The organism is Exiguobacterium sp. SH31 (genome assembly GCF_001816105.1).
GTDB lineage: Bacteria > Bacillota > Bacilli > Exiguobacteriales > Exiguobacteriaceae > Exiguobacterium > Exiguobacterium aurantiacum_A.
Map to the genome: position 1 here is coordinate 1 of NZ_LYTG01000029.1, position 56,387 is coordinate 56,387.

Below are 56,387 nucleotides of genomic sequence, written 5' to 3' on the forward strand. Positions count from 1 at the left end.
TCGATAACCGGTCACGAATGAAAAGCGTGTTTAATGCTTTGAATGCGTACGGTTTAAGTATCTCGTTCGATGACTTTGGAAAAGGCTACTCTTCTCTGGCCTACGTTCAAGATTACAACGTCCAGACGATTAAAATCGACCGCGTCTTCGCGCATGGAATTCATCAAAACGTCAAATCGCAAGCAATCGTTCGAAGCCTCATGTTCATCGCAAAAGAATTTGGCATGAAAGTGGTTGTCGAAGGGGTCGAACACTTCGATGACCTCGCCTGGTTACGCGACCATGGCGTCAGTATCATCCAAGGCTTTTTATTCAGCCGGCCCGTCTCAGACCAAGCATTTATCGCCTTGCTACAACAGAAGTATTTAGTGCCGACAGAAGTACTGCCGTTAAAAGAACGGGACGCGCTCATCCCAGCCCGAATGACATTTTCGAAAATAAAATCACTCGCTGTTAATCTTGGTGAAGCTCCGGTGCTCGTCTCTCAACGCTCGTCTGGACTGTTAGCACTTTACACGAAACTCTATTTACCACCTGATGATTTTTTACAATTTTCCATCCAGTTATCTAATCATGATGCGGCCGTATTGGTGACGATCACAAATCGGACCGAGCTATTAAATGGTCTATACTGTTATGACGTCGTCTATAAACATGATGACACGATTGAAACAGCATTACAGGAAGCGCTACGGCTTACTCCCAAACAGATTTGGGACACGGGCCGTATCCAACAATTTCTATAAATCTGAAGAAGACGCATTTTTTCGATGCGTCTTCTTTTACTGTTCCTCCACCTCGACGCCGAACACGTAACGGCTGTCGCCTTGTGCCCAGTCCCCGCCCATCTCGAACAAATAGACGCCCGGTTCATCGGGAACGGCTTGCTCGGACGGGACAAGTTCCCCGTCGACAATCTGATTGAATGAAAAGTTTGATGGTTCGGCGTGGAACGTCACGTCGATTTCAGCACCCGGTTTGACCGGGACGAGCTGCAGGTCGTCCGCTCCCGGTAACCCGTGGTCTTCACATACCCCTTGTCCCTGATCGGACCAACAAAACGTCGACTGTCTCACTTCGGCGGTAACGGAACCGACCCGGACCGTCGGCAGTGGCGGGCGCAGCGACGATTCTGCTTTCCAAAAGGACATCGCGAGCAATCCTCCCCCGACTACCAGTAACCCGATCACCAACACCCATCGCCCTTTTCGCTTCAACTCACTCATCTCCTTTTCCTGTCTATTCCCCACTCCACAAAAAAAGACCCACTTTCGTGAGCCTTCCGTTCATTTCGGGCGTCGCAGCCCTTTCAACATATATCCACCTTTGAAATCGACCGGGTCGAACGCGACGAGGAACGCCTTCGGTTCATACTCCTCGACCAGTTGGCGCAATTCTTTCATCCGCGTCCGCGCCGCCAAGACATCAAGACGATAACGCGTTCCATCACGGCCTTGGCCTTGATAGTGCGTCACACCGTAACCGCTATCGCGCATCTTTTGAATGAGCTCAGCCGGAAACTCTTGCGTGTGGACTTGGATCATGTTGTAGCCGATCGCAAGTTTCCGCTCGACGAAACCGCCGAGAAGAATACCGAGCCCGAACCCGACCGCATACACGATCATCCCGAGCGTCGTCAAATCTTGAAAGACGATACCGAGCGCGAAGATATAGATGAGCGTCTCGAGCGTCCCAAACATGGCCGCAATCACCGTTTTCCCTTTGACGAGCATGATCGTCCGAAGCGTGAGCACCGGTACAAATAGTAATTGTAATAATAAAATGAGCAAGAGTTGGCTCGCTTGTCCCATAGGATCGACCTCCATTCCAATTCAGTAACTCCACTATTCCAAATTTCCGTGATGGATGACAACCAAAAAAGGCTGACCGCGGTCAGCCCTTTTCTCACTTGCTTAAATTATCAACGCTCGTGAGCAGTTCATAGTCTTTACGGATAACTTGGTAAATCGCGTTCGTATCGCCCGATAACATCTCTTCAGCACGCAACTGGTTGAGGAAGAGGCTTGTCGCGAATGTCACGAGCGCACTTTTCGGGATCCCGATTTCTTTGGCCCGGTCCGTGATGACCCGGTCTAGCTCAGCGTCAATCGTGAGCGAAAGTCTTTTCTTTGCATTCGACATAATGTTGAAGCTCCTTTAATTTACATTTCAAATTCCTATACACAATTGCTAATTATATAGGAAGAATGCTTTTGGCGCAACCGGTGTCAAGATGACCCGATTTCTTCGCCGCCGCGAACTTTCTCTGCAATCTGGTCGATTTTGCGAAGACGATGGTTGATGCCCGACTTCGAGATTGGTCCCGTCTCGAGCATCTCCCCGAGTTCTTGAAGCGACACGTCTTGATGGGTGACCCGAAGCTCGGCGATTTCACGGAGCTTGACCGGTAAAATCTCAAGCCCGACCGTCCGTTCGAGATACTTGATATTCTCGACTTGCCGGAGCGCCGCCCCGACCGTCTTGTTCAAGTTCGCCGTCTCACAGTTGACGAGCCGGTTGACCGAGTTGCGCATGTCTTTGATGATGCGGGCATCCTCAAAATCGAGCATGCCGCGCGTCGCCCCGATCAGTTTAAGGAAGTCAGAGATCTTCTCGCTCTCTTTGATGTAGAGGATATGCCCTTTTTTCCGCTCGAGCGTTTTTGCGTTCAAGCCGAAGCGGTTGGCGAGGTCACGGAGCGCCTGGTTATGGTTCTCATACAGACTGTACACTTCTAGATGGTAAGACGACGTCTTCGGATGGTTGATCGATCCTCCGGCGAGGAACGCACCACGCAAGTAAGCACGGGCCAGGTTCTGGTTGCGCGTCATATCCGAGTTGAGTGTCCGGATCATCTCATAGTTCTCCCCGAGGATCTCTAGGTCACGGAGCATCGTCTCGGCGCGTTGCGAGACACGGACGATGTAGACGTTGTTCTTCTTCAACCGCATTTTCTTGCGGACGAACAGATCCAAGTGATGGTCGTATAGACGTTTCATGAGGGAGTAGATGCGGCGCGCGATCGCGGCGTTCTCGGTCGAGACGTCAAGCGTCATCCCCCGTCCTAAAGCGAGCGAGATGACACCGTTCATGCGGACGAGCGCGGACAATTCCGCTTTCGCCTCGGCATCGGTGACGTCGAGTTGCGTCAGTTCTTTTTTCACCTCTGAGGCAAAGCTCATCTCGGTCCCCTCCTTTCCATTGCTGCTATTTCAGTTCAAGCTCCTGGTACGAGCGTGGTTTCTTGATCCGCAGCACGCGTTGCATGACGAGCCCGGCAATCGCGTCCGAATCGTGACGGATATAGTCCCGGTTATAGTCGACGATGTCCCCCGCGAGCACGTTCGTGCCATAGTTGCGGAGCTTCTTCCGATCGAACCGGACTTCTTCCGATCCGTCTTCGAGGTAGCGCTCTAAATAAATATCTTCAATCGGTTCGTTGTTGACGACGATCGTATCGACCGTCGACTTCCCGAGGTACGCCTCGACCGACTTCAAATGCCGCATCGCGTCGTAGCCTTGCGTCTCACCTGGTTGCGTCATGACGTTACAAATATAGACGATCGGGACGCCAGCACGGACGATGGCGTCGCGCACTTCCGGGATCAACAAGTTCGGAATGATGCTCGTATACAGGCTTCCCGGACCTAGGACAATCACATCTGCCTGTTCAATCGCTTCGACGACACCCGGTGCTGCTTTGATGCCTTCTTCAAGCAAGAACATGCGCTTGATCGCTTTTCCGACGAGCGGGATCTTTGATTCGCCTTTGACGATCGTCCCGTCCTCAAATTCAGCGGCGAGCGTCATGAGCGTCTCCGTGACCGGCAAGACCTTCCCTTGAGCGTTCAACAGTTGCGACAGTACGTCGATCGCCTTGACGAACGATCCTTCACAAATATGTGTCGCCGCCGTCAACATCAAGTTGCCGAGCGAATGCCCCTCGAGCCCGTAACCGCTGTCGAACCGATACTGTAAGATGCGGTCCATGAGCGGCTCGACTTCAGATAACGCCAAGATGACGTTACGGATATCCCCGGGCGGTAGCATGTGGAACTCGTCGCGGAGCCGTCCCGAGCTGCCGCCGTCATCACCGACCGTGACAATCGCCGTGATCGCGAGCGGATAATGCTTGAGACCACGGACGAGCGTCGATAGACCCGTCCCGCCACCGATGGCGACAACTTTTCTCTCGCGTCTCATCTTACTTCTCCTTCGTCGCGTGGACGAGGTCGCGATGGACGGTCTTGACGTTGTAGCGCTCGGCGAAATGGGCCGATACTTTTTCAGCGAACGTGATCGAACGGTGCTTCCCGCCCGTACAACCGAAAGCGACGACAACTTGCGTTTTCCCTTCCCGCTTATATTGCGGCAACAGGAACTCGAGCATATCGATCACTTTTTTATAAAACGCCCGCGCCTCAGGATGCGACATGACGTAATTTTGAACTTCTTCCGTTTGCCCAGTGAGCGGCCTGAGCTCCGGGATGTAGAACGGGTTCGTGATGAAGCGGACGTCGAACAACAAGTCGATGTCGAGCGGCACGCCGTGTTTAAAGCCGAACGACATGAAGTTGACGGTGAACGGGATCCGCTCCTCGTTGAACTGGAGCAAGATCCGGTCTTTGAGCATCTGTGGCTTCAAGTCGCTCGTATCATAGAGCGTGTGGGCCCGGTCACGGAACCCTTCGAGCAGCGAGCGCTCCATCTTGATGCCGACGAGCGGTGCATCTTCCGGGGCGAGCGGATGCGACCGGCGCGTCTCTTTATAACGACGGACTAGCACTTCGTCCCGTGTGTCGAGATAGAGCAGATGCGGGTGCACGTTCTTTTGTTCGAGATCATCGATGACGATGAACAAGCTATCGATGAAGTCCGGCGTGCGCGTGTCGATCGCAACTGCGATCTTCGGACGGACCGAACTGATGACGTCGATCAGCTGTGGAAGCAAAACCGGTGGCAAGTTATCGACGCAAAAATAGCCGAGGTCCTCAAAGCTATTCATTGCGACCGATTTACCAGCCCCACTCATCCCGCTGATGATGATCAATTCTTCTAATCCTTTAAAGTCTTCCATGTCGCTGACGCCCCCTTAAATTTGACAACCGAGCCGTGTGTTCAGCTCTCTTCTATCCTCAGTATAACGAACGCCCGAAAAAAAGAGAAGGGATTGCGGTTGCCCGCAATCCCTTCTGCCTTGGTCACGCGTTTTGTTCTTGTAATTTCTCGAGGAGACCCTCGATGAAATGTTGCGCGTTTTGAGCGGCGATCGACCCGTCGTTCGTCGCTGTGACGACTTGACGGAGCGTCTTGTCGCGAACGTCTCCGGCGGCGAAGATCCCAGGGATCGTCGTCTCCATTGCTTCGTTCGTGACGATGTAGCCTTGTTCGTTCAAAATGCCGAGATCTTTGACGAATCCAGTAATCGGGTTCATACCGATGTAGATGAATACGCCATCAATCTCATGCTCCGACTCCGTGCCGTCGATCGTGCTGACGAGACGGGCGCCGCCGACTTTACCGTCTGCTTCCACGATCTCTTTCAACGTATGGTTCCAGATGAAGTCGACTTTCGGGTTGTCGAACGCACGTTTTTGCAGGATCTTCTGCGCCCGTAGCTCATCGCGACGGTGGACGATCGTCACTTTGTCCGCGAATCGCGTCAAGAACACGCCTTCTTCGACAGCAGAGTCGCCGCCGCCGATGACGAACAAGTTTTTCCCTTTGAAGAACGCACCGTCACAGACCGCACAGTAGGATACACCGCGACCGCCGAGCTCTTCTTCGCCCGGTACGCCGATTTTTTTATACTGCGCCCCTGAAGCAAGGATGATGGCGCGTGCCTTGTAGTCACGGTTGTGGGCGTGGACGACTTTATATTCGGTTTCGTCCGAGATGCTTTGGACATCGCCATACGCGTACTCCGCACCGAACGCTTTCGAGTGGTCAAACATTTTTTGAGATAGGTCTGGACCGAGAATGCTGTCGTAACCTGGATAGTTTTCGATATCTTCCGTGTTCGCCATCTGTCCACCTGGGATGCCTCGTTCGATCATAAGTGTCGACAAATTGGCACGCGACGCGTAAAGTGCCGCCGTCATTCCGGCTGGGCCGGCCCCGATGATAATGACGTCATAGATTTTTTCTTCTGTCATAGTGATTCCACCTCTGCATGAAATTGATTGACTTCAGTATAAGAAACCTAGGGAGGTATCGTCTATCTTTATGCTTGCTCGAGTGTCTGCTTGAACGCTTTGATCGTCCCGGTAAGCGTGTCGACCGAGATGCCGAACGTATCGGCGCATTCCTCGAGCAGAAGTGATTCGCGTTTCGCGTAAAACATCCAGACGAGCGCCGCGGCCGATGCCGTGACGTCTTCGAACGTTTCTCCCGTTAGCAGCAGTCGCGAGAAGCGTTCATAGAAATCGCCGTCGAGGCTCATCTGTTCTGCTTCCGTCACTTCTGTTTCGGCGAGGACGAGCGCGGCGTATCCTCGTTCGATCCGGGCGTCGCCCGTGAACGGAGAACCGCAAATTTCAGCGCGACACTTTTCGGCGAACGAGATCACCGTCTCGTTGTCGGTCAATCCGTTCGTCAAGGCGAGCGCCTCGAACGCTTCGTCATCGGCGAGCTTTGAGATGATCCGAATGATTTCAATGCGGGCCGTGTCTTCCTCTTGGCGCAGACCTTGGACGAGCGCCGAGCGGAACTCGAGGTTGTCGCGGATGTCGAACGGATTTTTCTCTTCGAACTGTTTCAGCTCGTCACTGTTCAAATAGGTAGCCGCTTCTTCAGAACGTCCTGTCTTGTAGGCGGATACGCTGAGCCAATGCCCGAACAGTGAGTCGCCACGGAAGCCGCGTTCTTTCAATAGACGCAGTTCTTCGTAGGCATGGTCGTACTGGCCGACGAGAGCTAGCGTCGTAGCGAGCTTGTAGCGTAATTCAAATTGGATCGGACGGACGCGTGTGAGCGGGACCGACAGTTGCAGCGCCGCTTCCGATTGTCCGGCCTCATGTAATAGAAGAATCGTGTTCAAGATCGCATGCAAGTTGCCCGGATTTTGGTCGAGGACGTACTCGAGCGTCTCAAACGCCGATTCGTCGTTGCCGAGGTAAAAGTGGACGATGGCCAAATTGTTGAACGCTGGCCAAAACGTCGGATATTGATCGATCAAGCGCTCGAGCGTCGACTTCGCGGCGAAGAGCCGGCCTTTGTCGATGTGTTGCTGCGCCTCGGTGTGCCACGTGATCAACTCGTCCTCTTCTTCGTCTTCGAGCTCTTGTTCAAGCTCGATCAGTTCGAGAAGGGATTGGACCGATTCCGCGTAACGACCGTGCGCTTCCTGTTCAAGATAGCGGCTCGCATACGTGGCCGCTTCTTCGTACTGTGAGATATAGGCGCAGTTGCTCGCGAGGTGATAAAGTGCCTCTGTCGCCGTTTGGTCGAGTTCTAATACCCGTTTCCACACATCGTTGGCGTGGTAGACCTCCCCTACTTCGAATAACAGTTCAGCGTACTGTTTGTGGTAATCGACGCGATGGACTGCCGCAGCAGTTGCTTCAGCCATGAAAAAAGTCGCTTCATCTAGGCGACCTTCTCGTAACGCTCGACGACCTCTATAGTAGTGGAGCTCCGCAGCAAGCGGAGATTCTGGTTCGGGTAGCGTCATTAGTGCTTCATAGTTCGCTTCCATATTCTAAATCCTCCACATCGTCTCTAGTATCTTTTTTTAGTTGCAGGATTAAGAATACCGCACTCAATCCATGAGGGCAACCGAAAAAGTTTAAAAAAATCGGGACTATATTCCTTCTATAATGAATATATTTTACTAGGTCTGACAATTGTTTTTCGACAAAAATATACATGACGGCTCACCTCGCGACACGACACAAAAAAACGGCATCACCTTCAAATAAAGTGATACCGCTCAAGTATTTTTCACACGAATACCAATCGAACAGCTTGAAATGATTTCGCGCTAAATTGTGTCTATTTCGTGTCTACGGTTTGTAGTTTAGCGCCGACGACACGTTCACCGGGCAAGACGTCGCGATGTACGACGGCACCGGCTCCTATGACCGCCCTGTCCCCGATCGTGATGCCCGGCAAGATCGTCACGTTCGCCCCGATCAAGACGTCGTCACCGATCCGGACGTCACCGATCCGATACTCGTCGACGAGGTATTCGTGACAGAGGATCGTCGTGTTGAAGCCGATGACCGTGTTGCGTCCGATCGTGATCCGCTCCGGGAACATGACGTCAGGCGTCACCATGAGGGCGAGGGCGCTATACTCCCCGATCTTCATCCCGAGGAAGTTCCGGTACAGCCAACGCTTCGCCTTGACGGATGGGAAGTAACGACCGACGAGGACGACCGTCGTATTTTTGAAGACGCGCAAGAAGCGGATTGTCCGATACATCTGCCAGAGCGGGTTGGGCCCGTCCAGATGATACCGTTCCGTCTTACGCATGGACCGTGACCTCGTCGAGCCACGTCTCGAAGTGCTCCATCGACTCGATGATGACGTCAGGCTCGAGCGTCTCTAAGAACGCCCGGCCCTTCAAGGCCCAACCGACGGCGACCGTCTTCGTGCCGGCGTTTTTGCCGCTGAAAATGTCCGTGTCGTTGTCCCCGACCATGACAGCCCGCTCCGGCGTCGAACCGAGCGCGCGCAGCGCCTGTTCGACCGGCTCGGCGTGCGGTTTCTCGTTTTCGACGTCGTCAGCCGTGACGACGACGCCAAACAAGTGGTCGATGTTGAACAGGCGAAGTCCGTGTTCGACGACTGGCCGGCCTTTCGATGTGACGATGCCCATCTTATAGCCTTTGGTGTGCAGACGATGCAGTCCTTCGATCACGCCAGGATATTCGGCGACGAGCGCGTCGTGCATGGCGATGTTGAAGCTGCGATAGAACGCCTGCATCTCTTTCCATTCCGGTTCATTGAGCGCTTTGAACGACTTCTCGAGCGTCGGTCCGATGAACGGGAAGATATCTTCGTCCCGATACGTCTCGTTCGGGAAGTAATACCCGAGCGTATGCCGAAAACTCGCAAGGATGAGCGGGTTCGTATCGAGCAACGTACCATCTAAATCAAATAAAATCGTATCCATCAATCAAACAGTCCTTTCTCAGAAGGGTCATCGTACCGCTTCGCTTTCCGGCGCAACACCATCATCACGATCCCGAACACGATCATCGCGATCGAGACGAGCTGCGCCGTCCGCAGATCACCGGCCATCAGGCTGTCCGTTCGGAGTCCCTCGATGTAGAAGCGACCAATCGAGTACCAGACGAGGTACGACAAGAAGATATAGCCACGCGGCGGATTGCCGACCATGCGCCAAACGACGAGCAAGATGACGCCGAGGATGTTCCAGACACTCTCGAACAAGAACGTCGGCAAGTAGTACGCCCCGTCGATATACATCTGGTTGACGATCCAATCCGGTAACAATAACGTCTCTTTCAAAAACCGGCTCGTCGTCTCAGACCCGTGCGCCTCTTGGTTCATGAAGTTGCCCCACCGGCCGATTGCTTGACCGAGCAAGAGCGATGGCGCGAGGATGTCGGTCACTTTCCAGAACGACATCGATTTACGCATCGAGTAGATGATGACGACGAGCAAGGCGCCGAAGATGGCCCCGTGAATCGCGATCCCGCCTTGGCGGATATCGATGATCTGCCCGAGGTTTTGGCTGTAGTAATCCCACTGGAACACGACATAGTAAATCCGGGCGAAGACGATACTGATCGGGATCGCCCAGATGATGACGTCGACGACCCGCTCCGAATCATAATTGAGTCGCTTCGCCTCGAACAAGGCGAGGACGAGGCCGAGCATCGCTCCGAAGGCGATGATCATACCGTACCAATAAATCGGGAGCGACCCGATCTCAAACGCTACGCGGTCAAACGTCGGCTCCACCATCATTCCATGTCACCTTCGTTATCGTGGATCGCGTTAGCAAGTCGTTCGGCGAACTCTTCCGCCGTGTTGATACCCATGTTTTGTAAGCGATAGTTCATCGCCGCGACTTCGACGATGACGGCCAAGTTACGTCCCGGACGGACCGGGATCGTGAGTAGCGGTACTTCACTGTCGATGATTTTCATCGTGTTATGGTCGAGCCCGACGCGGTCATACACTTTGCCAGCATCCCAGTTCTCGAGGTTAATGATTAAGCTGATCTTTTTGTGCGAACGGACGGCGCCCGCTCCGAACAACGTCATCACATCGATGATGCCGATCCCGCGAATCTCGAGCAAGTGGCGGATCAGTTTTGGTGCCGACCCGACGAGCAGCTGGTCGCCCGTCTGCCGAATCTCGACCGAGTCGTCAGCGACGAGACGGTGGCCCCGCTTGACGAGCTCGAGCGCGGTTTCTGATTTACCGACGCCACTCTGTCCTTTGATGAGGACGCCGACGCCGTAAATATCGACGAGGACGCCGTGCATCGCCGTCATCGGTGCGAGTTCCATCTCGAGGAAGTTCGTGATCTGTGACTCGATCGAAGTCGTCACCGCGTTCGTGCGCATGAGCGGAACGTTCGCTGACTCGGCCTCTTCCTCGATTTCTTTCGGGATGTCGAATCCGCGCGTGATGAGAATGCCCGGTGTCGACTCCGTGCAAAGAATTTTGGCACGCTCGCGGCGGCTTTCTTCAGACAGGCTCGCGTAAAACGTGAGCTCCGTCTTGCCGAGCACTTGGAGACGGTTCTTCGCATAGTGTGTATAGTAGCCGGCGAGGACGAGTCCTGGTCGACTGAGGTCCGGTGTGGCGACAGGACGGTGAAGCCCTTCTTCCCCGGAAATGACTTGAAGCTTGAAGCGCTCAACGAGTTGAGCCGTGCGTACGATATTTTGCATAAGTATCTGCCCCTTTCACGCTCATTATTGTATCATAGCTCCTTAGCAGAAGCGTTAATGAAAAGTGAGGCAGAACTTGTCAATTCGAAAGTAATGAAACTAATTTGTGGCAATTGCGTAGAATGGGTATAGATGATTAAGGAGGTGAAACAAAATGAATGCACTCTTTTGGATTGCCATCGTCTTTATTTTCATCGTCGGGATCGCGGCGCTCGTCTATCTGATCAAATCGCTCATCGACATGTGGCGCGAATATGCGACGACGAAGAACGAGACGGTGCTCTTGTTGTTCATCCTGAACATCGTCGGTGTCTTCTTGTCTGGCTCGCTACTTTCAATGATCGTCGCCATCATCTTCTACTGGAACCGCTCGAAAAAAATGCGGAACCTCGGGATCTTCCTACTCATCGCTGGACCGATTCTGTTTATCCTCTTTATCATCGGCTCGTTCACATTGTATGACGGCCAGATGATGGATTGGCAGCAGATGGAGTATGAAATGAATCTATGACGAATGGGTCCGAAGGCAATCGCCTTCGGGCTTCTGATGATTCACGCTGTACAAAAACAACCCCGAAGGCGCTCGCCTTCGGAGTTGTTCGTTATTGCTGATGGAACGGGTTGTTCAAGTCGGCCGGATTGACCGGGTCGACCGGATCGATTGGTTCCGTCGGTTCGTGCTTATCTTCTTCGAGGAACGTCGACGGCGTGTGGAGTGAACCGTGCTCGAGGTCGATCGTACCAGTACGTGTACCGGCCTCGACTTCGATGCGCGGCGTCTGGCCACGGCCTGACAGGAATTCAAGACGACGCTGGGCGACGTCTTTACGGTCGCGGACGATCTCGAGGTCGTCCAAGTTACAGTGGAGCCCACCGAAGTTCGTCTCGAGCTCGCCTTCGATCTCAACGCCGTGTGGCAAGACGAGACGGACGTTCCCGGCGAGCGAAGCGAGTTCGAACTTGGCCGGACGTGCCGTCGCGAGTTCGGCACGGATGTTACCGTTCCCGGTCTTGAGCGAGGCCTTGTCATACTTCCCGTTCACGATGACAGAACCGTTACCGGTCCGGACATGGACGAGCTCAGACTCGGTCGCTTCGACCTCGACCGTACCGTTACCCGTGTTGACGAGGATTTCTGAAGCGTGCACCTCGTGAAGCACGACGCGGCCGTTCGCCGTCTGGACACGGAGACTCTCGACGTCGATCCCGTCGGCACGGACTTCTCCGTTCAACGTTTGGACATTCATGTGGTCGAAATGATGATGCGGGACGTATAGTTCGACGTGGGCCCGGACGAGCTTGTCACGAAGTGAGACGACGAGACGGTCACCGATGACCGAATGTTTGACCGCCGACTGGAGCTGTTCGAGCGCCTTATCCGCGTCTTGCTGTCGGAGCGGACGACCGGTGACGATCAGTTCACACTCGTCATGGTCCGACGAGACGATCGTCGCCGAGGCGTTGAACAAGTCGAGCAAGATGTCTTTCCCGGTGAACGGGAACGACTTCGAGTACGTCACTTCCGGACCGAAATTCGAACTGAACGAGAAGTCGCTGTCGCGAAGTTTCGTCACGAGTCCTTCGACCGCTGACGTCAGTTTCGTCGTGAGCGACTCGACCGAGTAGGCATCGACCTTCTCCGTCTGTTGATGCTCTTCAAGCGCTTGGACATGCTCCGGATCTAACTTTTCGAGCCGTTCGAGCTGAGTGATCGCCTCATCGACGGTCAGCTCTCCATCTTTCACTTGCTGGAGAATTAGTTCACGCATTTCTTGTTTCACGTTCGTTTCCCCCTTCAATTTGGTTACACGTCAATCATGTTCCCGTTTCTACACATTTCTATACTTATTTCTTTTTTCCTGCTTTCGGTTTGGCCCGGGCCGCATCGCGTTCGAGCACCGGTTTCAAATACTTGCCGGTATACGACGCTGTGACTTCGGCGACTTCTTCCGGCGTCCCGGTCGCGACGATCGCGCCGCCGCCGTCCCCGCCTTCAGGTCCGAGGTCGATCAAGTAGTCCGCCGATTTGATGACGTCTAAGTTATGCTCGATGACGAGCACCGTGTCCCCGTTCTCGACGAGGCGCTGCAATACGATTAACAACCGGGCGATATCGTCGACGTGAAGACCGGTCGTCGGCTCGTCCAAGATGTAGATCGTCTTGCCGGTCGAGCGTTTATGGAGCTCAGACGCGAGTTTGACGCGCTGCGCTTCCCCGCCCGACAGTTCGGTCGCCGGTTGTCCGAGCTTCATGTAGCCGAGACCGACGTCAGAGATCGTCTGGATCTTCCGCTTGATTTTCGGAATTTTGTCAAAGAAGTCGAGCCCTTCCTCGATCGTCATGTCGAGCACGTCGGCAATCGTCTTCCCTTTATACTTCACTTCGAGCGTCTCCCGGTTGTAGCGTTTGCCGTGACAGATCTCACACGGGACGTAAACGTCTGGAAGGAAATGCATCTCGATCTTGATGATCCCGTCCCCACGGCACGCCTCACAGCGTCCGCCTTTGACGTTGAAACTGAAGCGGCCTTTCTTGTAACCTCGCATCTTCGCCTCGTTCGTCGACGCGAACACGTCACGGATGTCATCGAACACACCTGTATACGTCGCCGGGTTCGATCGCGGCGTCCGTCCGATCGGCGACTGGTCGATATCGATGACTTTATCGATCTGGTCAAGCCCTTCGATTGTCTTATGCTTCCCTGGCTTCGCTTTGGCGCGGTTAATATGGTGCGCTAGCGACTTGTACAGGATCTCATTGATGAGCGTCGACTTCCCAGATCCGGAGACGCCGGTGACGGCGATGAACATACCGAGCGGGATCGATACGTCGACCTCTTTCAAGTTGTTCTCTGCTGCTTTGACGATTCTGATGAAACGATCGTCTGGCACTTTGCGCTCATCTGGCAACGGGATGAACCGTTTCCCGGACAAGTATTGCCCGGTGAGCGACTTTCTGTTCTTCATAATCTGTTTCGGTGTGCCTGCAGCGATGACTTCTCCGCCGTGCTCTCCGGCGCCCGGTCCGATGTCGATCAAGTAATCGGCTGCCATCATCGTGTCCTCGTCATGCTCGACGACAATGAGCGTATTGCCGATGTCTCGCATCTGTTTGAGCGTCGCGATCAAGCGGTCATTGTCACGCTGGTGCAACCCGATCGACGGCTCGTCCAAGACGTACAAGACGCCGGTCAGCCGCGACCCGATCTGCGTGGCTAGACGGATCCGCTGCGCTTCCCCGCCCGATAACGTCCCGGCCGCCCGCGACAACGTCAAGTAGTCGAGACCGACGTTGTTCAGGAAGCTGAGCCGTTCTTTGATTTCTTGCAAGATGAGCCGGGCGATGGCGATATCTTTTTCGCTCAGTTCGTCCATGAGCGAATCGAACAAAGCGAGCGCATGCTCGACCGAAAGTGTCGTCACTTCCCCGATGTGGCGGTCGGTGATCTTGACGGCGAGCGTCTCTTCTTTCAACCGATAGCCGTCACACGTCGGGCAGGCGTGCGTCGCCATATACGTCTCCATCTGTTCCCGGATGTAATCTGACGTCGTCTCTTTATAGCGGCGCTCGATGTTTCGGAGCACCCCTTCAAAAAAGATCGTGTTCGTCCGGACTTGGCCGAAATCGTTCTCGTAGCGGAACAAGAACGATTCTTCTTCCGTCCCGTGCAAGACGAGGTCTTGGTCACGTTTTGACAGCCGTTCGAACGGTACGTCCATATCAATGTCGAAATGCTGACACATCGAGGCAAGCAGTTGCGGATAATATTGCGAGCTCGTCGGCTGCCATGCGACGACCGCGCCTTCTTTCAACGTCTTCGCCGGGTCTGGGATGACGAGTTCCGGGTCGACGTCGAGTTTCGTACCGAGACCGTCACACGTCGGGCAGGCGCCGAACGGCGAGTTGAACGAGAACATGCGCGGCTCGAGCTCACCGATCGAGAAGCCACAGATCGGGCAGGCGTGGTGCTCGCTAAACAGCAGCTCGGTCCCGTCCATCTTGTCGATGATGGCGCGGCCGTCCGCAAGGCGGAGTGCCGTCTCGAGTGAATCGGCGAGGCGGCCTTCGACGTCAGTGCGGACGACGAGCCGGTCGACGACGACTTCGATCGAATGTTTCTTGTTCTTGTCGAGCTCGATATCATCGGTCAGTTCGATCGTCTCCCCGTTGACGCGGACACGAACGAATCCTTCTTTTTTGAGCGAGTCGAACACTTTGACGTGCGTGCCTTTCCGTCCCGACACGATTGGCGCCAAGATTTGCAGGCGCGTCTTCTCAGGGAGCTCCATCACTTGGTCGACCATCTGTGAGATCGTCTGGCTTGAGATCTCGATGCCGTGGCGTGGACAGACCGGTTTCCCGATGCGGGCGAACAAGAGACGTAAGTAGTCATAGATTTCCGTCACCGTCCCGACGGTCGAGCGCGGGTTCCGGCTCGTCGTCTTCTGGTCGATCGAGATGGCCGGGCTCAACCCTTCGATCGTATCGACGTCCGGCTTGTCCATCTGTCCGAGGAACTGACGGGCGTATGCCGACAGGCTCTCGACGTAACGGCGCTGCCCTTCGGCGTAGATCGTATCGAATGCAAGCGATGACTTCCCTGATCCCGACAGACCCGTCAAGACGACGAGCTGGTCACGGGGGATATCGATATCAATGTTTTTCAAGTTGTTGACGCGCGCCCCTTTGATGACGATCGCATTTTTCTTTTCAGCCATTTAATTCCCTACCTTCAACTCCAAGATTAAGTCACGCAATTCGGCCGCCCGCTCGAACTGAAGATCGCGGGCCGCTTGTTTCATTTCTTCTTCTAGTTTGACGATCGCTGCCTCGCGCTCGTCTTGATTCATCGAGCTGAGCGACTCGAGCACTTCTTCTTCGGCAGCGACGGTCGCGCGGATGACGCCGCGCACTTCTTTGCGGATCGTCTGCGGCGTGACGCCGTGTTTTTCATTGTATTCCTGTTGGATCGTGCGACGGCGGTCGGTCTCCCCGATCGCCCGCGTCATCGAATCGGTCATCTTATCGGCGAACAGGATGACGTGGCCGTTCGAGTTACGGGCCGCCCGACCGATCGTCTGGATGAGTGACCGGTCAGAACGAAGGAACCCTTCCTTGTCGGCGTCGAGGATCGTGACGAGACTCACTTCCGGGATATCGAGCCCTTCCCGCAGCAAGTTGATCCCGACGAGGACGTCGTATTTGCCGAGCCGCAGGTCACGGATAATCTCGATCCGTTCGAGCGTCTTGATCTCGGAGTGCATATAGTTGACCTTGATGCCCGCTTCACGGAGATAGTCCGACAAGTCTTCGGCCATCTTCTTCGTGAGCGTCGTCACGAGGACGCGTTCGTCCTGTTTGATGCGCTCGCGGATCTGGTCCATCAAGTAGTCGATCTGTCCTTTGATCGGGTGGATCTCGATCGTCGGGTCGAGTAGACCCGTCGGCCGGATGATCTGCTCGATCATGTTTGGCGTATGCTCGAGCTCATACGGGCCCGGTGTCGCCGAGATGAAAATCGCCTGACTCAACTTCTTCTCGAACTCCTCGAACTTGAGCGGACGGTTGTCCTTGGCCGATGGTAGACGGAAACCGTGGTCGACGAGCATTTGTTTGCGCGCCTGGTCGCCGTTGAACATCCCGCGGACTTGCGGCAATGTCACGTGTGACTCGTCGGCGATGAGCAAGAAGTCTTTCGGGAAGTAGTCGATGAGCGTGTACGGCGTCGCCCCCTCTTCCGTCAAGTTCAGATGGCGTGAATAGTTCTCGATGCCTGAACAGTAGCCCATCTCGCGCATCATCTCGAGGTCGTAGTTCGTCCGCTGCTCGAGACGCTGTGCTTCGAGCAGTTTGCCTTCTTCACGGAACTTCTCGAGCTGTTGCTCGAGCTCGGCCTCGATGTTGACAATCGCTTTCTGCAGCTTCTCGTCACGGGTGACGAAGTGGGATGCCGGGAAGATGGAGACGTGTTCACGGTCGGCGATGATCTCGCCGGTGAGCGGGTTCATCTCGCGGATGCGGTCGATCTCGTCACCGAAGAACTCGACGCGCAAGCACTGTTCGTCGCGTGACGCCGGGAAGATCTCGACGACGTCGCCGCGGACACGGAAGCGCCCGCGCTGGAAATCGATGTCGTTCCGTTCATATTGGATGTCGATCAGTTTGCGGAGCATCTGGTCGCGCCCCATCTCTTTCCCGACGCGGAGACTCAAGACGAGACTATTGTATTCTTCCGGGTTACCGAGACCGTATATACACGATACGGATGCGACGATGATGACGTCGTCCCGCTCGAACAAGGACGACGTCGCCGAGTGGCGGAGCTTGTCGATCTCGTCGTTGATCGAGGCGTCTTTCTCGATGAACGTGTCGGTCGACGGCACGTACGCCTCCGGTTGATAGTAGTCATAGTAGCTGACGAAATATTCGACGGCGTTGTTCGGGAAAAACTCTTTGAACTCGGAATAGAGCTGGCCGGCGAGCGTCTTGTTGTGGGCTAAGACGAGCGTCGGTTTCTTCACTTCCTGGATGACGTTCGATACGGTGAACGTCTTCCCGGTGCCGGTCGCACCGAGCAGCGTCTGATAACGGTCGCCGCGGTTGACGCCTTCGATGAGCTGGCGGATCGCCTCCGGCTGGTCGCCGGCCGGACTATATTCCGAATGTAATTCGAACGGAAGCTTGATCTTGTCCATATATATTCCTCGCTTTCTATCCCTTGCATATTGACTTGATTATAGCACATACACGAACAAATATTCGCTTCTGAGACGCTTCCCAAACCGCTCCCCGATTCGCTATAGTGAGGAGGAATCTAAACAGAAATGGGTGGGTCGTCATGTGGTCACTTCTCTTCATCCCGCTCGGCGCGGTCGTCGGCGCCTTGTCCGGTTTCTTCGGCATCGGGGGCGGTGTCATCATCGTCCCGGTGCTCTTGTTCAACGGATACTCGGCGGCAGAGGCGGTCGCGACGTCACTTTTGTTCGTCGTCGGCACGAGCCTGTCCGGAGCGAAGAAGCACTCGTCGCTCGGCAACGTGTCATGGTCGAACGGTCTCACGGTCGGTCTGGCCGGTGCCGTCACCGCGCAGCTGTCGAGCCGGGTCGTGCTGTCAATCTCCGGGATGTATGACTGGTTGCTGAATGTTTTCTATTTGCTTATCCTCTCTTATTTTGCCGTTACGCTTCTAAAGAAAACATCAAAGCCACCGAAACGCAAAAAATCTGGATTCGCCGCAAGTTTCTTCATCGGTGCGATCGCCGGACTCTTGTCGGCACTCCTCGGCATCGGCGGCGGTTTCATCATCGTCCCGTTGCTCGTGAGTTGGCTCGGTTTTTCGACGCACCGCGCCGTCGGGACGAGCCTTGCCGCCGTTCTGTTCATCTCGCTCGGCGGACTCATCGGTTACTTGCCTTCGTTGTCGCTCGATTATGTCGCGCCGCTCGCCTTGGTGACGGGCGCTTTTGTCGGTGCCCCGCTCGGTGCATCGCTCACGAATCGTTATCGGGACCATGAGATTTCAAGACGGCTCGCTTGGCTCTACTTGACTGTCATCGCCTCGATCGTACTCGACCTCTGGGCGGCATGGTGGACACCGTTGTCTTTCGTGAGCTTAGGGGTTCTCTTCATCTTTCTCGTCGGGATCACCCTTGATTTTTCCAAACATTTTACCAGTCCGAACCACTTTCCTCATTAAAAAGTGGTTTTTTTCAATATCTTGGTTTTAAAGCGCTTTCAAACGGGGGATATAGAAAAGTGGTAAGCCAAATCCAATATGGAAGGAAGGGAGTATCACATGTCAGCATTTGTCAGCGAAATTATCGGTACAATGCTACTCATCTTGCTCGGTAACGGTGTCGTCGCCGGCGTCGTCCTCCGCCACTCGAAAGCCGAGAACGGCGGCTGGATCGTCATCACGTTCGGTTGGGGTCTCGCCGTTATGGTCGGGGTGTACGCCGCAGGTATTTACGGAGGCGCGCACATCAACCCTGCCGTCACGATCGGACTCGCGACAGCAGGTTCATTCCCATGGGCCGATGTGCCACTGTACATCCTTGCCCAATTCATCGGGGCATTCATCGGGGCTTGTCTCGTCTATGTGCACTACAAACCGCACTATGACGCGACCGACGATCCGGGTGCAAAGCTCGCTACGTTCTCGACCGCTCCTGGTATTCGGAACACTCCGTTCAACTTGATTTCGGAGATCATCGGGACGTTCGTCCTCGTCTTCGCATTACTATCGTTCGGCGCCAACACGTTCGCCGACGGGTTGAATCCGCTCATCGTCGCATTCTTGATCGTCTCGATCGGTCTCTCGCTCGGTGGAACGACCGGTTATGCGATCAACCCGGCCCGTGACCTTGGACCGCGGATCGCGCATGCGATACTCCCAATCAAAGGCAAAGGGACGTCCGACTGGGGCTATTCATGGATTCCGGTCGCCGGACCGATCATCGGCGCTGTCATCGCCGCGTTGCTCTATGGTATCCTCGTCCCATAATCACCCTAACTTCTAAGGAGGCACATTCATATGGACAAAGAAAAACGGTATATTTTAGCAATCGACCAAGGTACGACCAGTTCACGGGTCATCATCTTCGACCACGACGGTAAGATCGTCACAACCGCTCAGCGCGAGTTCAAGCAGTACTTCCCGAAACCAGGCTGGGTCGAGCATAACGCCAACGAGATCTGGGGTTCCGTCCTCGCCGTCATGGCCGAGGCGTTCGGTTCGGCCGACATCGACCCGAAAGAGATCGCGGCCATCGGCATCACGAACCAACGGGAGACAGCGGTCGTCTGGGAGAAGTCGACCGGCAGACCTGTCTACAACGCCATCGTCTGGCAATCGCGTCAGACTGCCGGTATTTGTGACGAGTTGAATGCGGCCGGTCACGCTGAACTGTTCCGCGACAAGACCGGATTATTGATCGACGCTTACTTCTCGGGAACGAAAGTGAAATGGATCCTCGACAACGTCGAAGGCGCCCGTGAGAAAGCAGAAGCGGGAGACCTCTTGTTCGGAACAATCGACACGTGGCTCATCTGGAAACTCTCGGGCGGTCACGCACACGTCACCGACTACTCGAACGCGTCCCGGACGCTCATGTACAACATTTATGAGCAGAAGTGGGACGACGAGTTGCTCGACATCCTCACCGTACCGAAGTCGATGTTGCCTGAAGTCAAGGCGTCGAGTGAAGTATACGCCAACACGATCCCGTACCACTTCTTCGGGTTCGAAGTCCCGATCGCCGGCGCGGCAGGTGACCAACAGGCCGCCTTGTTCGGCCAAGCTTGCTTCGAGTCAGGTGAAGGGAAGAACACATACGGAACGGGTTGTTTCATGCTCATGAACACGGGAGAAGAAGCCGTCAAATCGGACCACGGATTGCTCACGACGATCGCCTGGGGCTACAACGGCAAAGTCGAGTACGCGCTCGAAGGATCGATCTTTGTCGCCGGATCAGCCATCCAGTGGCTCCGTGACGGACTGCGTATGCTCAAGTCGGCGAAAGATACGGAACAGTATGCGAACCGTGTCGACACGACCGACGGGGTCTACGTCGTCCCGGCCTTCGTCGGACTCGGTGCCCCGTATTGGGACTCGGACGTCCGCGGCGCCATCTTCGGGATCACCCGCGGTACGGAAAAAGAACACTTCGTCCGGGCGACGCTCGAGTCACTCGCCTATCAGACACGCGACGTCTTGACGGCGATGGAGCAAGATTCCGGCATCGCATTGAAGACGCTCCGCGTCGACGGTGGTGCGGTCAACAACGACTTCCTCATGCAGTTCCAAGCGGACATCTTGAACGTACCGGTCGAACGTCCGGAAGTGAGTGAAACGACGGCGCTCGGCGCCGCCTATCTCGCCGGACTCGCCGTCGGGTTCTGGAAAGACCAGAACGAGATCAAGCAGCAATGGAAACTCGACCGTCAGTTCGAACCGAACATGGACGAAACGCATCGTGAAGCGCTCTACAAAGGCTGGCAACACGCCGTCGAAGCGACGATGGGCTTCAAACCCTCAAAACTTGAAGTGTAAGCATACGAAAAGGAGCATCCGCGACGGATGCTCCTCAGGCTGTTGACGAACCAAATCGCCCATCGCGATTTGGTTCGTCTCTTTTTGTGTTCATCGAGCTCGAGGCGCTCTGCCCGGCATAAAATTGAAGAAATGCTATGTAGACGGTCTTTTTCGGCCAACAGGTTGGCCAATTTCTTCATGTTTTGTGCGGTGGCTGCCACCAGGTTGGCGCACTGGACCTTCTCGGTCCCCCGGTAGAACGTGAAGCGGAGCCCGTGAAGCTCTTTCGCGTCGGCGAACGAGCGCTCCACGGTCTGCGGCCGGAGACGATAGAGGTATCGTCCGGATTCGGACAGACGGTTCCGGTTCACCAATTCGCGATAGGTTTCATCAAGATGACGGGTGATGACGCGCCGGTGGGCACGATTGGACGTACACTTCTCGAGAAGCGGGCAGTTCTTACAGACGGCGGGGTCGGAGGCGTAGTGGTGATACCCGTGTCGGTCTGTCGTTCGATAGGTGAGACGCTGTTTCGCCGGGCAGACATAGACGTCTTCTTCTGATACATATTTTGAAGCTCGTCCTCCGAAACATCCCCTTCTTCCCGCCGTAAGCGGCGCCAGGCGATGACGCCGAAGACGCCGCGCTCGATGAGCGCCTTCGCAATCTCTGTCGTGAAGTACCCCGCATCGAGGGCGACTGCCTCTAGCGGATAGCCGAATCGGCCGAGGATATGCTCGAGACGGGCGAGGTAGACGGTGCTGTCTGACACTTCCCGGGCGTGACGTGCACATCGACGATGAAGTTGTGTTTGGCGTCGACCGTCCGGTGCGCCAGCCAGAAAAAGCCTTCCGGCTTCTGGTCACGATACATATAGCCCGCATCCGGGTCGGTCCGGCTCACCTTGATGAACCGGCTCTCCCTTTTCGGTGAGGCGGGCTTCAGCGCTTTTTTCCACGGTCCGACCGTTCTTCGTTCACCCGGTCTAGGAGCTCGCCCTCAATCGCGTTCACAACGCGCTCGACCTCGACCTTGTCGAACTTCTTCTTGTTCGCGTTGGCACGGATGTGGGTCGAGTCGGTGATCAGGATTCGCCCCGACACGAAGCCGTGGGCTTCGGCCTGACCCAAGATGTCCTCGAAGATCTGTTGGAAGACGTCCTTCCCTTTGAAGCGGCGCCGATAGGCCTGGCTGATCGTCGAATGGTCGGGTACCTTCTCATCAATCCCGAGCCCGAGGAACCAGCGGTAGGCGAGGTTCGTCTGGACCTCTTTAACCGTCTGGCGGACGGAACGGATGTTGAACAGCGGGCCGAGGAGGATGATCTTGATGATAATCTCGGGGTCGATGCCGGGCTGTCCGGTGTTCGAGTACAGCGGCGCGCAAAGGCGGTGCACGATCGAGAAATCGATGTGGCGGTCGATCTTTCGGACGAGGTGGTCTTGCGGGACCATTTGGTCCAGGGTGGTCTTCGTCTGAATCGGTTCATGTCTCTTCTCCGGGTGGGCACGGTACATATGGGGTTCCTCCCTAGTCAGCGGACGGGTTCGGCGTTTATCTGCCTTTTCCCGTTTTTACCGGTTCGAAGAACATGTCCGAGGCTTTTTCTTCGGCCATCGAGGCCTCAGAAAAAGACAAACGGCCGCCAGATGGCGACCGTTTGCGTTGCTCGTCCGACGGCGCCCCGACTCCTGCAGGAAAGCAATCCAACGGAGACCCAGCAGCGACATAAGTCGCGATGCGGCTCCGGGATTGCCTGCGGAAAGCGTGGGCGCCGGAAGGACGAGCGATTCTATTGATGTTAGTCAACAAGCTGAGGAGCATCCGCGACGGATGCTCCTTTTTATAATTTTCGTAAGCGCAAGCGCGGGCTCATCGGTTCCCCGACGAACAAGATGCCGAGCTCGTGCGGGTCGGCCTCATACATCGCCCGTTGCACGAAGCGGATATCCCCGTTCAAGTTGAGCACTTCGAGCTTGATGTACGGCTTATGGAGTTGCAGCGCCTCATAAAAGCTGCTCCCTCCGGTGATGACCGTACCGTTCACTTTGTAGATTGACTCACCTGGGACGAGTTGCATCGTCTCCCCCGGCGAACCCGGAAGCGTATCGATAATGACCGCCCCGCGGTTCCCGTTCAAGAAGACCGGTGTCGTGCCGCGGTTCTCCCGTTTGATGAGCTGCAAGGCGAGTTCATACAAGACGAACAGACCGATCAACACATAAGCGACGTACGGGACGTCGAACGCGTACGACCCGGCGAACAAGCCGAGCGCGACCACTGCGAGCAAACCGCGATACAGGCTCAACCGGCCGAGCAGCGTTCCCGGCAGTGCCCCGGTCGATAGCAGGCTGACCCCGATCGGGATCGGCAAAATGACCGGCACCGAGAAGTCGAGCCCGAACGACGGCGGTAAAAAGACGACGAGCGGAAAGAACCAAATCCGCTTGACGACGTGTCCGCCGATGAACTGGCCGCGCTTCGACAAGATGAGCGTCGGTGACGTCTCTTTGATCCCATTCCAACGAAGGAGGATCGCTTCGGCGAGCGTGACGATGCCGAACACGAGCGCATACACCGGCCACTCGACGCCAGCGAGCCGGTCGACCCAATTCGTGAGCCCGGCTAACGGGACAACGTCGCGCAGACCGATGACCACGAGCATGATCAGGAACGGAAACGCCGGACTCATGAAGCGCGGATGCATCGTCAAGACGATCAGGGCGTAGAGGACGGTGAACGTGACGACCCACTCGAAGTTGACCGTCGTCTCGAGCAAGACGGTCGCGACAGTTCCGAGGACCGCGAGCAACAGACTCGGCCACACAAAGTGGCGCCAATCTGACTTCGGCGAGCGCCGGCGCGACCGGAACATGCTTCGCTCCCGTTTAATGCGCGTCATGGATATGTAAGCGAGGGCGACGAACGTCGCCCAGAGCAGCGGACTACCTAACAAGGTCAACAAAGCGGTAAAACTCATTCGTAGAACGTCCACACTTGTCCAATCCTTTCCCTAATCCTTATTTTGCGGCTTCTTCAAGTGCCCGGTTCAACTGAGCATCGTTCGCCTCGTCTTGGATGACTTCAAGCAACCGTGACTCGAGCGCGGACGCCGTCGCTTCATTGACGACCCCGTCCTCCGTCAAGTTGTTGTCGGCTTGGAAGTCCGAGACCGCCTGTGCCATCGTGTCACCGAAGTAACCTGCCTGACCGCCCGGCTCATAACCGATCCCTGTCAACACCGTATGCAGGTTCGACACCGCCTCGCCGTAGTCCCCGACTTTGAGCGAATCCTCTTCCGCGAGGATACGGTTGACCCCAAAGTAATCCGGTTGATCGACCTCAACGTCAGGCTCGATACCCGTCTCGTTGATCCAATTGCCGTCCGGTGTGAGCCATTTGCTCGTCGTCAGCTTCAAGTTGCTGCCGTCTTCCAAGTCGAACGCCGTCTGGACGACGCCTTTCCCGAACGTCGTGTTGCCGACAATCGTCGCACCGGCGCCTTCCTTGAGCGCACCGGCTAAAATCTCGGAAGCCGAGGCCGAGCCTTCATTCGTCAAGACGAACAGCTTATACGGCTTCGCCTCACGGGCGCGTCCGTTTTGGGCCTCACGTTCCCCGTCGGCGTTTTCGATTTGAACGACCGGCTTATCCGTCGGTACGAACCCTTCGGTCATCGCGATAACGGCCGGCAAGAGACCACCCGGGTTGCCACGGACGTCGATGATCAAGCTATCGATATTTTGGCTCTCGAGCGTCTCGAGCTGCTCTAAAAACTCATCGGCCGTCGGCTCTGAGAACTGGGTCACTTCGAGATAGCCGATCTTTTTGCCATCCTGCTCTTTCACTTCCGAATAGACCGTCTCGATTGGGATCGTATCCCGCGTGATCTCATAGTCGGCCTCTTGCCCGCCGCGACGGATCGTCAGCGTGACAACGGTTCCTTTTTCACCACGGATGAGCTGGACCGCCTCTTCGACGGCCATCCCTTCAATCGATTCGCCGTCGACCGCGGTGATGATATCCCCTGGACGAAGGCCTGCCGCTTCAGCTGGTGCACCTTTGATCGGAGCGACGATCAAGATGTCTTCTCCTTTCTTCTCCAAAGTCGCGCCGATTCCTTCAAAGCTCGACTCGATCGAGTCGGTGAACTGTGACGTTTCTTCCGCGTCGAGGAAGTCAGAGTACGGATCATCGAGCGCTGCCGTCATGCCGTCAAGGGCACCGGTCAACAAATCTTCTTCCGAGATGTCCTTTAGCGAGTGCGTCTCGATCAAGCTGCGGACTTGTTCGACTTTGTCCCAACCCTCTGCTTTCGGTTGGATCGGTAACCTCGTATCGGTGAACGCCATCGTCGCCAGGCCTGCACCGGCCCCTGCCACGAACGTCGCGCCGGCGAGTAGTCCTGCGGTTGTATTTTTCACGGGTAAGTCCCTCATTTCTTTTTGTCGGTCTTTCATCCAGTATAGCAAAAACTTCAGAAAAACGGACGCGTTCCACATATTTGGGACGCGTCCGTCTGTCAGTAGCCGATATAAGGGCCCGGGTCGACCGCATTTGGTTGCCCGGGTGCCCATTCCCCACGGTGGAGCTCGAAGTGGAGATGAGGTCCCGTCGACCAGCCCGTGTTGCCGAGCGTACCGACCGTCTGGCCCGCCCCGATCGACTGCCCGGCCGTTACCGTGATCGAATCTAAATGACCGTAGACGGTCGTCCAGACTTGCTCGCTCACGACGTGCGAGACGAAGACGACGTTGCCGTAACCGGTCGCTTCAGCCGCCTTGATGACGATGCCTGGGGCGGCCGAGACAATCGGTGTGCCGGTCGCGTTGACGATATCGATGCCACGGTGCGATTCCGGCGCCCCGGTGAGCGGGTTTTCACGCGGTCCGAACCGGCTCGACACGTAACCCGACACCGGGCGCAAGAACATACTGACCGGAGCCGTGACGGCTTCCGGTTCCGCTGCTGGCGGTGCCTGTGGTGTAAGGGTTTCTTGATTCGCTTCGGCTCGTTCGGTGGCTTCAGCTCGTGCTGCTGCTTCGGCCCGTTCCCGTTCAGCCGTCGCGATCGCGTCGAGCTGACTGGCGATGATGCGACGCTGTTCGTTCATGAGCGCCTGTTCTTCGTCACGGGTCATCCGTTCGAGCTCGAGCAGTTCGACCTGCTCGTTCAGTTCTGAGAGGAGCGCATGCTTCTCTGTGGCCGCTTGGTCGAGCGCTTGTTTCGTGACGACGAGTTCGCGCTCTTTTTGTTTGACGAACGACAACTGTGTCCGTTGCGTCGTCTCGAGCGTCTCGAGGCGCTCGACTTCATGCATATAACTATGTATGAGGTCCCGGTCTTGCTCCGCGATCGTCTGTGCGGTCATGAGCCGCGTCACGAAGTCCCCGAACGAACGGGATTCGAATACGACTTGGAGATAAGACCGGTCCTCGTGTATTTGAAGCACACGAAGACGCTCACTAAGGAGCGCCTTCTGGCCTTCAAGATACTGCCCTTGGGCAGCGAGTTGTTGGCGGGTCGCCTCGAGCTCTGAGCGTGCCGCGTCCGCTTCGACTTGCTGGACGGCGATCTGTTCACTTAAGCCCTCGAGACGTTCATTGACGGCGCGAATCTCGGTTGAGACCGCGTCGCGCTGTGCCTCGGTGACTTCGAGCTCGGCGTCCGTCTCGACTTGCGCTTTCTTGGACTGCTCCAATTGATTGGATAGACGATCTTGTCGTTCTTTCAACGTCTCTTTCTCCGTCGCCATGACCGGCGCGGCGAGTAGCGTCAAACTTAATCCAAGCGCAAGCGAACGTTTCATCCGCCAATTCCCCCTCGTATTTAAATTATACTTTCAAGAATCGACCGAGCGATGTCGTCGATCCCCAGATCCCGATGAACGCACCGAGCGCAAGCAAGACGAGCGAGACTTGCGTCGTGAGTACCGATGGATCGATCAATTTAAATATATCACTATTCAGTTGATCTAGCGATGGTTGTAAAGCACCATATGCGACGTCATACCCGAAATAAATGACCGCGATCGGAATGAGCGCGCCGAGCACACCGAGCAGAAGCCCCTCGATGAAGAACGGCCAGCGGATAAAGCTGTTTTTCGCTCCGACGAGACGCATGATCTCGATTTCGCGACGGCGTGAGAAGATCGTCATCTTGATCGTGTTCGAGATGAGGAACATCGCCATGAGCGTTAGTCCGACGATCAACACGAGTCCACCGATGCGGATCCCGTTGAAGAAGGCGAACATCTTATCGATATAGTCCTGACCGTACGTGACCTTATCGACGTTTTCAAGTGACTGGACTGCATCCGCGACCGTCTGCGTGTTGAGCGGGTCTGCCGCTTTGACGATATAGCGGTCATGGAGCGGGTTGTCTTTCTCGACCGTTCCGTATGCGTTAGCGTCTTCCCCGAGCTGATTGCGGAAGCTTTCGAGTTCATCCTCTTTCGAGCTGAACGTCACCGAGGCGACGCCCGGGATCTGTTCTAAGTTCTCGCCTAGCTTCTCGACGTTCGCTTCCTCCGCCGTCCGTGTGACGAACACTTGGATCTCGACGTCGTTCTCGACGTTCTCTGAGATCTCGTTGACGTTGAACATGACGAGAGCGAAGATGCCGACGAGTAACAAGGTGATTGTGACGGCACTGATGGCCGCAAACGACATCCAACCGTTGCGAAGCGTCCCTTTGAACCCTTCGCGTAAATGGCGTAGCCCACTTTTAAATATCATAGCCATATGCTCCTTTCTCTTCATCGCGGACGACTTTGCCGTTCTCGATCGCGATGACGCGATGACGGATCTTATCGACGATGTCACGGTTATGTGTCGCCATGACGATCGTCGCCCCACGGCGATGGATCTCTTGGAATACTTCCATGATGCCCCATGCCGTATCCGGGTCTAGGTTACCGGTCGGCTCGTCGGCGATGATGAGCTTCGGCTTGTTGACGATAGCGCGGGCGATCGAGACACGTTGCTGTTCACCACCTGAGAGTTCGTCCGGATAGTTACGTGCCTTATGTTTAAGTCCGACGAGGTTCAAGACGTCCATGACTTGCTTACGCATCGTATTCGTGTCGGCCTGAACGACTTCAAGTGCGAACGCGACGTTCTCATACACTGTTAATGAAGGGAGCAGCTTATAATCTTGGAAGATGACGCCGAGCTGGCGGCGCAATTTCGGGACGTGACGGTTTTTTAATTTCCCGACGTCGATCCCGTCGATCAACAGTTGACCGTTCGACGGCTTCTCCTCCCGATAAATCATCTTCATAAACGTCGATTTACCGGCGCCGGATGGTCCGACGACGTATAAAAATTCGCCGTCTTCGATCTTCAAATCGAGGTCGTCAACTGCGACGACACCGTTTGGATATACTTTACTAACTTTTTGCATCGAGATCATAACGTATTCCCTACCCTTTTTATAAATTTTTCATGCATCTATGACGAGTGTGTGATTGTTTAGTAAGTGAATATTTTCGCCTAGCCTCAGTTCTACACGATAACTAGTGATTCTGTCAAGGCACCGTCCAAGTTTCGGAACGGGCCATGATTTATCCGGTTCAGTAGTAGGAGCGCCTACAATTATAACAACCAGAATTTTAAATAACCATTACAGGATTGTTTCAGTTCGATTGAGTTCGGTGTGAAATTGTTGAACTGAACGTCCGTTTCACATCGCAGTCACATTTGATGAAGCGCACATGCAAACAGGCACTCGCCGGGGCGAGTGCCTATATTCAATCGTTCCGTTTATCGGTTGGACGTTCTTTCAACGCGTCGAACGGCGAACGTTTCCGTTTCCGGTACTTGATGTGAATCGTCGGTGACTCATACTCTTCCGACGCCCGGATGTCTTTGCTCGAGACGCGCATGAACGACCAGGCGAGAAGAATCATGATGAAGATGAGTGGGAATCCGCCGACGATGCTCGCCGTCTGCAACGTGTCAAGTCCGCCGAGGAACATGAGCGTCAGCGGCATGATACAGAGAGCGAACGCCCAAAACAGACGGTTCCAGACGACTGGCTCTTCTTCGACATGCTTTTGCGTGACCGATGCCAAGATATAGGATGACGAGTCGAACGTCGTCGCGAGGAAGATGATCGCTAGGACGGTGAACACGGCGACGACGACTTTACCGAACGGCAACTGGCCGATGACGGCGATGATCGTCGCCGGCGGTCCGTACATGTCCATATACGAGATGACGTCGAACGCACCGGTCAAGTGGAGATACAGCCCATAATTGCCGAGTATCCCGAAGAACAGGATACAGCCGAACGTCCCGTACACCATCGTCCCGATGATCATCCCGCGGATCGTCCGTCCCCGCGAGATCCGGGCGACGAACAGGCCGACGAACGGTGCATAGACGAGCCACCACGCCCAGTAGAACACCGTCCACGATTCCGGGAAACCTGTCTCTTCAAAGCCGCCGAGGTTGCCGAACGGCTCCATCCACGTCGCCATCAAGAAGAAGTTGTCGAGCATCGTGCCGACCCCGTTGAACGTCGTCTCCAAGATGAACCGGGTCGGACCGAAGACGAAGACGAACGTCAAGACAATGATGGCGAGCCAAATGTTCAAGTCACTCAGCACTTTGATGCCCCGCTTCAAGCCGACGTACGAGCTGATGGCGAAGATGACGGTACAGATGAGCATGATGACCGCCTGCATGCCGAGCGTGACCGGGATGCCGGTGATCTCGTTCACCCCTTCGGCGATCATCGGTGTCCCGAGGGCGAGCGTCGTGCCGGCCCCGCCGAGGAGACCGAAGATGAACAAGATGTCGATGACTTTACCGACCGGTCCGTCCGCCCATTTTCCGATGACGGGCCGGACCGCTTCGCTCACTTTCAACACCGATTTGCGGCGCACATAATAGAAGTAAGCGATCGGCAACGCCGGCAGCGTATAGATCGCCCAAGCGATCGGCCCCCAGTGGAACATGCCGTAGGCGGTCGCCCATTGGATCGCCTCGGTCGACTCCGGTGTGATACCGAACGGCGGTCCTTGATAGTAGTACACCCATTCGATGACCGACCAATACAAAATACTCGAGCCGATCCCGGCGGCGAACAACATCGCCGCCCAAGAGAACGTGCTGAACTCGGGTTCCTCATCTTCAGCGCCTAACTTGACGTGCCCATTTTCACTGAAAGCGACGAAGATCAAAAATCCGAACGCGCCAAGCCCCATCGCTAAATACAACATGCCAAAGTTCGTCGTCATGAACGTGTTGGCGGCGCCGACCCATGCCTTCCCCGTCTCCGGGAAAAAGACGAGCGGCAACGTCACCGTCAGCAACAGGACGAACGCACCGATGAACGTCGGCCAATCAATCAGTTTTGTCTTCAAATCATATCCACTCCGTTTCAATGTCTTTATCGTTCCTTACCAAAATTCGATCAATCCAAAATGCGGAATGCAAAAAAACCACGGTTATCCCGTGGTCCTGATGATCACTTCTTCTCAGCGAGCCAAGCTGCGACCGCTGTGATCTCTTCGTCTTTCTCAATCACGTTCGCAGGCATCGCGCCTTGTCCGTTTCGAATAATGTTCTCGATGTCTTCAGCCGAGAGGCGTGCGCCGACGTCCGTCAATGCCGGACCGCTCATGCCTTCCAAGTTCGCACCGTGGCAGGCTGCACAGTTCTGTGCGTATACCGCTTCCGCGTCGACCGAAGCCGTCGTCGAGCCCGTATCCCCATTGCTTGTCGTTTCTTCTTCATCGCCGCCACACGCACCGAGCGTGAGCATGGCGCCGAGGCCGATGGCCATCATCCACTTCTTCATATAGGGTTCCCCTCCTAAGTTGTAGAAATTGCCTACATTATCCATTATAACCGTTTTGACAAGCCCTTTAACCTAATCTCACGAAAAGTACACAAAGATTCCACATCTCACGGGACGTTGCTATACCGTTTATCCGAGGTGAAACCTTGGCCCATCACCTCGTGCGCCTCGCTGAAGATGAGGAACGCGTCGGGGTCGATGCGGCGGATCAAGTCTCTCAACCGGCTCACCTCGTTCTGACGGACGACGACGAGCAACATCGGCCGGTCGAGACGCGAATAGGCGCCGATCGCCTGGATCTCGGTCGCGCCCCGGTCGAGCTCGTCGAAGACGGCGCGCGTGATGACGTCACGCTTGTCCGAGATGACATACGCCATCTTGTCCTGCGTGAAGCCGAGCTGGACGAAGTCGATCATCTTGATCGTGATGTACAAGGCGATCAGCGCGTACAGTCCCGTCGTGAACGAGAACGTGACGGCCGCGACGACCACGACGGTACCGTCGAGGATGGCGATACAGAGATAGAGCGGGATGTGGGTGAACTTATGTAGGATCTGGGCGAGTAAGTCCATCCCTCCGGTCGAGGCCCGGCCGCGGAAGATAAGCCCGAGGCCGATCCCGACACCGACGCCGCCGAACACGGCCGCGAGCAGCGTATCATCGACCGCCGCGCCCGCACCGATCGCTTCATAAAACAAGATCACACCCGGTAAGAAAATCGAGCCGACGAGCGATTTGACGCCGAAGCCGAGTCCGAGGATCATCCAGCCAACGAGGAGCAGCAACACGTTCGAGACGAGCTGGAACGCCCCCGGCGAGATGCCGAACAGTTCATACGTGATGATCGAGATCCCACTGACGCCACCCGAAGCGATGTTGTTCGGGAACAGGAACAGACTGAATGCCGAGGCGACGAACACGGAACCGGTCAATAAGTAAATATAGTCTTTGACGATTTGCTTCATTAAAGAAATTCTCCTCTACATACAACGTGGCTCAAAGACAGACGTCTTTGAGCCACATGCATCACATATTTGTCTTACGGAGGTAAGCGTCGATGAAGCCCATGATGTCTCCATCCATGACGCCGCTCGTGTTCCCGACTTCATAACTCGTGCGGTGGTCTTTGACCATCGCATACGGATGGAAGACGTATGAACGGATCTGGCTACCCCAGCCGATGTCTGTCTTCTCACCGCGGATCTCGTCGAGCTTACGTTGCTGCTCATCGAGTTCGCGCTGGTACAGTTTCGCCTTAAGCATCTTCATCGCCGCTTCACGGTTCTTGATCTGCGAACGCTCGGCCTGACATGAGACGACGACACCCGTCGGCACGTGCGTGATCCGGACGGCCGAGTCGGTCGTGTTGATGTGCTGACCGCCGGCGCCCGACGCGCGGTACGTGTCGATGCGGAGGTCTTCGGTTCTGACGTCGATCTCGATATCGTCATCGAATTCCGGCATGACGTCGCACGAGACGAACGACGTATGACGGCGACCTGATGAGTCGAACGGCGAGATCCGGACCAAGCGGTGGATCCCTTTCTCTGCTTTCAAGTAGCCGTAGGCGTTATGCCCGACGATGCGGAGCGTGACCGACTTGACGCCGGCCTCCTCGCCCGCGAGGTAGTCGACCGTCTCGACTTTCCAACCTTGCTTGTCCGCGAAGCGCTGATACATGCGGAGAAGCATCGAGGCCCAGTCTTGCGACTCGGTACCACCTGCACCCGGGTGCAGCTCGAGGATGGCGTTGTTCGCGTCATACGGTCCGTTCAAGAGGATCTCGAGTTCGAACGCGTCGAAGTCGGCCTTGAGCGCCATGACCATCTCTGAGAGATCACCTTGCATCTCGACGTCCGGTTCTTCCTTGATGAGTTCGAGCGTGACTTCGCCGTCCTCGTGACCATCCGCGAGCTCTTGATACTTGTCGACCATCGCTTTGAGCACGTTCGACTCGTCGATGACTTTTTGTGCCTTCTCTTGGCTGTCCCAGAAGTCCGGGTACGTCATCTCGTTCTCGAGCTCGGCGATGCGCGCCTGTTTCTCTGTTAAGTTGAGCGATTGTCTGTAATTTTCGAGGCGTTTTGCCATGCCCTCGAGTTCGTTCCGAATATCTGAAATTTCCATAGTGAGATTCACCTTTCCGTAGGAAAGAGGCGAGCAGGCTCGCCTCTTCAAAAATTAAGCTTGTTGTTTGCCGTGACAGTTTTTAAACTTCTTGCCTGAACCACACCAGCACGGGTCGTTGCGCCCGAGGCGTTGGTCTTCTGAACGGCGGACCGGTTTTTTCTTCACCGGTGCGTCGTCCTTGCCAGACACCGCCACTTCCTCCTCGACGACTTTCTCGCGTCGGAGGTTGTCGCCGACCTCGGCACGGAGCACGAAGCCGGTCACTTCTTCCGAGATGGCCGCGTTCATCGCGTCAAACATGCTGACGCCTTCCGCCTGATACTCACGGAGCGGGTCGTTCTGTCCGTAAGCACGCAAGTGGATACCTTGACGAAGCTGGTCCATATGGTCGATGTGCGCCATCCAGTGCGAATCGACGGCACGGAGCACGATGATCTTCTCGAACTCGTTGAACCGGTCCGGTGGTGCGAGTTGACGTTTCGCCTCATATTGGGCGTTCGTCCGCTCAAGCAACAGCTCAGTGATCTCCTCGCGTTCTTTGCCGTAGAAGTCTTTCCCGGCGACCGCATTCTCGAGGGCGAGCGTCTGGTTGGCCCAGTGCGCCAGCTCGTCGATGTTCCATTCTTCTGGCACGAGTTCGAGCGGCGTGTATTGCGCGACGCCCATCTCGACCGTCTCACGGATCATCGAGCGGACGATCTCGGTGACCGATTCGTTCTCGAGGATGCTGGCCCGGTCTTTATACATGACTTTACGTTGGTCGGCCATGACGTTGTCGTAACCGAGCAGCTGTTTACGGGCATCATAGTTGTTACCTTCGACACGTTTTTGGGCAGACTCGACCGCTTTCGAGACCATGCGGCTCTCAATCGGTTGCGTGTCGTCCATGCCGAGGCGCTCCATCATGCTCTGGAGGCTGTCGGTCCCGAAGCGGCGCATGAGCTCATCTTCGAGTGACAAGTAGAACTGCGATTTACCCGGGTCGCCTTGACGACCGGCCCGACCGCGGAGCTGGTTGTCGATCCGGCGCGACTCGTGGCGCTCGGTACCGACGATGTAAAGACCGCCGAGCCCGATGACGCCTTCGCCGAGCTTGATGTCGGTTCCGCGTCCAGCCATGTTCGTCGCGATCGTGACCGAACCTTTTTGTCCGGCGTTCTCGACGATTTCGGCTTCACGGGCGTGGTTTTTCGCGTTCAAGACTTCGTGCTTGATCTTCTTCTTCGTGAGCAGCTTGCTCAAATACTCAGACGTCTCGACGGCGACCGTACCGACGAGGACCGGTTGTCCGGTCGCGTGCGCCGAAGCGATCTCTTCGACGACGGCTTTGAACTTGCCTTCCATCGACTTGAAGATGAGGTCGGAACCGTCTTCACGGACGATCGGCTTGTTCGTCGGGATTGTGACGACTTGCATGTTGTAGATGTTACGGAACTCTTCTTCCTCCGTCTTCGCCGTACCGGTCATCCCGGCCAGCTTCTCATACATCCGGAAGTAGTTTTGGTACGTGATCGTCGCGAGCGTCATCGATTCCCGTTGAATCTCGACGCCTTCTTTCGCTTCGATCGCCTGGTGCAGACCTTCCGAGTAGCGGCGTCCGTCCATGACCCGACCTGTGAACTGGTCGATGATCATGACTTGGCCGTCGCGGATCATATAGTCGACGTCATGATGCATAACGGCGTTCGCACGCAACGCGAGCCCGACGTGGTGGTTGACCGAGACGTGCTCGATCGCGAACAAGTTGTCGATGCCGAAGAACTTCTCGGCGAGGTCGACCCCTCTGTCCGTGAGCAACACCGATTTTGTCTTCACGTCGACCGTGTAGTCGTCTTCGAGCTTGAGCGTCCGGACGAACGCGTCGGCACGCGTGTACAACTCGGTCGATTTTTGAGCCGATCCTGAGATGATGAGCGGGGTCCGCGCCTCATCGACGAGGATCGAGTCGACTTCATCGACGATCGTGTAGTAGAGCTCACGCTGAACACGGTCTTCCTTATAAAGGACCATGTTGTCACGCAAATAATCGAACCCGAGTTCATTGTTCGTCGAGTACGTGATGTCACAGTTGTACGCCGCCTGCTTCTCGACGCGGTCCATGTTCGAGACGTTCAGTCCGACCGAGAGGCCGAGCGCGAAGTAGAGCGGTTCCATGAGTTCTTTGTCACGTTTCGCCAAATATTCGTTGACCGTCACGACGTGTACGCCACGGCCAGTCAGGGCATTCAAGTAAACCGGGAGCGTCGCGACGAGCGTCTTCCCTTCACCGGTCTTCATCTCGGCGATGTCGCCGTTATGGAGCACATAGCCCCCGATGAGCTGGACGCGGTAGTGACGCATGCCGAGCACGCGTTCTGACGCCTCGCGACAGACCGCGAACGCTTCCGGAAGGATATCGTCAAGCGTTTCCCCTTTATCCAGACGCTCACGGAATTCGACAGACTTCGCCTGAAGTGCCTCGTCAGACAACGCCTTCGTCGGCTCAGCGAATGACTCGACTAAGTCGGCTGCTTTTTCTGCTTTTTTCAATACTCGTTTCTGTGGAGCAAATAAATCTTTCAAAAAGTTCGCCATACGTTTTATCTCCTCTGCACTCAGTCAAAAATGCATGTTTTTTCCCTAATTTACAGTTTAACCGAAGTGACCCACGCTTTCAAGGAAAGGCAAAACGAAACGGCCCTCCAAGTCGGAGGGCCGTGTGAATTCAAAGTTAGATTATTCAGGTTCGATCAAGCCGTATTTACCGTCTTTCCGACGATAGACGACGTTCGTGTTCCCGGTCTCCGCGTCTGAGAAGACGAAGAAACTGTGACCGAGCATGTCCATTTGAAGGATCGCTTCTTCCGTGTCCATCGGCTTGAGCGTGAATCGCTTCGTCCGCACGAGTTCGAGTTCTGCCTCGTCCTCGTCATACGCAGGAATGTCTTCAGAACCTTCGAGTGATTTGAAATACTCGCCGATCCCGCCTTCTTTGGCGCGTCCTTTACGGTTGAGCTTTGTTTTGTGTTTACGGATTTGACGTTCCAATTTGTCGACAACGAGGTCGATTGCCGCGTACATATCGAGGTTGGTTTCCTCAGCGCGAAGCAATAAGTTCGTCATCGGGATCGTCACTTCTACTTTTTGCTTTTCGTTGTACACTTTCAAGTTGACGTAAGCCGTCTGTGCATCCGTAGGAGTTGTGAAATACCGAGTCAACTTCTCCAGCTTTTTCTCGACATAGTCTTTGATGGCTGGTGTGACTTCAATGTTTTCGCCGCGAATGTTATAAATCATCTTAACTCCTCCTTAAAATAACCGCTTGAACCAATGATTCGTCAATTTGGACCGAATCTCCTGCCTCTCTATAAAAAGAAAGTGGAAACAGGTGGCTCATATATAGTATACCCCGAATTCAGTTTGTTTGAAAACGTTATCATCAGAAAATAATGACAAATTTGTTCCGATGCTCACGCCTGCAATCGAATCGGTTGTATAAAAAGATGTTACCCGTTATCGCCGTTTTTAAACTCGTTTTCTTAAGGGGGAAATATTATGTAGACAAAACAAAAAACCGACTTCACGAGGAAGCCGGTTCACGGTTTGAAATTATAATTTTACAACGTTAGCCGCTTGTGGGCCGCGTTCGCCATCTACGATTTCAAACTCAACTTCTTGACCTTCGTCAAGAGCTTTGTAGCCGTCAGTTTGGATTGCTGAGAAGTGTACGAAAACGTCTTTGCCGCCTTCTACCTCGATGAAACCAAAACCTTTTTCTGAGTTAAACCATTTTACTTTACCTACCATGTGCAAATCCATTCCTTTCACCATTGAAGAATACAGAGGCTTTCCCTCTAATAGCTATATTACCACCTTATCGTCCTCGACACAAACATTTTCTGCTTTTTTGTAAATGAATCGTCTTTTGGCTTACATTGGAATTATATTTCCCTACTTTTCATATTGGCTTATTGAATTTACATTTTTTGTGATATATCATTGAAGGGATGATTTAGGTTTGTGCTCTTTGAGTATCGGCCGATCCTGAAAATCTAATACGAGGAGGATGGTGCAGCGTATGCGCCCCTACTATTCCGAGGAAAAATATCGCATCACGAAGCGAACCGTGGCGATCCTGCCTTGCTTCGACATGATGAAGCAATCGCGGATCATTCTCGAGGACGGCAGCGAAATCTCGACCCCGCTCCGGCCGTACCAGTTGCTGCAGCTCTCTTGCCGCCAGTACAACAGCTCGATCGAAGAACGGATCTTCGTCGCCAAACGCGTCGCCGGGGTCAAAGGCAAAGTGCCGGTCGTCATCGAACCGACGACGGGACTCGTCTTCTTCCCGACGAAATCGCCGAAACGTGAAGATTGCGAATGGTACGCCTGGTCCCACATTCGGGACATCGCGACTGTCGAGGGTGCCCCGCACGGCGTGATCGTCACGAAAGACGGTCACCGCATCCAGACGAACGCGACCGCGTACGTCTTAAAAAACCAGATCAAAGCGACCGGCGAATTGGTCGCCCGGTTCCAACAACTGAACATGAGCCCTGCGCTCGAATCTTGACCGGCCTTCCGTCGTTTGACGGGAGGTTTTTTTATGGCCTTTTTGCTTCACTTTTTGAAAAAGAGGTCGATATATTGGTCGAGGTGACAACAATGCAAATCCAAGTGCAACTCGCTACAACCGTAGCCGCGAACGCGGGTGTTCAGATGAACCGCGTCTATAAAGCTGAAATCGTCAAACAGACCGGTCCTGACACGGCCATCGTCAAGGTCGGCGGCGAACAAGTCGAGGTCACGTTCAAAGACGGGCTGCCGAAGACGAACCCGTTCCAACTAACGCTCGTCGAAGAGGACGGGGTGTTGCTCGGGACCGTCGTCGTCAAACCGGAAACGGAGACGACGAACGCACCGGCGCAAGGGACAAAACCTGAGACGAAAGTCGATACGAAAATCCAAGCGTTGCTCGCATCGCTCCCGCCCGAAGTGCGGAGCGCCGTCAGCCGCTTGATCCAATCGGGACGCCTGCCTATGAACGAGGACACGGTCCGCTTGCTCGAGACCGTCTTCAAAGGCGACATGCGCGACGCCGTCCTGTTCTTGCGCACGATGGACGCGCCCGTCATCAAACCGGACGTTTCCCGTGACATCGCGGTCGCTTCATTAGATGAAGCGAAACGTCAACTGAAGATGCCTGCACCGGACGCGCCGTACCCGCAAAAAGAGCGTTACGTCGAACTCGTGAACTTGTCGCGACCGGCCGCAGAACGCGTCACACCGACACCGGAGACGGTCGACCGGCTGATCAAAGAACTCCCGGCCGCACCACCCGTCCGTCCCGAACCGAGGGAAGCCTTGCCGCCCGTAGGCGGACGCCAAGTCGTGGTCAAGGAAGTGACGACGCATCTCGCTGCCGTGACGAACACGTTCCGCGCAGAACAGGCGACCTTGACAAAACAGCTCGGACAAGTCGCGGCCCTCGTCGAATCGAAGCCGCATTTGGCCCGCCCTGCCTTAGAGACGGTCGGGACGCGTCTGACGCAACTCATCCAAAAGACGGACGCACTGTTACATACCGACGCTCGGCAAGAGAAAGCACTCGTCGCGATGACGGCGAAGCTCGACGTCGCCTTGTCACTGTTATCGACGAAGCCTGCCGAGAGTGCCGCCCTCATTAAAGACGTGCGCACCGCGTTGAACGAGTTCCGCTACGTGCCGAACCAGGTCCGCGTCGAATACATCCCGCATGGCGCCACTCGTGCCGGTGAGGTCCACGTGACACCGCTCCGCCTTGACGCCAACCTGTCAGGCCGCCACGTCCAAGAGACGGCGCAGCGCGTCCAGACGGCCGCGCAACAAGCGCAAACTCAAACGTCACAAGCCGTTCAGGCATCGGCCTTGTCGGTCCGCTCGGAAGCGGCGTCCCCGGAAGCGGCGCGCCTCGCCTCGTTCTTCCAAGTCCAACAGACGATCAACCGGCTCGACGGCGGGCAGCTCCATCAGCTCCTGCTCGCCCTGCCGGCGAAGGTCCAGGAGATCGATACCGGCATCCACGTCCACATCCAAAACCGGGAAGCCGGCGACGTCGTCGATTGGGAGAACAGTGTCCTCTACATCCGGCTCGAGACACCTCGCTTAGGCGAGATCGGCGTGAAAGTCGAAGCGCTCGACCGCAACCTCCGGCTCACACTCGAACATGATGACCCGACGGTCGAACGGATCGCACGCCCGCTGCTCGGCAAGATCGAGACGACGCTCGAAGCGATCGGCTACCGGAGCGTGACGACCCAGTTCCGCCCGCTGACGAAAGCCGAGAAAGTCGAAGTCGAGCCAGAGCGCACGCAGACGACCGGCTATGACTTTAGAATCTAGGAGGCCCTTATGTATCAACGCATGGATTTGACGAAACGCAAGACGGCCGCCGTCGTCCGTTATGACGAGACGACCGACCGGGCCCCGATCATCGTCGCCCGCGGCACAGGTGCCGTCGCCGACAAGATTTTGGAAGAGGCACGCTCGCGCGGCGTGGCCATCGAGCACGACCATTCGCTCCTCGGCCACCTGCTCGACCTTGACCTCGGGGATGCCATCCCGCCAGAACTTTATGACGTCATGGCCGAAGTGTTGCTTTTAATAGAAGAACTTGACTCGATCAAAGGAGAACAATCATGAATTCGAACCGATTATATGAAATGAGCCCAGAGGAGCTGACGCAAGCGATGCTCCACGCGCTCACCTATCACTACGAGACCGCCCTGACGGCGACGATCGCCGAGCGCAACCGTCATCTTCGCCAAGCGCGCGAATTGCTCGCCAAACTATACCAAGGACTACATGACGGCGGCGGCATCATCTCGGCCCAGCTCGAGGAATTGTATTTGTACATGGCGAAAGGCAGCCTCGAGGCGCTGATCGAACAAGACTTGGACAAGATTGAAGAGCTTCACGCGCTCGCGACCGACTTAGAGATGACATGGGACCAGGCCATCGCGAACGCTCGTCTTCAACCCGCACACGTAGGAGGAAACCGTTATGAAAATTACCAATAACATTCAAGCCTTGAAAGCTTATACATCGCTGTCGCTCAACCAGACGACGATGAAGAAGACGATGGATCGCCTCTCGAGCGGTGTCCGCATCAACAAGGCGTCAGACGACGCGGCCGGCCTAGCCATCTCTGAGAAGATGCGGATGCGCCTCGACTCGTTGTCGATGGCCGAGCGCAACACGCTCGACGGTATCTCGCTCACCCAGACGCTCGAAGGCGGCATGAACGAGACACACTCGCTCCTGCAACGTATGCGCGAGCTGTCGGTCCAAGCGGCGAACGGGACGCTGAGCCCGGACGATACGAAAGCAATCCAAGAAGAGATCAGTGCCTTGACAGAAGAAGTGAGCCGGATTGCCGAGACGACCGAGTTCAACTCGAAGAAGATCATGAACGGCGACTATATCGCCGGGAACGAGACACTCTTCTTCCAACTCGGGGCCGGCAGCGGTGAAGGCGTCATCTTGAACGTCGCCGACATGCGCGCGGAAGCGCTCGGCATCGACGGGCTCGATGTCACGACACCAGGCGGCGCAAACGACGCCATCGCCAAGTTCGATAAAGCGATCAACGACGTCTCACTCGAACGCTCGAAGCTCGGTGCCATCCAAAACCGGTTAGAAGCGAACGTCGGTGTCGTCACGATCGGTTCAGAGAACTTGACCGCGTCCGAGTCACGTATCCGCGACGCCGATATGGCCCGTGAGATGATGGACTTCGCCCGCCTCAACATCTTGAACCAGTCCGGCATGGCGATGATCGCCCAGTCGAACGCGTTGCCGCAAGGCGTGTTACAATTGTTGAACTAACTTACAGAAAGGACGAGGCCTGATGGACATTCGTCGAATTATGGAGACCCAGTCGCTTCACGGCGCGGGCAAAGCCAAGCGGCCTGACGCGGAACCCGGCGTCTCGTTCCAAAACGTGATCGGACAAAAACGCGAGGACCGTGAATACGAGCGCTTCCAGCGCCAAATTGCGGCCATTCACGATCAAGGTGAACTTCTCGCCGAGAGCCAGACGGTCGAGTCGCTCACTGAATATAAACGATTGATCAAAGACTTTATGAAAGACGCCGTTGACGCGGCGCTCAGCCTCGAAGACAAGCGCGGGTTCAACCGCCGGGGCCGGGCCAAAATCTATAAGATCGTCGAGCAGGTCGACCAGAAACTGCTCGCACTGACGGACCAGGTCATCTCGGGGGAAGCGTCACGTCTGTCGCTCCTCGACCAAGTCGGTGAGATTCGCGGATTGCTCGTCAACGTCTACGTGTGAGGTGACGTATGGCTGAACATTTATTTTCGAAAAAAGTGAAATGCCCGTACTGTTTAAAGGAAAGTGTGACACCGCGTATCTTGTCGCGCCATATCCGGCCGCAAGAAGTCGCGAAGGACGGCTACACGACGTACGACGGTGACAACCCATACTTGTATGAGCCGGTCGTCTGTAGCCATTGCCACCTCGTCTTCCACGACTCGTTCGATAAAGTCCGCAAAAACAATCGTGAGGCGCTCGAGACGAACTATTTGTCACGGATCAACCCGGAGACGCTTGAAGGTGACCGCACGCCCGAGCACGTCATCCAACTGTACAAGTTCGCCGTCATGACGGCCCAGCTGAGCGGGCAAAAACCGTCCGTCGTCGCCATGCTCGGGATGCGGCTCGTCTGGATGAATCGCTTGATCGGGAACGGGGCAGCCGAGAAGGAATGGATGCAACGGACGCTCGACAAGTACAACGAGGTCCAGGAAGTGTATACCGACCAGATCCGGACCGGCCTACCGTACGATCAGCTCATGCTGCGGATCGCCGACTTGTCGGCCTCACTCGGGTTGTATGAGGACGCCCGGCGCTGGTACGGGATCTTGCTCGGCAGCAAGGAAGTCTCAGAACGGATCCGGACGCAGGCCCGTGATCATTGGGAAGAGTTTCGGACCGAGCACGCCTAGACGGACAGGACATCCTGTTCGTCTTTTCTTGATTTCGGGTATGGGAGAAAGACACTACATAAGGGGGAAATGACATGTTTGAACAACGATACGTGACAGAAGTACGCAGCATCTTCCAAGAACAGAAACAGCTCGCAGAAAGCGCGCTCAATCAAGTGAACGACGACGACTTGCACCGCGTGCTCGCACCGGACACGCTCTCGCTCGCCGTCATCGTGCAACATATCTCGAACAACATGTTATCACGTTGGACCGACTTTTTGACGACGGACGGCGAGAAACCGGACCGGAACCGCGACGCCGAGTTCGAGGACCAACAGTTGTCCCGCACCGAGCTGATGGCGACGTGGGACGAGCGCTGGCAACTGCTTGACGACGTCTTGGCGAGCCTGACACCCGACGACATCGGCAAGACCGTCTTCATTCGCGGCGAAGAGAAGAGCGTCATCTGGGCGATCGAGAAGCAAGTGTCACATTACAGCTATCATGTCGGCCAGATCGTCTACTTGGCGAAGATATTCGCCGGAGAGAGTTGGAACGTGTTGACGATCCCGTTGCCGCATCAACGCAAATAAGAGAAAGCGCATCGCGATGATGCGCTTTCTCTTATTTGGTGACATCAATCTTGTATTCGTACGATTCCTCGGCCAATTTCTCATAATCCGTGTTCGTCGGTCCTCCGACAATCAATCTTAGTTCCGCCAACTCTTCTGGCATCGATTCGGCAAAGAAGAAGACGTTGCCTTCCTTTTTCACTTCCCCAAGGAAGTCGCCTCCGACGTCGTCTGAGAACCAGAGATTTGCATCAATCTGTTCCCCCGTATTAGTGACGAGCGTGCTCTGATTCGGATGAAAGCTGATTGTATCCTCGACGGTGTTTTCAGCGATTACATTGAAGACGACGACCGTCACTTCGTCTTTCCCATCAAACGAATCTCGATACGCCTCCGCGACTTTCAGACGCGACGTCTGGACTTTGTCGACTTGGAATTGGACAGAACCCATCGCTTCCATGATGTCGAGCGCTTTGTTTTTTAAGTGAATTTGATTGGTACCGAGCTCTGTTTCTTGGACTTCCGCCTCTTCTGTTTGTGTTTCCGCTTCTGGCGCTTCTTCAGGTTCTTCCGCTACCACGACTTCTTCTGTCTCGGTTGTGGTCGTTTTCAGTTCGTCCGCCTCCCCGCAGCCGACGAGCAGTGCAAGTGGTAAGGCAAATAAGAATCCGTATCGTTTCATGTTCATTGGTAGTATCTCCTTTTCGTGTGACGAGTGGTGGTTGATACAACGAGCATAACGGATTCATCCGCCTGACCTTGGCAATAAAAAGTAATAGGTCTATACCCCATCACAATAAAAAACAAGGCTCGCAATTGAGCCTTGTTTGGTCTTGACATCTATCCTCGAGCTTTTAAGTCTTCCTCTTCATATGGGTCGGGATTCTCCTCGATTGGTGCGTCGTCCTCGACGTACGCCTCGAGTTTCGGGTCCCGCTCCACGTATTCATCGTACGCCCCTTCTGGACCGTAGACGAAGTAACGACGATCTTTTGCGTTCGGTTTTACCTTTTTCTCACTCATCTCGTTTCCCTCCTCTTTCCAGAACAGAAGCAACGGGTATAGTGGTATTTACCCGATATTACAACAAAGCAGACGTGTTTGCATCAATCCTAAAATCGATGAAACTTCCGAGCGATAAATCCCGTAGAATAAATCAATACATAAGCGAAAGGATGGGTTCGATGGGTTTATTCAAAAAAGGGATGAGGCGCGGGATGCTTCTGGTAACAGGATCATGTGTACTTACCCTATATAGCGTGCTGATCGGTGACGCAGATAGCGTCCGTCTCATCTTGACGTACGGCGGCATCGGCTTCTTCCTCGGCGTAACGAGTGTCATCTACGAAGTAAGGGCGTGGTCGTTCTCGAAACAGATATTGATCCACTGGACCGTCATGCATGTGACGATTTTGCCACTTATTTTTCTATCGGGGTTTATCCCTGTCAACTCCATTCAAGACATGGGTCGAGCTTACTTGAACTTCACCGTCAGCGGGCTAATTTTATTTACCGTGACTTACCTGGTCTCCAAAGTACGACGCCAACTAAAGACTCCTTAAACGACAAACAGCTCGAAGGCGCGCCTTCGAGCTGTTTCATGTCTGTTGGTCAAATAAGCCTGAGAAGTTCGAGTCGACGTCCTCGTACGGGTCGACGTACGACTTGACCGTCTTCCGCTCTTGACGCGTCGTCCCGAGTGTCATCCCGAGCCGTTGATGCTCGGCCTCGATCAAGCGGGCGATTTTCTGACTATCGTCGACGAGCTGACGGATGACCGTCTGATCGGCCGCTTTTAAGTCGGGCCCGTGTGCCGACAGCAGTTGTTCACGGTCGTCGAGCAGTTCATGGATCTGGTCCATCCACGTGTCGTATGTCGGCTCTTCTGGCACTTGCGCCAGCAAGTCTTTCAGCCGTTGTGTTTTGAGAATGATCTCATCGATCGGCTTCATCCTTGTTTCGCGAGTTTCATCGCTTCTTTCCACGTATTACGGAGTTCGGTCGTGAAGTCGAGCACTTCATCGAGGATCGTCGTGTCGTTTTTGACGTTCGCATCGACGAGACGGCGCCACAAGTACTCATAAAGCGAGTCCAAGTTCGCCGAGATGGCGATGTCTTTATTGAGCGTCAGACGCAACTCTTGGAAGATGGCTTGCGTCTTTTGGATGTTCGTATTCTTCAAGTCCGGATTTCCTTGCTCGAGCGCGAGTTTGGCGAGACGCGTGAACTTGAGCGCCCCGTCATACAGCATGAGCGTGAGTTCCTGTGGGTTCGCGGTCGTGACCGCATTGTTTTGATATGCTGCATATGGGTTGGCTACCATTTAAATTCCTCCTCTTACATACCTCCGCCTAGAAACTGTTGCAGTGATGCCGCTTGCGAATTCGCTTGGTTCATCGCCGTTTCCATCGCCGTGAAGCGACGGTAGTAGGCATTTTCTTTGTTGACTAGTAAATCATTTAAGCGCTGGATCCGTGTATCAATTTGCGCCATTTCCCGGCCCATCGAGTACGTTGGGGCACCGGCACCGTCTGCACCGGCAATCCGTGTGATGGACGACCTTGAGTTGGTCGCGGCGTCACGAATTTGCGGAAGCAATCCGTTCTCCGCATTTGTAAACAATTGATACACTTGCTCCGGATCTTTCTCGATAGCGGCCTTCAGCTTCTCTTCGTTCAGCACGATTTTACCGCCGTTTGTGAAGTCAGCCCCCGTAGCAAGACCGATTTGGAACAGTTGTTTCATCGTATCATCATTCGTCGAAGACGAGGTGCTCGACCACTTACTGCGCATCGTGTCCATGGCACTGCGAACAATCGTGTCACCGCGCAACATCCCGCTCATAGCTTTCTCTTCCCATTTCTTAATCTCATCATCAGATAGTTCATCGCGCTGGGCTTGTGTGAGCGGAACAAACGAACGGAACTTATCTTCACGGACCTTCTTGTTCATTAAGTCGATTGTCTCATTATATTTGTCGACGAACCCTTTAATGTTGTCGAAGATTTTTTGCGTGTCGGTGGCAACAGATAAAGTAACTGGCGCCGGATTATCGACAGCTTTAAACTCAGATTTGAGTGTAATCGTCATATTGTCAATTGTCGCCGTATTCGAGCTCCGCATTAATTGAATCCCATTCACGTTAAAAATTGCATCCTCACCTTTAATGTCGCTGGCAACACTTGCGTTGAAAAACGTTGATGCAGCACCAGTGAAGGCAATCGTCGACTCACTTCCTGTATTTCGATGAGTTAATGCCAGCTCTCCAGAAGCTTCATTAAAGAATGCAGAGAAATTCGTGTCTTTTGAACTCAACTGCGTGATGATATCACTAAATTTGGCATCATGTCCCACCGTCAATTGTAATGGTATGCCGTCTTTTTTATTCACATATTCGATTTTGTAGCCAGATTCATATTTTAATTCAGCTCCTTCAGCAATAGGCGTATTGAACGTCACTTTACCCGTTACGGAGTCGTAAGTATAATCTGTCGTAGCTACTTCAACATCATTAAGGAATAGTTTTCCATTATCATTTAGTTTTGTACCTAACGTGACTTCAGTAGGGCTACCAGTAAGAGCTTGAACTTTAGTATTTATATCTAAGTTTAAATCTTTTGCTAAAGTTTCCCGCGTTACTAAGTTGTTATTCTTATCTCTTAATTGAACGATATGGCTCGCAGAAGTTGCTAAGTTTTCTACACTTCGAATCTCAAGTGCAGCGTTCCCACTTGATGGTGAAGAAGTTACTTCGACACGAGACGTGTCAGATGACGATGCGGTTTTAGCCTGAAAGTTACGGCTGAACGTGAGATCGACCGCACTGTTACGAAGTGTCATAAGTGAGCGGTTGATTTCACGGTATGCGTCGCGTTTCCACTCAGTCGTCTGTTTCTTTTGTTCGAGCTTATCGACCGGTGCCCTTTCAACTTGCATTAATTGTTTAATAATTGTATCTGTATCAATTCCACTGGCGAGTCCGCCAAATCGGATTGGTGATGTCATAGTTATCCTCCTTTAGACACGTTCATCGAATAAATGATTAAACTCCATGAACGCCGCGAAGAAGTCGAGTGACTTCTTGCTTGGAATCTCGCGGATGACTTCGTTGTTCGTATCCACGATTTGAATATAATAATCGTTCAATTTTTCATGTTTCATAAATTTTAATCCGGTACGTTGTTGATCTAATACAAGGTTCGCCTTCTCGACAGCCGCCTCTAACTTGGTGACGTGTTGAGGCGTCGGTAAAATGACAATGCCTTCGCCGGCGAGACGAGCATGATTCGCTTCGACGAACACGTTTTTCGTTTGTTCGTACGGCAGTACAGAAGATGGTAGGTGAAGCCGGACTTCAGAGATGGTCGGGTTCATAAGCTTCTGCTCCTCTTATAATTGTTCTCATGGACTATATCGGTTCATTCACCATCAGTTTGCAGTATTTTGCTGAAATGGTTCCTGCTTTTTACGTTCTAAATAGGCTAGGTTCGCTTGTAGTTCCTGAAATTGCTCATTCAATTGTAGTCGTCTCTTATCCGCACATTGTGTCGCCTCAATCGCGATTGAACGCATCGTCCACAAGACGTCCTCAACCTCTGCCAATCGTTCTTGTTCAATTTGAATTGCATGTAGTTGCTTCTGTAATTCGTTGATCATCTGTATACCTTCTCTCAGTATATGTATCGACTTGTCAATAAAAAAGTTGATTCGAGCTAGTTCATTATTGAAACCGGTCCGCTATTCAAAACGGGAATAAATATATTGAAGCTACCAATTCGTAAAGGAGAGAGCATCGATGGACTGGGAAGGACTGTCAGAGGAGCAAGTCGCCATATTAGTCGCGAGTATTTTAGGGGATGGGGAAATCACGAAATGCTACGTGTATGATCGACGCGTGAATAACAGCTACCGTGAACATTTTAGTATGGGTCAACTAAGTTATCGGGAGTGGAAGCAACGAAAACTTTCAGATTTATTGTATTTACGCGGCAACAACCTGGTATCTCGTTCGATTCCACTCATGACGAGGCTGTTTCCACTTTTCTATCCGGACAATAAAAAGCAAATCCCATTCGAATTGCTCGAAGACATTTGTCACCCTTCATTTCTTCTCACGCTTTATCTTGATGACGGTTCCCTACTATTGAGTAAACGGTTCAATCACAAAAAAAAGAAATTCAATTCACACCACACATCGCCTTGTACTTACAAGCGTTCTCCAAAGAACAGTTAGAACAATTAGCAGTTTTCTTGTTCGAGCGCTTTAACGTCAATGTCCGGACGTCAGGTACGCCGAGCGGGACAGGCTATTATCTTAAAACAACTAAAGTCACAGATACATTTCAAATTCTTGATGTGTTAAAACCCTATCTGACTGAGTTGCCAGACTTTGCGTACAAATTGGATTGGGAGACGCGTTTAGCTTCAGAAATTGCTCATCACAAAATCTCACATCCCGATTATACAGTCCGGGTATCAATCCCAGCCCGTCCATATTCAAGTGAAGAAATCGCTTTATTGATCGAATGGAAACACCAAGGAGTCAATGACCGTGAGATTGCCCGACGCTTAAATCGCACCTACTGGTCGGTCGTTTATAAATGGCAAGATGTGAAAAACCGTGAAGCATAAGCTCCACGGTTTTTAGTATAACTTTTAAATAGTCAATTGCTATATTAACGGAGCAATTGAAGTACAGCTTGCGGCTGTTGGTTTGCTTGCAGATACCCATATCTTTCAATATGGTCTAGACTATATCTTCACCCTTTTACAATACTAATATAATAATATACATTATTGTAAAGTAGGGGCTGGGCACTTCCCTCGCCGTTTACGAGGTACGGATCTCATAACCATGGACGTTAAGTCGTTAGGTCGTTCATCCTAGTCGTTGAACCTTCATCACAGTTTCCTGACAGATGCTTGGCTGCTGATTGTCCAATCCCTTCCTTTTTTCAAAACGTTCACGCTCACCGTTTCCAGTCACGTTGTCGTAAGGAGGGCTCTAAGGAGTCCCAGCAATTCACCCAGTTGTACTCTTATCCGTTACCAGATAAGACGCCCGTAAATCTTACCGAAGAAGTTGTAGGACTGCTTCTGGTTGAGATTTCGATTGAGCCAACATTGCTTGTGAAGCTTGGTTAAGGATGTTGTTCTTCGTAAAGTTCATCATCTCTTTCGCCATGTCTACATCACGGATACGTGATTCAGCTGCTTGAAGGTTTTCAGCTCCAACGTTCAAGTTATTAATTGTATGTTCTAGACGGTTTTGAACTGCACCTAATTTAGAACGTTCAGCTGATACACTTTCAATTGCATTGTTAATGGTTGTAACAGCCGTAGTTGCCTTACCTGCGTCAGTGATATCAATCGCATCTCCAGAAGCGTTACGAACTCCTAATGCAGTTGCACGCATGTCTTCTAAGCCTACGCGTAAGTTCTGACCACTGTTAGCTCCAATTTGAAGCGATGCTGCTTTTGAAGTGTCTGTATCAGCTGCTTTCGCTGCATTAAAACTAATTGTAATACTTTCTCCTACACCCATATCTGTAAGACCAGCAATTGCGATTGTGTCAGTTGCACCTGTGATTTCAGCTGCTGCATCAGTTACATCATCAAGCGAAAATCCTGTTCCAGCAGGATCAGAAACCTCAAAGTTAGTTTCACCTGCTTCGTTGTTCACTCGAGTAATTGTGATTGTACCAGTTACATCAATATCGTCTGTATCAGTTGGTGTAATCGTAATATCAGCACGACTATTATTTTGTAAACTGAATGATCCTGTTTCAGCTGCTGAAAGGCCTTTCTTATCTCCATTCAACAATTTCTGAGTGTTGAATTCAGTAGTGTTTGCAATACGATCAATTTCTTCAGTTAATTGGTTAACTTCTTTTTGAAGCTCTTTGCGATCCGCTTCAGTGTTCGTATCGTTTGAAGATTGAACTGCGAGTTCACGCATGCGTTGAAGAATCGAGTGTGTTTCGTTTAAAGCACCTTCAGCCGTTTGAATGAGTGAAATCCCGTCTTGTGCGTTACGTGACGCTTGATCAAGACCGCGAATTTGTCCACGCATTTTTTCAGAAATTGCAAGACCAGCTGCGTCATCACCAGCGCGGTTAATACGAAGACCTGAAGATAATTTCTCCATCGCTTTTCCAGTGTTGGTTGTGTTGAACGACATATTACGGTGTGCGTTCATTGCGTTCATGTTATTGTTAATAATCATTTTAATTTCCCTCCATAGGTTTAAGTTTTCCGCTCTTCCAAATCCATTTGTCCGAGCATACAAGGCTTAGGCCGGCCCCTCACCTTGTATTAGTTGGTAACGTTTTTGCGTTTCCATACTCTATATCGGAGTCATCTTGAATCTGTTTAGTGTTTTTGAAAAATTTATTCTCAAACCGAGAACTTCTTCTCATTCCGTTAACAAAAAACGACCCATCACTGGGCCGCTCCTCCTTACGCTTCGACTTTCACTTGCTCCGTCTCGTTCTGTAAACTTTCCGCGACACGAACGAGCTCCGTCATCGCGCCGTTCACTTCACCGAGGCTTGCTGCTTGTTGGCTCGCCGCTGACGTGACTTCCGTAGCGTAGCGTGACGCCTCTTCGACCATACCAACGATACCGGCCGAGTTTGTGACGACCGAGTCGATCTGTCCGCGTGACTCGTCTAAGAGCGCATCGACCGAATGGACGTGGCTGTACACTTCGTTCGCCGAGCTGTGGATCGTCGCGAACGCACCGCCCGCTTTCTCGACGAGCCCGACACCCGTCTCGACTTCCGCTTTCACGTTCGCCATCGATGACGACGTGTCGCCGACCAAACGTTTGACGTCGACGATCAAATCTGTGATCTCTTGCGTCGAGTTCGCCGTCTGTTCGGCGAGCTTTTTGACTTCTGCCGCGACGACCGCGAAACCGCGTCCGTGCTCACCGGCCCGCGCCGCCTCGATTGACGCGTTAAGTGCGAGCAAGTTCGTCTGCGCCGAGATGTCACTGATGACGTCCGTGATGCGTGAAATCTCACCTGTCTTCTCCGTCAATTGACTATTGAGTGTCGACGACTGTTCGACTTTCCCAGCGATCGCATGCATCGCGTCGACTGACGTCGAAGCAAGACCTTTCCCGCTCTCGGCTTCTTGTTGCATCTCGCTCGCCGACTCGAGCGCTGAAGCCATCTCCGTCCGGATGTTCTCCATCGTCCGGGCGACAGCACCGAGCAAGTCCATCGAGCTGTACGTCGCGTTGACGTTGTCCTCGAGCATTTTGTTCAAGGCGTTCATCGCCGAACGGATGCTTTCGCCGGCCGTGTTGCCTTCTTGGACCGCTGCCGCGATCTCTTGCGCGGAACCCGTCAATTGGTCCGCCGTATAGCGCATGTTCGTTCCTTGTTCCCGCAAGTGTTCGACCATATTGTCCATCGACAGAAGCAGACGCCCCATCTCCGAACGGTCGCTCGTCGTCTCACTCGCGAACACGACCGTCAAGTCGCCGTTGCCGACCTCGACCGCCTTGTCTGACGCTAATTCGATCGCTTTAAGCGGGCGACGGGCGATCAAGTAAATGACGCCCCCTCCTAGTACTGAAATGAGCAGAGCCACGGCCGTCCCGACGAGCATGACCTGACCTTTAGCTAGTTCGAGCTCAGTTAATTGAAGCGTGATGAACCCAACCGCCCCGCCTGTAATGAACGACGTGACCAAGATCCAGGCGAGCAGTTGAGTCGTAAAGTTTTTAAATACTTTCACTATGAGTTCCTCCTCTGTGTAATTCATCACCTACTATATCGTCCACTTGGAAGCTTTTGTATAGCGTTTTCACTTGAAGTTTTGGTCAATGAAAAAAACGCCCTCGACTTCGAGAGCGTCCGTTAAAACCGGTCGTCTTCTTTTATCACACGTGTCCGTTCACGGGTCGTCGTGAACGCGTCAATCGCAAGAGCGATCGCCGCCACCCAGTGCAACATCATGCCAACGAACGGGATGAAGCCGAGCACCGACGCCGTGATCCCGACGATCGGGCCGAACGAGACTTTGTTCAGCCGCGATACCGACAGAATCAACACGACGATATGGAACACGAGCATGAATCCGAGCGGTGAATACCCCATACTGATGATGAACAGTCCACCGAGCACCGGGATGCCGAGCAATGCCTCGAAGGCGGCACCTAACCATTTCAAATTGAGAACCATCGTCTCCACCTCACAGTTCTAATAAGTAAAACTCGTAGCCGCCGTTTTCTGCGAATCCGGCCCGCTTGTAAATCTCGAGCGCGGCCTTGTTTTCGGTCTCAACGTCGAGCTCGAGCTTCGTGCGGCCCATACGGAACAGTTGTTGGACCATCTGCTTCAACATCTTCGTGCCGTAGCCCTGACCTTGATCACTCGCCCGCACACCGAACGCGTGGATGCTCGCGGCATCGTCACCTGACAATAGCGCGCGGATGACACCGACGGGACGGCCTTCGACCTCACCGATGTATGTCACCCGGTCCGGCGTGTCGATTTGGCTGTAAATATTCTCGGTCACGTCGACCGGGTCACCGAACGCCTCACTGAGCGTCTCGATGATGACAGGACGGTCGGCGTCGGTCGCCTCACGGAGCGACACTTCGTTCGGTTTCAAGAACAGCTCGGCCTTCTTCAAGACGAGGTTGTACTCCGAGAACTGATACGCCGCTTGAATGTGGTCGACGACCGCCTTACCCGACTTCGACTTGCGGTCGATGACGAACGTGAACGCCTCGCAACCGTTCTCTTTCGCGTCGTGTTTCGCTGCATCTAGGAGCGCCGTGAAGACGCCTCGCTTACGGTAGTCCGGATGGACGAGCGCATTGACCTCATACTCGTTTGGGAGATACGGGAACAACATCAAATAACCGATCAACGTCTCACCGTCATAGACGGCGTAGTCGTTCTGTCCGACCGCGACGTGACCGATCTTCACGTCGATCGCGTCATGCACGTTGACCGCTCCTTCGAGCGCTGTTACATGTTCCGCCTGTCTTGCTTCTTCTACTGTCCAATTCATCCAATCACCTCTTTTCCATTTTGCACGGAAGCGATTTACATGTCCACCCCGAGCCGTCCAATCCCATTGAAGACGAGCCAACCGCCTAAAAGAAACAAGAACACCGGAATCAGATAAACGCTTGAAACGTTCAACAAGTGGCGAAATGAACGTTCGAAACGGACGTAGCGCGCATCTCCATGAAAATAGATGTACAGACCATAGACCATGGCCATCGGTGCAATATACACCACCCCATAGCATACGAACGCGATCAGACTGACAATGATTCCAAGCCCTGCCCCAGATAGGATTGCGACGAAGCCGAACAACGGTAAAGCCGTCGGCAAGTCAAGAAACGTTGACGAGACCGAAAGTACGATAATCGAATACGGGTTCACGGTGCGGACGAGCGTCCCCACGACGTCTGGCAACGGCTCGTTTGCTCGGATTCGTCTGAATAAACGTAGCGTCGTGACGGCGCCATACACGAGACAGCCCAGTCCGATGACGAGTAACGATATCCCCACTTGAGTCGTGAATCGCTCAAGCCACGAAGACAAGACATCTCGCAGCAAGCGATCGAGCCCTGTATATATGGCGATTCCCGCAACCGTGTATACGACAAACGTCCCGACAATAAATAGACTCGCATGCCATTTTTTTCGGACAAGCGGCAGCAGCACCATCATCGTGGCAATCGTCGCTGGGTTCAGACTGTCGAGCAAGGCGAGACCTAGCGCGGCGAGTATGAATTCAAGATTCATGGTCTGCCGCCTCGGCTAACTGTCCGAGCAACCGCTCGAACGTCTGCCATTCTTCTGGCGAGAGCGCTTGTGAGATGTGATCGATAAAGCGCATATAGACGCCCGTTTCAGTATCGACGAACTCACGCCCACGCGGTGTCAGTCTCACCTGAATACTTCGTTTATCTGTCTCCTGACGTACCCGTTCGACATATCCCGTTTTGACAAGGCGGTCGAGCATTTGAGACACGGACGCTTTCTTGACGCCCATCCGTTCGGCAAGCGATGAGACGGTGATTGATGTTTCCTCATAAATCGCCAAGATGTATGGATAATTCGCGACCGTGATGTCGTCATACTCATGGACTTCGATTTCCTGCTGTAAACGTCTTAAGTAGCTGTCATACAGTGTGTTGAAATGTTGAATTACAGACATCTGTTACGCCCCCTTATATAGTTAGTTAACCTAACTATATAATAGATTATCCTACTCAGCAAACAAAAAAAACGCCCGTCTCATGACAGGCGTCCAGATCAATCGATCAATTTAAACTCGAGCTCCGGGAGCGTCTCAAGTAACTCCGCGATCTCATCCGTATGCGCCTCAGCGCCTGGGACGGCCTCGGTCGGTTCGACCCAGAAGAACGTCTTGTCGCTCGCGCCGAGATAGTTGCCGTAACCGATTTCGGTCGCGAACGCCTCTTCCGAGAGTTCACGGTCGATCAAGTCAAGGTGGAACAACAGTTGGTCGTCCCCCTCCTCGACGCTATAGTAGAGGTCGAACGTGCCGTAGCTATTTTTATCGCCGACATCGACGACGTCTTGTGCTTTCTCGATATAGACGTCACCGCGCTCGATCGCCTCGGCGATCTTCGATGGGAGAATGATCTCGTAGCCGAGGTCGCGGTCACGGATCGTCTGTGACGTATCATCGGTTCGTCCGCGTGACGAGACGACACCGACCGTTGCGACGAGGGCACCGGTCACGCCAAGTGCGACGGCCCATTTTACTGTTTTATTCATGTTGAACTCACTCCTCTTTGATGACTGCCATGAGACGATTATCGCACAAAACATCACCAAATCATTAAATATTCTGAAAAAACTTTTTAGGATGCGTTGACGCCCGTCCGCCAATCCCATACGATGAAGATATCGTATTATAGAAAAGAGGAACTGACATGTCAAACGAATCCCAATTGTCGCGCGCACAGCTCGACGCGCTCTTAAAAAACGTCTTCGCCCTGCAAATCCCGGTCATCGAAAAATTCATGACGGATCTGTTTAAAAAATACGTCTCGACGGCGTCAACGTTCAAGCAAGACATGGACACGATGAAAGCGAGCGAGTGGCACCAACAATTCTTCGGTCAGAAGGCGATGCCGCACTTGTTCATCGAGAACCTTGGCTTCGGCGCTTCGTTCCGTCACCAGGAACAAGAAAAAGTCGTCAAGATCCCGGATAACATGACGGTCGTCAAACCGGACTCGGACAACCAGATCGAGGAGATTCTCCAAAACCTCGACAAGACGCTCGCGTCGATGGAAGTCAAAAACAAAGGACTCGTCAAAAAGTTCTATAAAGAGACGCTCGAACTCATCTGTCAGCTCGGCAGCCGTACCGGCATGATGGACGAGTTTTACGAGCAGGTCAAAGGCAGTTTGACGAAATCTTGATAAAACATCCACGTCCGCGGACGTGGATGTTTTTCAATGCCCGCCTCTAGGCTCGAACACGGCCAAGCGCTCGACTTTGGCCAAGACCGGTCGCGCCCGCTCGATCAGCGTTTTCGTCGTCTCAAGCGAGAGCGACTGTTGATGGGCGTCTACATTTTCCCACACTTCGTAGACGAGAATCGAATCGTCATCGAGTGAGACGTTCACCCGGTACATAGCGCACGTCGACTCCTGTTTCATCGCCTCGGCCGCCTCGAGCAAGATCGCGAGCAACGTGTCGCGCTCCCCCGGGACGGCGGTCAACTTGCCGAACAATCCATAAGACATGGTTATCCCTCCTTCCCGTATCGATTCGCCATCGCGATCAGCTTCTCCTCTCGCTTGAATTGACTCTTACTATGAAGCATGACGCCAATCATGACGAGTGAGATCCCGACGAGCGATAGCCCAGACGGGCGTCCGGCGTGGAGGAACATCAACTCACCGATGAGCACGAACAGTACCTCGAACGCCTGCGTCGCCTCGACTGTCGCCAGTTTGCCCATATCGCGCTTGACGAGGTCGGTCGCATAAAGTCTCTCCTTTCCGAATCCTCACTTGTCCATGACCGATGTCCGATTTCCCGCCTATACTAAAAAATCGAGCAGCGTCGGCTACTCGATTCCACTCAATGGATATCTCGTTTTTGGAAACTTCCACCTTTCACTTCCGTCACTTCATAGACGACGACGAACGCCTCCGGGTCGACGTGATCGATGATGTCTTTCAACTTCCGCTCCTCGAGCCGGTTGATGACGCACGTAATCTCATGGTAGGCCGCTTTCGAATATGAACCTTGAATCGATTTGACCGTCACGCTCCGTCCGAGCCGGTCGCGAATCGTCTCGACCATCTCGTCGGGTGCGCTCGTGATGATGTTGAACGTCTTCGCTCCGCTCAGGCCTTCCTCGACGATATGAATCACTTTCGAGGCGATAAAATAAGCGATGGCTGACAGGACGGCTCCTTGTAGCCCAAATACCGTCGAGATGACGATGAAGACGAATACGTTCAAGAAGAGGATCAAGTCGCTCGTACTGAACGGCAGCTTTCGCGACAATAGAACGGCTAGCATGTCGATGCCATCGAGTGCGCCCCCGTTCCGGAGCGAGAGTCCCATGCCGAAACCGAGGATGATTCCGCCGACGACGGTGATGAGAAGCGTATCGCCATCAATGATTGTTGGCACCCGGTGCATGACGACCGTCCCAATCGACAGCGACGCGATGCCGGTGACCGACAAAATGGCGAAGCTCTTACCGATTTGTTTATATCCGAGATAGATGAACGGGACGTTCAAGATGCCGATGAAGATCCCGAGCGGTAAGCCAAACAGCTGAGAGCCGACAACACTGATGCCGGTGATGCCCCCGTCAGAGACGTTGTTCGGGATGAGGACTGACTCGAGGCCATAGGCGGCAATCAACCCTCCAAGGACGTTCATGATGAGATTAACACTCCATTTTGTACGTTTCATAGAACCCTTCCTTTCATGTCACATTTCATCAGTCTAGCATATATTTAGTTATAA

60 protein-coding genes and 2 pseudogenes are annotated in these 56,387 nt (G+C 53.9%); 17 read left to right on the forward strand and 45 right to left on the reverse strand.

What is annotated here, in order from left to right:
* Positions 1–746 (forward strand): EAL domain-containing protein (locus A6395_RS04000; protein WP_149038968.1); only part of this gene is annotated, 746 nt, incomplete at its 5' end.
* Between the two features lie 36 nt (positions 747–782).
* On the opposite strand, the gene A6395_RS04005 is transcribed toward A6395_RS04000, so the two are convergent.
* The 12 genes from A6395_RS04005 to hprK form a co-directional block, all read right to left on the reverse strand.
* A complete protein-coding gene (locus A6395_RS04005) occupies positions 783–1,226 on the reverse strand; it encodes a hypothetical protein (RefSeq protein ID WP_071397962.1) in 444 nt (147 codons plus the stop codon).
* A 60-nt stretch (positions 1,227–1,286) separates the two neighbouring features.
* Positions 1,287–1,811 carry a DUF2179 domain-containing protein gene (locus tag A6395_RS04010; protein ID WP_233589578.1) on the reverse strand — a complete coding sequence of 175 codons (525 nt, stop codon included), beginning with the start codon at positions 1,809–1,811 and terminating at the stop codon, positions 1,287–1,289.
* A gap of 94 nt (positions 1,812–1,905) precedes the next feature.
* Positions 1,906–2,142, reverse strand: a complete 237-nt coding sequence (locus A6395_RS04015; RefSeq protein ID WP_016508644.1) for a hypothetical protein — start codon at positions 2,140–2,142, stop codon at positions 1,906–1,908.
* Positions 2,143–2,228: 86 nt separating this feature from the next.
* Entirely contained in the window at positions 2,229–3,182 is a 954-nt protein-coding gene (whiA, locus tag A6395_RS04020) for a DNA-binding protein WhiA (protein ID WP_071397964.1), read from the reverse strand.
* A gap of 25 nt (positions 3,183–3,207) precedes the next feature.
* Positions 3,208–4,203, reverse strand: a complete 996-nt coding sequence (locus A6395_RS04025) for a gluconeogenesis factor YvcK family protein (protein ID WP_071397965.1) — start codon at positions 4,201–4,203, stop codon at positions 3,208–3,210.
* Between the two features lies 1 nt (position 4,204).
* Positions 4,205–5,077 (reverse strand): RNase adapter RapZ, encoded by an 873-nt coding sequence (gene rapZ, locus A6395_RS04030; RefSeq protein WP_071397966.1) that lies wholly within the window; start codon positions 5,075–5,077, stop codon positions 4,205–4,207.
* Between the two features lie 124 nt (positions 5,078–5,201).
* Entirely contained in the window at positions 5,202–6,155 is a 954-nt protein-coding gene (gene trxB / locus A6395_RS04035) for a thioredoxin-disulfide reductase (protein WP_070328693.1), read from the reverse strand.
* A gap of 68 nt (positions 6,156–6,223) precedes the next feature.
* Positions 6,224–7,696 carry a tetratricopeptide repeat protein gene (locus A6395_RS04040; RefSeq protein WP_071397967.1) on the reverse strand — a complete coding sequence of 491 codons (1,473 nt, stop codon included), beginning with the start codon at positions 7,694–7,696 and terminating at the stop codon, positions 6,224–6,226.
* Between the two features lie 296 nt (positions 7,697–7,992).
* Entirely contained in the window at positions 7,993–8,475 is a 483-nt protein-coding gene (locus tag A6395_RS04050; RefSeq protein ID WP_071397968.1) for an acyltransferase, read from the reverse strand.
* On the reverse strand, positions 8,468–9,118 hold the full coding sequence (ppaX, locus tag A6395_RS04055) for a pyrophosphatase PpaX (protein WP_071397969.1): 651 nt from the start codon (positions 9,116–9,118) through the stop codon (positions 8,468–8,470). The genes A6395_RS04050 and ppaX overlap by 8 nt, the downstream gene beginning before the upstream one ends.
* A complete protein-coding gene (lgt, locus tag A6395_RS04060) occupies positions 9,118–9,939 on the reverse strand; it encodes a prolipoprotein diacylglyceryl transferase (protein WP_070328688.1) in 822 nt (273 codons plus the stop codon). The genes ppaX and lgt overlap by 1 nt, the downstream gene beginning before the upstream one ends.
* A complete protein-coding gene (hprK, locus tag A6395_RS04065) occupies positions 9,936–10,874 on the reverse strand; it encodes an HPr(Ser) kinase/phosphatase (protein ID WP_071397970.1) in 939 nt (312 codons plus the stop codon). The genes lgt and hprK overlap by 4 nt, the downstream gene beginning before the upstream one ends.
* 154 nt (positions 10,875–11,028) lie before the next feature.
* Here hprK and A6395_RS04070 point away from each other — a divergent pair, with 154 nt between their 5' ends.
* Positions 11,029–11,385 (forward strand): hypothetical protein, encoded by a 357-nt coding sequence (locus A6395_RS04070; RefSeq protein ID WP_071397971.1) that lies wholly within the window; start codon positions 11,029–11,031, stop codon positions 11,383–11,385.
* Positions 11,386–11,476: 91 nt separating this feature from the next.
* On the opposite strand, the gene A6395_RS04075 is transcribed toward A6395_RS04070, so the two are convergent.
* The 3 genes from A6395_RS04075 to uvrB form a co-directional block, all read right to left on the reverse strand.
* Positions 11,477–12,655 (reverse strand): DUF4097 family beta strand repeat-containing protein, encoded by a 1,179-nt coding sequence (locus tag A6395_RS04075; protein WP_071397972.1) that lies wholly within the window; start codon positions 12,653–12,655, stop codon positions 11,477–11,479.
* A gap of 64 nt (positions 12,656–12,719) precedes the next feature.
* The gene (gene uvrA, locus A6395_RS04080) at positions 12,720–15,593 is read right to left on the reverse strand and encodes an excinuclease ABC subunit UvrA (protein WP_071397973.1); all 2,874 of its coding nucleotides are present in this window, start codon (positions 15,591–15,593) and stop codon (positions 12,720–12,722) included.
* Positions 15,594–17,570 carry an excinuclease ABC subunit UvrB gene (gene uvrB, locus A6395_RS04085; protein WP_483297287.1) on the reverse strand — a complete coding sequence of 659 codons (1,977 nt, stop codon included), beginning with the start codon at positions 17,568–17,570 and terminating at the stop codon, positions 15,594–15,596.
* Between the two features lie 143 nt (positions 17,571–17,713).
* Between uvrB and A6395_RS04090 the strand changes: the two genes are divergently transcribed.
* The 3 genes from A6395_RS04090 to glpK all read left to right on the forward strand — a co-directional run bounded on the left by A6395_RS04090 (position 17,714) and on the right by glpK (position 20,926).
* The gene (locus A6395_RS04090) at positions 17,714–18,571 is read left to right on the forward strand and encodes a sulfite exporter TauE/SafE family protein (RefSeq protein WP_071397974.1); all 858 of its coding nucleotides are present in this window, start codon (positions 17,714–17,716) and stop codon (positions 18,569–18,571) included.
* A 99-nt stretch (positions 18,572–18,670) separates the two neighbouring features.
* Entirely contained in the window at positions 18,671–19,378 is a 708-nt protein-coding gene (locus tag A6395_RS04095; RefSeq protein WP_071397975.1) for an MIP/aquaporin family protein, read from the forward strand.
* 30 nt (positions 19,379–19,408) lie between these two features.
* The gene (gene glpK / locus A6395_RS04100) at positions 19,409–20,926 is read left to right on the forward strand and encodes a glycerol kinase GlpK (RefSeq protein WP_071397976.1); all 1,518 of its coding nucleotides are present in this window, start codon (positions 19,409–19,411) and stop codon (positions 20,924–20,926) included.
* A 149-nt stretch (positions 20,927–21,075) separates the two neighbouring features.
* Here the strand turns inward: glpK and A6395_RS15855 are convergent.
* The 13 genes and pseudogenes from A6395_RS15855 to cspD all read right to left on the reverse strand — a co-directional run.
* Positions 21,076–22,425 (reverse strand): annotated as a pseudogene (locus tag A6395_RS15855) (IS1182 family transposase); the annotation flags it as partial.
* A gap of 326 nt (positions 22,426–22,751) precedes the next feature.
* On the reverse strand, positions 22,752–23,888 hold the full coding sequence (locus A6395_RS04115; RefSeq protein ID WP_071397978.1) for a PDZ domain-containing protein: 1,137 nt from the start codon (positions 23,886–23,888) through the stop codon (positions 22,752–22,754).
* Positions 23,889–23,928: 40 nt separating this feature from the next.
* Positions 23,929–25,332 (reverse strand): S41 family peptidase, encoded by a 1,404-nt coding sequence (locus tag A6395_RS04120; RefSeq protein WP_071397979.1) that lies wholly within the window; start codon positions 25,330–25,332, stop codon positions 23,929–23,931.
* 98 nt (positions 25,333–25,430) lie between these two features.
* Entirely contained in the window at positions 25,431–26,717 is a 1,287-nt protein-coding gene (locus A6395_RS04125; protein WP_071397980.1) for a murein hydrolase activator EnvC family protein, read from the reverse strand.
* A 25-nt stretch (positions 26,718–26,742) separates the two neighbouring features.
* Positions 26,743–27,645, reverse strand: coding sequence for a permease-like cell division protein FtsX (gene ftsX / locus A6395_RS04130; protein ID WP_071397981.1), 903 nt, complete (start codon positions 27,643–27,645; stop codon positions 26,743–26,745).
* A complete protein-coding gene (gene ftsE / locus A6395_RS04135; RefSeq protein WP_071397982.1) occupies positions 27,635–28,321 on the reverse strand; it encodes a cell division ATP-binding protein FtsE in 687 nt (228 codons plus the stop codon). Before ftsE ends, ftsX begins: the two co-directional genes overlap by 11 nt.
* A gap of 337 nt (positions 28,322–28,658) precedes the next feature.
* Positions 28,659–30,278, reverse strand: a complete 1,620-nt coding sequence (locus tag A6395_RS04140) for a BCCT family transporter (protein WP_071398126.1) — start codon at positions 30,276–30,278, stop codon at positions 28,659–28,661.
* Positions 30,279–30,382: 104 nt separating this feature from the next.
* Complete coding sequence (gene cccB / locus A6395_RS04145; RefSeq protein ID WP_071397983.1) at positions 30,383–30,715, reverse strand: cytochrome c551; 333 nt, start codon at positions 30,713–30,715, stop codon at positions 30,383–30,385.
* Positions 30,716–30,822: 107 nt separating this feature from the next.
* A complete protein-coding gene (locus A6395_RS04150) occupies positions 30,823–31,680 on the reverse strand; it encodes a YitT family protein (protein ID WP_071397984.1) in 858 nt (285 codons plus the stop codon).
* 61 nt (positions 31,681–31,741) lie between these two features.
* Positions 31,742–32,842 (reverse strand): peptide chain release factor 2, encoded by a 1,101-nt coding sequence (gene prfB, locus A6395_RS04155; protein WP_016508664.1) that lies wholly within the window; start codon positions 32,840–32,842, stop codon positions 31,742–31,744.
* Between the two features lie 54 nt (positions 32,843–32,896).
* Positions 32,897–35,419 (reverse strand): preprotein translocase subunit SecA, encoded by a 2,523-nt coding sequence (secA, locus tag A6395_RS04160; protein WP_071397985.1) that lies wholly within the window; start codon positions 35,417–35,419, stop codon positions 32,897–32,899.
* A 141-nt stretch (positions 35,420–35,560) separates the two neighbouring features.
* Positions 35,561–36,121, reverse strand: coding sequence for a ribosome hibernation-promoting factor, HPF/YfiA family (hpf, locus tag A6395_RS04165; RefSeq protein WP_016508657.1), 561 nt, complete (start codon positions 36,119–36,121; stop codon positions 35,561–35,563).
* 312 nt (positions 36,122–36,433) lie between these two features.
* The gene (cspD, locus tag A6395_RS04170) at positions 36,434–36,631 is read right to left on the reverse strand and encodes a cold-shock protein CspD (protein ID WP_035386012.1); all 198 of its coding nucleotides are present in this window, start codon (positions 36,629–36,631) and stop codon (positions 36,434–36,436) included.
* A gap of 271 nt (positions 36,632–36,902) precedes the next feature.
* Here cspD and A6395_RS04175 point away from each other — a divergent pair, with 271 nt between their 5' ends.
* The 8 genes from A6395_RS04175 (at position 36,903) to A6395_RS04210 (ending at position 42,405) form a co-directional block, all read left to right on the forward strand.
* Complete coding sequence (locus A6395_RS04175; protein WP_071397986.1) at positions 36,903–37,397, forward strand: competence protein ComK; 495 nt, start codon at positions 36,903–36,905, stop codon at positions 37,395–37,397.
* A gap of 92 nt (positions 37,398–37,489) precedes the next feature.
* Positions 37,490–39,205, forward strand: a complete 1,716-nt coding sequence (locus tag A6395_RS04180; protein ID WP_252100506.1) for a hypothetical protein — start codon at positions 37,490–37,492, stop codon at positions 39,203–39,205.
* Positions 39,206–39,214: 9 nt separating this feature from the next.
* Entirely contained in the window at positions 39,215–39,505 is a 291-nt protein-coding gene (locus tag A6395_RS04185; protein ID WP_071397988.1) for an EscU/YscU/HrcU family type III secretion system export apparatus switch protein, read from the forward strand.
* Complete coding sequence (locus tag A6395_RS04190) at positions 39,502–39,882, forward strand: flagellar export chaperone FliS (RefSeq protein WP_071397989.1); 381 nt, start codon at positions 39,502–39,504, stop codon at positions 39,880–39,882. Before A6395_RS04185 ends, A6395_RS04190 begins: the two co-directional genes overlap by 4 nt.
* Positions 39,866–40,690: a flagellin N-terminal helical domain-containing protein gene (locus A6395_RS04195; protein WP_071397990.1), complete on the forward strand. Its 825-nt coding sequence runs from the start codon at positions 39,866–39,868 to the stop codon at positions 40,688–40,690. The genes A6395_RS04190 and A6395_RS04195 overlap by 17 nt, the downstream gene beginning before the upstream one ends.
* A 22-nt stretch (positions 40,691–40,712) precedes the next feature.
* Complete coding sequence (locus tag A6395_RS04200) at positions 40,713–41,156, forward strand: YaaR family protein (RefSeq protein WP_016508634.1); 444 nt, start codon at positions 40,713–40,715, stop codon at positions 41,154–41,156.
* A gap of 8 nt (positions 41,157–41,164) precedes the next feature.
* Positions 41,165–41,830: a DUF2225 domain-containing protein gene (locus A6395_RS04205; protein ID WP_071397991.1), complete on the forward strand. Its 666-nt coding sequence runs from the start codon at positions 41,165–41,167 to the stop codon at positions 41,828–41,830.
* A 74-nt stretch (positions 41,831–41,904) separates the two neighbouring features.
* Positions 41,905–42,405 (forward strand): DUF1572 family protein, encoded by a 501-nt coding sequence (locus tag A6395_RS04210; RefSeq protein WP_071397992.1) that lies wholly within the window; start codon positions 41,905–41,907, stop codon positions 42,403–42,405.
* Between the two features lie 31 nt (positions 42,406–42,436).
* Here the strand turns inward: A6395_RS04210 and A6395_RS04215 are convergent, their stop codons facing one another.
* Both A6395_RS04215 and A6395_RS04220 read right to left on the reverse strand, forming a co-directional pair.
* Positions 42,437–43,072 (reverse strand): DUF4352 domain-containing protein, encoded by a 636-nt coding sequence (locus A6395_RS04215; protein ID WP_071397993.1) that lies wholly within the window; start codon positions 43,070–43,072, stop codon positions 42,437–42,439.
* Positions 43,073–43,224: 152 nt separating this feature from the next.
* Entirely contained in the window at positions 43,225–43,407 is a 183-nt protein-coding gene (locus A6395_RS04220; protein ID WP_071397994.1) for a hypothetical protein, read from the reverse strand.
* A gap of 161 nt (positions 43,408–43,568) precedes the next feature.
* Here A6395_RS04220 and A6395_RS04225 point away from each other — a divergent pair, with 161 nt between their 5' ends.
* Complete coding sequence (locus tag A6395_RS04225) at positions 43,569–43,946, forward strand: DUF3021 family protein (protein WP_071397995.1); 378 nt, start codon at positions 43,569–43,571, stop codon at positions 43,944–43,946.
* A gap of 36 nt (positions 43,947–43,982) precedes the next feature.
* Here A6395_RS04225 and A6395_RS04230 read toward each other — a convergent pair whose 3' ends face one another.
* Genes A6395_RS04230 through A6395_RS04250 form a run of 5 tightly spaced genes read right to left on the reverse strand, consistent with a single transcriptional unit; the run spans position 43,983 to position 47,040 of the window.
* Positions 43,983–44,336, reverse strand: coding sequence for a flagellar protein FliT (locus A6395_RS04230; RefSeq protein ID WP_071397996.1), 354 nt, complete (start codon positions 44,334–44,336; stop codon positions 43,983–43,985).
* A complete protein-coding gene (gene fliS, locus A6395_RS04235; protein WP_071397997.1) occupies positions 44,333–44,707 on the reverse strand; it encodes a flagellar export chaperone FliS in 375 nt (124 codons plus the stop codon). Before fliS ends, A6395_RS04230 begins: the two co-directional genes overlap by 4 nt.
* 14 nt (positions 44,708–44,721) lie before the next feature.
* Positions 44,722–46,389 (reverse strand): flagellar filament capping protein FliD, encoded by a 1,668-nt coding sequence (fliD, locus tag A6395_RS04240; protein ID WP_071397998.1) that lies wholly within the window; start codon positions 46,387–46,389, stop codon positions 44,722–44,724.
* 12 nt (positions 46,390–46,401) lie between these two features.
* Positions 46,402–46,758 (reverse strand): flagellar protein FlaG, encoded by a 357-nt coding sequence (locus A6395_RS04245; RefSeq protein WP_071397999.1) that lies wholly within the window; start codon positions 46,756–46,758, stop codon positions 46,402–46,404.
* Positions 46,759–46,812: 54 nt separating this feature from the next.
* A complete protein-coding gene (locus tag A6395_RS04250; protein WP_071398000.1) occupies positions 46,813–47,040 on the reverse strand; it encodes a hypothetical protein in 228 nt (75 codons plus the stop codon).
* Positions 47,041–47,179: 139 nt separating this feature from the next.
* Between A6395_RS04250 and A6395_RS16175 the strand changes: the two genes are divergently transcribed.
* A complete protein-coding gene (locus A6395_RS16175) occupies positions 47,180–47,617 on the forward strand; it encodes a hypothetical protein (protein ID WP_084812930.1) in 438 nt (145 codons plus the stop codon).
* Positions 47,584–48,015 carry a hypothetical protein gene (locus A6395_RS16180; protein ID WP_084812931.1) on the forward strand — a complete coding sequence of 144 codons (432 nt, stop codon included), beginning with the start codon at positions 47,584–47,586 and terminating at the stop codon, positions 48,013–48,015. Before A6395_RS16175 ends, A6395_RS16180 begins: the two co-directional genes overlap by 34 nt.
* Before the next feature lie 439 nt (positions 48,016–48,454).
* Here A6395_RS16180 and A6395_RS04260 read toward each other — a convergent pair whose 3' ends face one another.
* The 7 genes from A6395_RS04260 to A6395_RS04290 all read right to left on the reverse strand — a co-directional run bounded on the left by A6395_RS04260 (position 48,455) and on the right by A6395_RS04290 (position 54,164).
* Entirely contained in the window at positions 48,455–49,609 is a 1,155-nt protein-coding gene (locus tag A6395_RS04260) for a flagellin N-terminal helical domain-containing protein (RefSeq protein ID WP_071398001.1), read from the reverse strand.
* A 233-nt stretch (positions 49,610–49,842) separates the two neighbouring features.
* A complete protein-coding gene (locus A6395_RS04265; protein WP_084812932.1) occupies positions 49,843–51,132 on the reverse strand; it encodes a methyl-accepting chemotaxis protein in 1,290 nt (429 codons plus the stop codon).
* 122 nt (positions 51,133–51,254) lie between these two features.
* Positions 51,255–51,578 (reverse strand): hypothetical protein, encoded by a 324-nt coding sequence (locus A6395_RS04270; RefSeq protein WP_071398002.1) that lies wholly within the window; start codon positions 51,576–51,578, stop codon positions 51,255–51,257.
* Between the two features lie 10 nt (positions 51,579–51,588).
* On the reverse strand, positions 51,589–52,416 hold the full coding sequence (locus A6395_RS04275) for a GNAT family N-acetyltransferase (RefSeq protein ID WP_071398003.1): 828 nt from the start codon (positions 52,414–52,416) through the stop codon (positions 51,589–51,591).
* Between the two features lie 35 nt (positions 52,417–52,451).
* Positions 52,452–53,162: a GAP family protein gene (locus A6395_RS04280; RefSeq protein WP_071398004.1), complete on the reverse strand. Its 711-nt coding sequence runs from the start codon at positions 53,160–53,162 to the stop codon at positions 52,452–52,454.
* Positions 53,152–53,577, reverse strand: a complete 426-nt coding sequence (locus tag A6395_RS04285; RefSeq protein WP_071398005.1) for a MarR family winged helix-turn-helix transcriptional regulator — start codon at positions 53,575–53,577, stop codon at positions 53,152–53,154. Before A6395_RS04285 ends, A6395_RS04280 begins: the two co-directional genes overlap by 11 nt.
* 98 nt (positions 53,578–53,675) lie before the next feature.
* Positions 53,676–54,164: a hypothetical protein gene (locus tag A6395_RS04290; RefSeq protein WP_233589580.1), complete on the reverse strand. Its 489-nt coding sequence runs from the start codon at positions 54,162–54,164 to the stop codon at positions 53,676–53,678.
* A gap of 158 nt (positions 54,165–54,322) precedes the next feature.
* On the opposite strand from A6395_RS04290, the gene A6395_RS04295 reads away from it, so the two are divergent.
* A complete protein-coding gene (locus tag A6395_RS04295; RefSeq protein ID WP_016509305.1) occupies positions 54,323–54,817 on the forward strand; it encodes a hypothetical protein in 495 nt (164 codons plus the stop codon).
* A 33-nt stretch (positions 54,818–54,850) separates the two neighbouring features.
* Here A6395_RS04295 and A6395_RS04300 read toward each other — a convergent pair whose 3' ends face one another.
* The 3 genes and pseudogenes from A6395_RS04300 to A6395_RS04310 all read right to left on the reverse strand — a co-directional run bounded on the left by A6395_RS04300 (position 54,851) and on the right by A6395_RS04310 (position 56,333).
* Positions 54,851–55,144, reverse strand: coding sequence for a putative quinol monooxygenase (locus A6395_RS04300; protein ID WP_071398007.1), 294 nt, complete (start codon positions 55,142–55,144; stop codon positions 54,851–54,853).
* Positions 55,145–55,146: 2 nt separating this feature from the next.
* A pseudogene (locus A6395_RS04305) lies at positions 55,147–55,389 on the reverse strand (multidrug resistance efflux transporter family protein); the annotation flags it as partial.
* Between the two features lie 95 nt (positions 55,390–55,484).
* Complete coding sequence (locus A6395_RS04310; protein ID WP_071398009.1) at positions 55,485–56,333, reverse strand: YitT family protein; 849 nt, start codon at positions 56,331–56,333, stop codon at positions 55,485–55,487.
* Positions 56,334–56,387: the final 54 nt, after the last annotated feature.

Excerpts from the sequence above, each read along its gene's own strand:
- A6395_RS04005 (WP_071397962.1), bottom strand. The coding sequence starts at position 1,226 with ATGAGTGAGTTGAAGCGAAAAGGGCGATGGGTGTTGGTGATCGGGTTA.
- A6395_RS04010 (WP_233589578.1), bottom strand. The coding sequence starts at position 1,811 with ATGGGACAAGCGAGCCAACTCTTGCTCATTTTATTATTACAATTACTA.
- A6395_RS04015 (WP_016508644.1), bottom strand. The coding sequence starts at position 2,142 with ATGTCGAATGCAAAGAAAAGACTTTCGCTCACGATTGACGCTGAGCTA.
- whiA (WP_071397964.1), bottom strand. The coding sequence starts at position 3,182 with ATGAGCTTTGCCTCAGAGGTGAAAAAAGAACTGACGCAACTCGACGTC.
- A6395_RS04025 (WP_071397965.1), bottom strand. The coding sequence starts at position 4,203 with ATGAGACGCGAGAGAAAAGTTGTCGCCATCGGTGGCGGGACGGGTCTA.
- rapZ (WP_071397966.1), bottom strand. The coding sequence starts at position 5,077 with ATGGAAGACTTTAAAGGATTAGAAGAATTGATCATCATCAGCGGGATG.
- trxB (WP_070328693.1), bottom strand. The coding sequence starts at position 6,155 with ATGACAGAAGAAAAAATCTATGACGTCATTATCATCGGGGCCGGCCCA.
- A6395_RS04040 (WP_071397967.1), bottom strand. The coding sequence starts at position 7,696 with ATGGAAGCGAACTATGAAGCACTAATGACGCTACCCGAACCAGAATCT.
- A6395_RS04050 (WP_071397968.1), bottom strand. The coding sequence starts at position 8,475 with ATGCGTAAGACGGAACGGTATCATCTGGACGGGCCCAACCCGCTCTGG.
- ppaX (WP_071397969.1), bottom strand. The coding sequence starts at position 9,118 with ATGGATACGATTTTATTTGATTTAGATGGTACGTTGCTCGATACGAAC.
- lgt (WP_070328688.1), bottom strand. The coding sequence starts at position 9,939 with ATGATGGTGGAGCCGACGTTTGACCGCGTAGCGTTTGAGATCGGGTCG.
- hprK (WP_071397970.1), bottom strand. The coding sequence starts at position 10,874 with ATGCAAAATATCGTACGCACGGCTCAACTCGTTGAGCGCTTCAAGCTT.
- A6395_RS04070 (WP_071397971.1), top strand. The coding sequence starts at position 11,029 with ATGAATGCACTCTTTTGGATTGCCATCGTCTTTATTTTCATCGTCGGG.
- uvrA (WP_071397973.1), bottom strand. The coding sequence starts at position 15,593 with ATGGCTGAAAAGAAAAATGCGATCGTCATCAAAGGGGCGCGCGTCAAC.
- uvrB (WP_483297287.1), bottom strand. The coding sequence starts at position 17,570 with ATGGACAAGATCAAGCTTCCGTTCGAATTACATTCGGAATATAGTCCG.
- A6395_RS04090 (WP_071397974.1), top strand. The coding sequence starts at position 17,714 with ATGTGGTCACTTCTCTTCATCCCGCTCGGCGCGGTCGTCGGCGCCTTG.
- A6395_RS04095 (WP_071397975.1), top strand. The coding sequence starts at position 18,671 with ATGTCAGCATTTGTCAGCGAAATTATCGGTACAATGCTACTCATCTTG.
- glpK (WP_071397976.1), top strand. The coding sequence starts at position 19,409 with ATGGACAAAGAAAAACGGTATATTTTAGCAATCGACCAAGGTACGACC.
- A6395_RS04115 (WP_071397978.1), bottom strand. The coding sequence starts at position 23,888 with ATGAGTTTTACCGCTTTGTTGACCTTGTTAGGTAGTCCGCTGCTCTGG.
- A6395_RS04125 (WP_071397980.1), bottom strand. The coding sequence starts at position 26,717 with ATGAAACGTTCGCTTGCGCTTGGATTAAGTTTGACGCTACTCGCCGCG.
- ftsX (WP_071397981.1), bottom strand. The coding sequence starts at position 27,645 with ATGATATTTAAAAGTGGGCTACGCCATTTACGCGAAGGGTTCAAAGGG.
- ftsE (WP_071397982.1), bottom strand. The coding sequence starts at position 28,321 with ATGATCTCGATGCAAAAAGTTAGTAAAGTATATCCAAACGGTGTCGTC.
- cccB (WP_071397983.1), bottom strand. The coding sequence starts at position 30,715 with ATGAAGAAGTGGATGATGGCCATCGGCCTCGGCGCCATGCTCACGCTC.
- A6395_RS04150 (WP_071397984.1), bottom strand. The coding sequence starts at position 31,680 with ATGAAGCAAATCGTCAAAGACTATATTTACTTATTGACCGGTTCCGTG.
- prfB (WP_016508664.1), bottom strand. The coding sequence starts at position 32,842 with ATGGAAATTTCAGATATTCGGAACGAACTCGAGGGCATGGCAAAACGC.
- secA (WP_071397985.1), bottom strand. The coding sequence starts at position 35,419 with ATGGCGAACTTTTTGAAAGATTTATTTGCTCCACAGAAACGAGTATTG.
- hpf (WP_016508657.1), bottom strand. The coding sequence starts at position 36,121 with ATGATTTATAACATTCGCGGCGAAAACATTGAAGTCACACCAGCCATC.
- cspD (WP_035386012.1), bottom strand. The coding sequence starts at position 36,631 with ATGGTAGGTAAAGTAAAATGGTTTAACTCAGAAAAAGGTTTTGGTTTC.
- A6395_RS04175 (WP_071397986.1), top strand. The coding sequence starts at position 36,903 with ATGCGCCCCTACTATTCCGAGGAAAAATATCGCATCACGAAGCGAACC.
- A6395_RS04180 (WP_252100506.1), top strand. The coding sequence starts at position 37,490 with ATGCAAATCCAAGTGCAACTCGCTACAACCGTAGCCGCGAACGCGGGT.
- A6395_RS04185 (WP_071397988.1), top strand. The coding sequence starts at position 39,215 with ATGTATCAACGCATGGATTTGACGAAACGCAAGACGGCCGCCGTCGTC.
- A6395_RS04190 (WP_071397989.1), top strand. The coding sequence starts at position 39,502 with ATGAATTCGAACCGATTATATGAAATGAGCCCAGAGGAGCTGACGCAA.
- A6395_RS04195 (WP_071397990.1), top strand. The coding sequence starts at position 39,866 with ATGAAAATTACCAATAACATTCAAGCCTTGAAAGCTTATACATCGCTG.
- A6395_RS04200 (WP_016508634.1), top strand. The coding sequence starts at position 40,713 with ATGGACATTCGTCGAATTATGGAGACCCAGTCGCTTCACGGCGCGGGC.
- A6395_RS04205 (WP_071397991.1), top strand. The coding sequence starts at position 41,165 with ATGGCTGAACATTTATTTTCGAAAAAAGTGAAATGCCCGTACTGTTTA.
- A6395_RS04210 (WP_071397992.1), top strand. The coding sequence starts at position 41,905 with ATGTTTGAACAACGATACGTGACAGAAGTACGCAGCATCTTCCAAGAA.
- A6395_RS04215 (WP_071397993.1), bottom strand. The coding sequence starts at position 43,072 with ATGAACATGAAACGATACGGATTCTTATTTGCCTTACCACTTGCACTG.
- A6395_RS04220 (WP_071397994.1), bottom strand. The coding sequence starts at position 43,407 with ATGAGTGAGAAAAAGGTAAAACCGAACGCAAAAGATCGTCGTTACTTC.
- A6395_RS04225 (WP_071397995.1), top strand. The coding sequence starts at position 43,569 with ATGGGTTTATTCAAAAAAGGGATGAGGCGCGGGATGCTTCTGGTAACA.
- A6395_RS04230 (WP_071397996.1), bottom strand. The coding sequence starts at position 44,336 with ATGAAGCCGATCGATGAGATCATTCTCAAAACACAACGGCTGAAAGAC.
- fliS (WP_071397997.1), bottom strand. The coding sequence starts at position 44,707 with ATGGTAGCCAACCCATATGCAGCATATCAAAACAATGCGGTCACGACC.
- fliD (WP_071397998.1), bottom strand. The coding sequence starts at position 46,389 with ATGACATCACCAATCCGATTTGGCGGACTCGCCAGTGGAATTGATACA.
- A6395_RS04245 (WP_071397999.1), bottom strand. The coding sequence starts at position 46,758 with ATGAACCCGACCATCTCTGAAGTCCGGCTTCACCTACCATCTTCTGTA.
- A6395_RS04250 (WP_071398000.1), bottom strand. The coding sequence starts at position 47,040 with ATGATCAACGAATTACAGAAGCAACTACATGCAATTCAAATTGAACAA.
- A6395_RS16175 (WP_084812930.1), top strand. The coding sequence starts at position 47,180 with ATGGACTGGGAAGGACTGTCAGAGGAGCAAGTCGCCATATTAGTCGCG.
- A6395_RS04260 (WP_071398001.1), bottom strand. The coding sequence starts at position 49,609 with ATGATTATTAACAATAACATGAACGCAATGAACGCACACCGTAATATG.
- A6395_RS04270 (WP_071398002.1), bottom strand. The coding sequence starts at position 51,578 with ATGGTTCTCAATTTGAAATGGTTAGGTGCCGCCTTCGAGGCATTGCTC.
- A6395_RS04275 (WP_071398003.1), bottom strand. The coding sequence starts at position 52,416 with ATGAATTGGACAGTAGAAGAAGCAAGACAGGCGGAACATGTAACAGCG.
- A6395_RS04280 (WP_071398004.1), bottom strand. The coding sequence starts at position 53,162 with ATGAATCTTGAATTCATACTCGCCGCGCTAGGTCTCGCCTTGCTCGAC.
- A6395_RS04285 (WP_071398005.1), bottom strand. The coding sequence starts at position 53,577 with ATGTCTGTAATTCAACATTTCAACACACTGTATGACAGCTACTTAAGA.
- A6395_RS04290 (WP_233589580.1), bottom strand. The coding sequence starts at position 54,164 with ATGAATAAAACAGTAAAATGGGCCGTCGCACTTGGCGTGACCGGTGCC.
- A6395_RS04295 (WP_016509305.1), top strand. The coding sequence starts at position 54,323 with ATGTCAAACGAATCCCAATTGTCGCGCGCACAGCTCGACGCGCTCTTA.
- A6395_RS04300 (WP_071398007.1), bottom strand. The coding sequence starts at position 55,144 with ATGTCTTATGGATTGTTCGGCAAGTTGACCGCCGTCCCGGGGGAGCGC.
- A6395_RS04310 (WP_071398009.1), bottom strand. The coding sequence starts at position 56,333 with ATGAAACGTACAAAATGGAGTGTTAATCTCATCATGAACGTCCTTGGA.